This is a genomic window from Vibrio sp. 1641 (assembly GCF_033339995.1).
GTDB lineage: Bacteria > Pseudomonadota > Gammaproteobacteria > Enterobacterales > Vibrionaceae > Vibrio > Vibrio alginolyticus.
This window is the reverse complement of record NZ_JAWOVP010000002.1, coordinates 171,678-229,348: the sequence shown is the minus strand read 5'-3', so window position 1 is coordinate 229,348 and position 57,671 is coordinate 171,678. Positions and strand designations below refer to the sequence as shown.

The 57,671-nt window shown below is 44.8% G+C and carries 52 protein-coding genes (2 of these 52 cut by a window edge); 32 read left to right on the top strand and 20 right to left on the bottom strand.

Annotated elements, in window-relative coordinates:
* Positions 1–204, top strand: partial view of a DUF2058 domain-containing protein gene (locus R7Z47_RS05070; RefSeq protein ID WP_033906326.1) — the final stretch only. The gene continues 318 nt to the left of window position 1, outside the view; 204 of the gene's 522 nt are visible here — the last part of the coding sequence; its start codon lies beyond the left edge, outside the window; the stop codon is at positions 202–204.
* A gap of 92 nt (positions 205–296) precedes the next feature.
* On the opposite strand, the gene R7Z47_RS05065 is transcribed toward R7Z47_RS05070, so the two are convergent.
* From R7Z47_RS05065 to R7Z47_RS05055, 3 genes are all read right to left on the bottom strand, one after another.
* The gene (locus tag R7Z47_RS05065) at positions 297–911 is read right to left on the bottom strand and encodes a LysE family translocator (RefSeq protein ID WP_017633575.1); all 615 of its coding nucleotides are present in this window, start codon (positions 909–911) and stop codon (positions 297–299) included.
* A 77-nt stretch (positions 912–988) separates the two neighbouring features.
* Positions 989–1,381 (bottom strand): ribosome recycling factor family protein, encoded by a 393-nt coding sequence (locus R7Z47_RS05060; protein ID WP_017819813.1) that lies wholly within the window; start codon positions 1,379–1,381, stop codon positions 989–991.
* Between the two features lie 19 nt (positions 1,382–1,400).
* Positions 1,401–2,270 (bottom strand): LysR family transcriptional regulator, encoded by an 870-nt coding sequence (locus R7Z47_RS05055; RefSeq protein ID WP_053349316.1) that lies wholly within the window; start codon positions 2,268–2,270, stop codon positions 1,401–1,403.
* 105 nt (positions 2,271–2,375) lie between these two features.
* Here R7Z47_RS05055 and R7Z47_RS05050 point away from each other — a divergent pair, with 105 nt between their 5' ends.
* Positions 2,376–3,632 carry an adenylosuccinate synthase gene (locus tag R7Z47_RS05050; RefSeq protein ID WP_005373814.1) on the top strand — a complete coding sequence of 419 codons (1,257 nt, stop codon included), beginning with the start codon at positions 2,376–2,378 and terminating at the stop codon, positions 3,630–3,632.
* A gap of 370 nt (positions 3,633–4,002) precedes the next feature.
* On the top strand, positions 4,003–5,067 hold the full coding sequence (ansB, locus tag R7Z47_RS05045; RefSeq protein WP_104976260.1) for an L-asparaginase 2: 1,065 nt from the start codon (positions 4,003–4,005) through the stop codon (positions 5,065–5,067).
* Between the two features lie 76 nt (positions 5,068–5,143).
* On the opposite strand, the gene R7Z47_RS05040 is transcribed toward ansB, so the two are convergent.
* Positions 5,144–5,980: a pyruvate, water dikinase regulatory protein gene (locus R7Z47_RS05040; protein ID WP_005373820.1), complete on the bottom strand. Its 837-nt coding sequence runs from the start codon at positions 5,978–5,980 to the stop codon at positions 5,144–5,146.
* A 251-nt stretch (positions 5,981–6,231) separates the two neighbouring features.
* On the opposite strand from R7Z47_RS05040, the gene ppsA reads away from it, so the two are divergent.
* The 4 genes from ppsA (at position 6,232) to tyrS (ending at position 11,896) form a co-directional block, all read left to right on the top strand.
* A complete protein-coding gene (gene ppsA / locus R7Z47_RS05035; protein ID WP_262606702.1) occupies positions 6,232–8,604 on the top strand; it encodes a phosphoenolpyruvate synthase in 2,373 nt (790 codons plus the stop codon).
* 170 nt (positions 8,605–8,774) lie between these two features.
* Positions 8,775–9,554: a hypothetical protein gene (locus tag R7Z47_RS05030; protein ID WP_005373824.1), complete on the top strand. Its 780-nt coding sequence runs from the start codon at positions 8,775–8,777 to the stop codon at positions 9,552–9,554.
* Between the two features lie 193 nt (positions 9,555–9,747).
* Entirely contained in the window at positions 9,748–10,554 is an 807-nt protein-coding gene (locus R7Z47_RS05025; RefSeq protein ID WP_318129945.1) for a helix-turn-helix transcriptional regulator, read from the top strand.
* An 82-nt stretch (positions 10,555–10,636) separates the two neighbouring features.
* Positions 10,637–11,896, top strand: a complete 1,260-nt coding sequence (gene tyrS / locus R7Z47_RS05020; RefSeq protein ID WP_054577720.1) for a tyrosine--tRNA ligase — start codon at positions 10,637–10,639, stop codon at positions 11,894–11,896.
* A gap of 106 nt (positions 11,897–12,002) precedes the next feature.
* Here the strand turns inward: tyrS and R7Z47_RS05015 are convergent, their stop codons facing one another.
* Positions 12,003–13,037 (bottom strand): PotD/PotF family extracellular solute-binding protein, encoded by a 1,035-nt coding sequence (locus R7Z47_RS05015; protein ID WP_017633571.1) that lies wholly within the window; start codon positions 13,035–13,037, stop codon positions 12,003–12,005.
* A 137-nt stretch (positions 13,038–13,174) separates the two neighbouring features.
* Positions 13,175–13,534, bottom strand: a complete 360-nt coding sequence (locus tag R7Z47_RS05010; RefSeq protein WP_017819807.1) for a DUF6559 family protein — start codon at positions 13,532–13,534, stop codon at positions 13,175–13,177.
* A gap of 167 nt (positions 13,535–13,701) precedes the next feature.
* Here R7Z47_RS05010 and R7Z47_RS05005 point away from each other — a divergent pair, with 167 nt between their 5' ends.
* The gene (locus tag R7Z47_RS05005) at positions 13,702–13,956 is read left to right on the top strand and encodes a hypothetical protein (RefSeq protein WP_005387084.1); all 255 of its coding nucleotides are present in this window, start codon (positions 13,702–13,704) and stop codon (positions 13,954–13,956) included.
* A 101-nt stretch (positions 13,957–14,057) separates the two neighbouring features.
* On the opposite strand, the gene R7Z47_RS05000 is transcribed toward R7Z47_RS05005, so the two are convergent.
* Positions 14,058–16,466 carry a beta-mannosidase gene (locus tag R7Z47_RS05000; RefSeq protein ID WP_318129876.1) on the bottom strand — a complete coding sequence of 803 codons (2,409 nt, stop codon included), beginning with the start codon at positions 16,464–16,466 and terminating at the stop codon, positions 14,058–14,060.
* A gap of 303 nt (positions 16,467–16,769) precedes the next feature.
* Between R7Z47_RS05000 and R7Z47_RS04995 the strand changes: the two genes are divergently transcribed.
* A complete protein-coding gene (locus R7Z47_RS04995) occupies positions 16,770–18,356 on the top strand; it encodes a BCCT family transporter (protein WP_005373846.1) in 1,587 nt (528 codons plus the stop codon).
* A 62-nt stretch (positions 18,357–18,418) separates the two neighbouring features.
* Here R7Z47_RS04995 and R7Z47_RS04990 read toward each other — a convergent pair whose 3' ends face one another.
* Positions 18,419–19,147 carry a UTRA domain-containing protein gene (locus tag R7Z47_RS04990; RefSeq protein ID WP_318129873.1) on the bottom strand — a complete coding sequence of 243 codons (729 nt, stop codon included), beginning with the start codon at positions 19,145–19,147 and terminating at the stop codon, positions 18,419–18,421.
* Between the two features lie 210 nt (positions 19,148–19,357).
* Between R7Z47_RS04990 and R7Z47_RS04985 the strand changes: the two genes are divergently transcribed.
* The 9 genes from R7Z47_RS04985 to R7Z47_RS04945 all read left to right on the top strand — a co-directional run bounded on the left by R7Z47_RS04985 (position 19,358) and on the right by R7Z47_RS04945 (position 29,880).
* Positions 19,358–20,425, top strand: coding sequence for an ABC transporter substrate-binding protein (locus tag R7Z47_RS04985; protein WP_005373851.1), 1,068 nt, complete (start codon positions 19,358–19,360; stop codon positions 20,423–20,425).
* A 12-nt stretch (positions 20,426–20,437) separates the two neighbouring features.
* On the top strand, positions 20,438–21,262 hold the full coding sequence (locus tag R7Z47_RS04980) for an alkaline phosphatase family protein (RefSeq protein WP_054577716.1): 825 nt from the start codon (positions 20,438–20,440) through the stop codon (positions 21,260–21,262).
* Positions 21,259–22,149, top strand: a complete 891-nt coding sequence (locus R7Z47_RS04975) for an ABC transporter permease (protein ID WP_017633568.1) — start codon at positions 21,259–21,261, stop codon at positions 22,147–22,149. Before R7Z47_RS04980 ends, R7Z47_RS04975 begins: the two co-directional genes overlap by 4 nt.
* 2 nt (positions 22,150–22,151) lie before the next feature.
* A complete protein-coding gene (locus tag R7Z47_RS04970) occupies positions 22,152–22,940 on the top strand; it encodes an ABC transporter permease (protein ID WP_005373859.1) in 789 nt (262 codons plus the stop codon).
* Positions 22,937–23,956, top strand: a complete 1,020-nt coding sequence (locus tag R7Z47_RS04965) for an ABC transporter ATP-binding protein (protein ID WP_005373862.1) — start codon at positions 22,937–22,939, stop codon at positions 23,954–23,956. Before R7Z47_RS04970 ends, R7Z47_RS04965 begins: the two co-directional genes overlap by 4 nt.
* Before the next feature lie 2 nt (positions 23,957–23,958).
* A complete protein-coding gene (locus tag R7Z47_RS04960) occupies positions 23,959–24,618 on the top strand; it encodes an HAD family hydrolase (protein ID WP_005373864.1) in 660 nt (219 codons plus the stop codon).
* Positions 24,619–24,810: 192 nt separating this feature from the next.
* Positions 24,811–25,467 carry a TetR/AcrR family transcriptional regulator gene (locus R7Z47_RS04955; protein ID WP_053349323.1) on the top strand — a complete coding sequence of 219 codons (657 nt, stop codon included), beginning with the start codon at positions 24,811–24,813 and terminating at the stop codon, positions 25,465–25,467.
* On the top strand, positions 25,454–26,782 hold the full coding sequence (locus tag R7Z47_RS04950) for an HlyD family secretion protein (RefSeq protein ID WP_318129871.1): 1,329 nt from the start codon (positions 25,454–25,456) through the stop codon (positions 26,780–26,782). Before R7Z47_RS04955 ends, R7Z47_RS04950 begins: the two co-directional genes overlap by 14 nt.
* Positions 26,779–29,880, top strand: a complete 3,102-nt coding sequence (locus R7Z47_RS04945) for an efflux RND transporter permease subunit (RefSeq protein WP_318129868.1) — start codon at positions 26,779–26,781, stop codon at positions 29,878–29,880. The genes R7Z47_RS04950 and R7Z47_RS04945 overlap by 4 nt, the downstream gene beginning before the upstream one ends.
* A 498-nt stretch (positions 29,881–30,378) precedes the next feature.
* Here the strand turns inward: R7Z47_RS04945 and R7Z47_RS04940 are convergent, their stop codons facing one another.
* The 4 genes from R7Z47_RS04940 to R7Z47_RS04925 form a co-directional block, all read right to left on the bottom strand.
* Entirely contained in the window at positions 30,379–31,227 is an 849-nt protein-coding gene (locus tag R7Z47_RS04940) for a DNAase (protein ID WP_238844270.1), read from the bottom strand.
* 395 nt (positions 31,228–31,622) lie between these two features.
* A complete protein-coding gene (locus tag R7Z47_RS04935) occupies positions 31,623–31,889 on the bottom strand; it encodes a hypothetical protein (RefSeq protein WP_005373876.1) in 267 nt (88 codons plus the stop codon).
* A gap of 324 nt (positions 31,890–32,213) precedes the next feature.
* Positions 32,214–35,372, bottom strand: a complete 3,159-nt coding sequence (locus tag R7Z47_RS04930; RefSeq protein WP_262606707.1) for an efflux RND transporter permease subunit — start codon at positions 35,370–35,372, stop codon at positions 32,214–32,216.
* 13 nt (positions 35,373–35,385) lie between these two features.
* Positions 35,386–36,543: an efflux RND transporter periplasmic adaptor subunit gene (locus R7Z47_RS04925; protein ID WP_262606708.1), complete on the bottom strand. Its 1,158-nt coding sequence runs from the start codon at positions 36,541–36,543 to the stop codon at positions 35,386–35,388.
* A gap of 518 nt (positions 36,544–37,061) precedes the next feature.
* Here R7Z47_RS04925 and R7Z47_RS04920 point away from each other — a divergent pair.
* Together R7Z47_RS04920 and R7Z47_RS04915 are read left to right on the top strand one after the other, a co-directional pair.
* Positions 37,062–38,579, top strand: coding sequence for a phospholipase D family protein (locus tag R7Z47_RS04920; RefSeq protein WP_115386495.1), 1,518 nt, complete (start codon positions 37,062–37,064; stop codon positions 38,577–38,579).
* A gap of 92 nt (positions 38,580–38,671) precedes the next feature.
* Positions 38,672–39,259, top strand: coding sequence for a class I SAM-dependent methyltransferase (locus tag R7Z47_RS04915; protein WP_005373885.1), 588 nt, complete (start codon positions 38,672–38,674; stop codon positions 39,257–39,259).
* 54 nt (positions 39,260–39,313) lie between these two features.
* Here the strand turns inward: R7Z47_RS04915 and R7Z47_RS04910 are convergent, their stop codons facing one another.
* Complete coding sequence (locus R7Z47_RS04910) at positions 39,314–39,784, bottom strand: ASCH domain-containing protein (RefSeq protein WP_005373887.1); 471 nt, start codon at positions 39,782–39,784, stop codon at positions 39,314–39,316.
* Positions 39,785–39,984: 200 nt separating this feature from the next.
* Here R7Z47_RS04910 and R7Z47_RS04905 point away from each other — a divergent pair, with 200 nt between their 5' ends.
* Positions 39,985–40,830, top strand: coding sequence for a tetratricopeptide repeat protein (locus tag R7Z47_RS04905; RefSeq protein WP_005373890.1), 846 nt, complete (start codon positions 39,985–39,987; stop codon positions 40,828–40,830).
* Between the two features lie 13 nt (positions 40,831–40,843).
* A complete protein-coding gene (locus tag R7Z47_RS04900; protein ID WP_005373896.1) occupies positions 40,844–41,239 on the top strand; it encodes a DUF2391 family protein in 396 nt (131 codons plus the stop codon).
* 9 nt (positions 41,240–41,248) lie between these two features.
* Here R7Z47_RS04900 and soxR read toward each other — a convergent pair whose 3' ends face one another.
* Entirely contained in the window at positions 41,249–41,683 is a 435-nt protein-coding gene (soxR, locus tag R7Z47_RS04895; protein ID WP_005373898.1) for a redox-sensitive transcriptional activator SoxR, read from the bottom strand.
* A 201-nt stretch (positions 41,684–41,884) separates the two neighbouring features.
* Here soxR and R7Z47_RS04890 point away from each other — a divergent pair, with 201 nt between their 5' ends.
* The 5 genes from R7Z47_RS04890 to fusA all read left to right on the top strand — a co-directional run bounded on the left by R7Z47_RS04890 (position 41,885) and on the right by fusA (position 48,595).
* The gene (locus tag R7Z47_RS04890) at positions 41,885–43,093 is read left to right on the top strand and encodes an MFS transporter (RefSeq protein ID WP_005373900.1); all 1,209 of its coding nucleotides are present in this window, start codon (positions 41,885–41,887) and stop codon (positions 43,091–43,093) included.
* A gap of 154 nt (positions 43,094–43,247) precedes the next feature.
* Positions 43,248–44,129: a LysR family transcriptional regulator gene (locus tag R7Z47_RS04885; RefSeq protein WP_005373905.1), complete on the top strand. Its 882-nt coding sequence runs from the start codon at positions 43,248–43,250 to the stop codon at positions 44,127–44,129.
* Between the two features lie 101 nt (positions 44,130–44,230).
* A complete protein-coding gene (gene dgcN / locus R7Z47_RS04880) occupies positions 44,231–45,235 on the top strand; it encodes an N-acetyltransferase DgcN (RefSeq protein ID WP_262606735.1) in 1,005 nt (334 codons plus the stop codon).
* Positions 45,236–45,284: 49 nt separating this feature from the next.
* Positions 45,285–46,277 carry an N-acetyl-D-Glu racemase DgcA gene (dgcA, locus tag R7Z47_RS04875; protein ID WP_262606709.1) on the top strand — a complete coding sequence of 331 codons (993 nt, stop codon included), beginning with the start codon at positions 45,285–45,287 and terminating at the stop codon, positions 46,275–46,277.
* A 293-nt stretch (positions 46,278–46,570) separates the two neighbouring features.
* The gene (fusA, locus tag R7Z47_RS04870) at positions 46,571–48,595 is read left to right on the top strand and encodes an elongation factor G (protein ID WP_262606710.1); all 2,025 of its coding nucleotides are present in this window, start codon (positions 46,571–46,573) and stop codon (positions 48,593–48,595) included.
* A gap of 75 nt (positions 48,596–48,670) precedes the next feature.
* Here the strand turns inward: fusA and R7Z47_RS04865 are convergent, their stop codons facing one another.
* A complete protein-coding gene (locus R7Z47_RS04865) occupies positions 48,671–48,865 on the bottom strand; it encodes a hypothetical protein (protein ID WP_005373920.1) in 195 nt (64 codons plus the stop codon).
* Positions 48,866–49,052: 187 nt separating this feature from the next.
* Between R7Z47_RS04865 and R7Z47_RS04860 the strand changes: the two genes are divergently transcribed.
* Positions 49,053–49,865 carry an aminoglycoside phosphotransferase family protein gene (locus R7Z47_RS04860; RefSeq protein ID WP_262606711.1) on the top strand — a complete coding sequence of 271 codons (813 nt, stop codon included), beginning with the start codon at positions 49,053–49,055 and terminating at the stop codon, positions 49,863–49,865.
* Here R7Z47_RS04860 and nqrM read toward each other — a convergent pair.
* The 3 genes from nqrM to R7Z47_RS04845 are packed head-to-tail and all read right to left on the bottom strand — an operon-like array spanning position 49,843 to position 50,841.
* A complete protein-coding gene (gene nqrM, locus R7Z47_RS04855) occupies positions 49,843–50,052 on the bottom strand; it encodes a (Na+)-NQR maturation NqrM (RefSeq protein WP_017635136.1) in 210 nt (69 codons plus the stop codon). The genes R7Z47_RS04860 and nqrM overlap by 23 nt on opposite strands.
* Position 50,053: 1 nt before the next feature.
* Positions 50,054–50,554 carry a NifB/NifX family molybdenum-iron cluster-binding protein gene (locus R7Z47_RS04850; protein ID WP_025577643.1) on the bottom strand — a complete coding sequence of 167 codons (501 nt, stop codon included), beginning with the start codon at positions 50,552–50,554 and terminating at the stop codon, positions 50,054–50,056.
* Complete coding sequence (locus R7Z47_RS04845; RefSeq protein WP_005373924.1) at positions 50,551–50,841, bottom strand: DUF134 domain-containing protein; 291 nt, start codon at positions 50,839–50,841, stop codon at positions 50,551–50,553. The genes R7Z47_RS04850 and R7Z47_RS04845 overlap by 4 nt, the downstream gene beginning before the upstream one ends.
* 498 nt (positions 50,842–51,339) lie before the next feature.
* Here R7Z47_RS04845 and R7Z47_RS04840 point away from each other — a divergent pair, with 498 nt between their 5' ends.
* From R7Z47_RS04840 to ompV, 4 genes are all read left to right on the top strand, one after another.
* The gene (locus tag R7Z47_RS04840; RefSeq protein ID WP_005373926.1) at positions 51,340–52,239 is read left to right on the top strand and encodes an ABC transporter permease; all 900 of its coding nucleotides are present in this window, start codon (positions 51,340–51,342) and stop codon (positions 52,237–52,239) included.
* Positions 52,232–53,461, top strand: a complete 1,230-nt coding sequence (locus R7Z47_RS04835; RefSeq protein WP_262606712.1) for a glycine betaine/L-proline ABC transporter ATP-binding protein — start codon at positions 52,232–52,234, stop codon at positions 53,459–53,461. The genes R7Z47_RS04840 and R7Z47_RS04835 overlap by 8 nt, the downstream gene beginning before the upstream one ends.
* Positions 53,462–53,721: 260 nt before the next feature.
* Complete coding sequence (locus tag R7Z47_RS04830; protein ID WP_262606713.1) at positions 53,722–54,255, top strand: copper resistance protein NlpE; 534 nt, start codon at positions 53,722–53,724, stop codon at positions 54,253–54,255.
* A gap of 221 nt (positions 54,256–54,476) precedes the next feature.
* A complete protein-coding gene (ompV, locus tag R7Z47_RS04825) occupies positions 54,477–55,253 on the top strand; it encodes an outer membrane protein OmpV (protein ID WP_017635134.1) in 777 nt (258 codons plus the stop codon).
* 75 nt (positions 55,254–55,328) lie between these two features.
* On the opposite strand, the gene R7Z47_RS04820 is transcribed toward ompV, so the two are convergent.
* A complete protein-coding gene (locus R7Z47_RS04820; RefSeq protein WP_104980421.1) occupies positions 55,329–56,996 on the bottom strand; it encodes an ABC transporter substrate-binding protein in 1,668 nt (555 codons plus the stop codon).
* Positions 56,997–57,156: 160 nt separating this feature from the next.
* Positions 57,157–57,671, bottom strand: partial view of an outer membrane beta-barrel protein gene (locus tag R7Z47_RS04815; protein ID WP_005373936.1) — the 3' portion only. The gene runs 100 nt beyond the window's last position; 515 of the gene's 615 nt are visible here — the last part of the coding sequence; its start codon lies off the right edge, out of view; its stop codon occupies positions 57,157–57,159.

Here is a 57,671-nt window from a genome sequence, read left to right as displayed (position 1 = left end):
CTTATCCGCGAGCAGTTGATCAAAGGTATTTTGGCAATCGCAATTTTTGGTGAAAGCTATGTTGTCATTCCACGTGGAGTAGCGAATAAAATTGCTCAACGTGATGAGTCCGTCATCATCGAACAAAAAGAACCTGAATCGGACATTCCAGCAGAAGACGATCCATACGCAGATTTCGTCGTGCCTGACGATTTGATGTGGTAACAATAAATAATCGATGCATCAACGAAAAGAGCCGCTGATGTAACATCAGCGGCTCTTTTTATAGAAAAATAATCTACGGAGATGATGTGTTGTTATTGCTTACTTAGTAGCAAATTCGCACCTGATGCGGCTAAAAACAACGAACATCCGCGATTGAAACGTTTCGCCATTTTTGGATTTGAAAACCAGTGCCTCAAGTACAAACCAAAGATGGCATAGATTGAAATGGCGACCATTTCTAATATCAAAAACGTCGAGCCAAGGGCAAAAAACTGCTCTTGAACGTTGGCATTGGCATCAACAAATTGCGGCAAGAATGCAGTAAAAATAAGTATCGCTTTCGGGTTGCCAGCAGCAAGCGTAAATTCTTGCTTCGCAAGTCCTGCGTAATTGCGCGAATTGTCCAAGTCAGAGATCGGGCTGGACTCTGAACGCCAAAGGTTAAACGCAATCCACAGTAGATACAGCGCTCCTACCAACTTTATTGCCAAAAATAGCATTTCTGACGTATACAAAATCACAGCCAGACCTGATGCAGACAACGCAATCATCGCTGAAAAAGCAGCAATTCTGCCTAAACTGGCCGTAAACGCGGCCCTAAAGCCGTAACAACGCGCATTATTCATTGCCAATAAATTGTTTGGGCCTGGAGCCATATTTAGAGCGAAGCAAGCAGGAATAAAAAGGAGAAGCTGCCAAATATCCATAATAAAATGGTCTTAGTGAGTGATTTTGATCGGTACCCTAACATCTGTTAATAAAGTGAGTAAACCACAAACCGATCTTAAAGCAACTCAGCATCAAATCGTGCCGTGCGAGCTTGAACTAACGTGCAGTTCGTTTCAGCCATCAGCTCCGCTAGGGTGATGTTTGGGTTTTGTCTCACCAAACGTATCAACTTCACGTCCAAAGGTTCCAATTTGTCTTGGTGAGCAAGTAGAGCTTGTTCGATCTTGTTGATCGCAAATCGCATCGTCTCTGCTTCTTCGTTTTTGAGATGCTCTAAAAACGCTTTTACATCCAAAGCCTCGCCCGAGATTTGCCAGTGACGAGATCGTCTAATTCGCTTAAGATCGCACTGTTTTTCTGCTGCGAGTGTTTTCGCTCGCTTGGCATGGTCGCCCCCAATACGGTGAATCAAGGATGGGAGCGAAATCGTAATCTTCGTCTCTTTCATGGCTTTTTCTTTCATCGCCTTAGCCCTCAACCACCGACACATTCTCGCCAACCCAAGCCAACAACTGTTTTGCCGCTTTGGACAACACCTGATTTTGACGCACGATGTAGCCGAAATCAGTGTTTGGAAAACTTGGCAAAGGCGTAACTTCACGAGAAAGCTTTAATCTCGGATCGAGCGAGAAATCCGGCACAATAGCAGTCCCAAATCCCGCTTCCGCCCAGTCGATTTGTGCTTCCACACTGCCCACTTCCATCACGCGATGCTTAGGCAGATTTAGCTCAGGTAAAGACGCATCAATCAGCTCTCGGGTTCGAGTATCGTGCCCTAGCAGGATCAGCGTCTGGCTCTCTTTTCGATTGTCTTGCCACTCAAAAATGTTATCGCCAAACGCACACCAGTGAATCTGCGTGAGAGGCGTAAAATGCAGCGGTTGACTCTCTTTTTGTGCGATAACAAAGCCGATATCGGCACGCGCACTTTTCACCAAATCCACCGCTTGAGAAGATGTGGTATTGAACAATGCCAAGTCGATCCCCGGATATTCACTTTTGAATTGCTGAAATGGTTTGATAAGCAGTAAACGTGAAACAATATCGCTCGCCGCAATAGAAAGCGTCCCCTGCGTAAGATCGTTGATGGCATTGAGATCCGACTGACAAATTTGCAGCTCATTGAGCATCCGCTGCGCCGTAGCTAACAAACGCTTCCCCGCTTGCGTCAAATGCACAGGATTTCGCTCAATCAATTTCGTGCGCGTGGCTTGCTCCAACTGCTTGATATGCAAACTTACGTTCGGCTGTGTCATGTGGAGTTCCATCGCTGTTTTACCAAAGTGTTTTACCTCTGCAAGAGTTACGAAGGTTCGCAGCCAGTTCAAATCTAACATTGCCAATTCCGATATGAGATTCTTATCAAGTTAATGAGTATAATTAATTTCTCTTATTATGGCGAACACCTTAAGATTTTTGCATCTGTTTTTGGAGATTAAATTATGTCGTCTATCGTTGTTGTGGGTGCAAACTGGGGTGATGAAGGCAAAGGCCGCATCGTTGACTTTTTGGCAGAGCAAGCTTCTGCGAGCATTCGTTTCCAAGGTGGTAACAACGCGGGTCACACCGTGGTTAACGATCTAGGTACGTTTAAGCTGCACCAGCTACCAAGTGGCGTATTCAACCCAGACTGTTTGGCAGTGTTAGGTCCGGGTATGGTTATCAGCCCTGCGTTGCTGTCTCAGGAGATTGCGGAAGTTGAAGAAGCAGGCGTAAAAGTGAATATGTGCATCTCAGATCGCGCAACACTGTGTCTACCTCTACACGCACTAGAAGATACGCTAGAAGAACAACGTTTAGGCGACAAAGCATACGGTTCAACTCGTCAAGGTATTGCACCTGCGTACGGTGACCGCGTAATGAAGAAAGGCATCCTAGTTGGTTGGTTGAAGCAACCAGAAGTATTGGTTGAACGCCTTCAATTCATGATGGATTGGAAACTGCCGCAACTGCGTGCACTTTACCCGACGTTCGAGTTTGAACAAACTGCTGAAGAACTGGCGAACTGGCTGCTAGAAGTGTCTGCACCTTGGCGCGATTCAATTTGCAACGTAACGCTTCCTCTAAAAGAACTACAAGCGAAAGACAAAACTCTATTGTTCGAAGCGCAGCTTGGCGCGGGTCGTGACCTTGTTTACGGTGAGTACCCTTGGACAACATCTTCTAACGTTGTATCAATGTACGCGGGTATCGGTAGTGGCCTTCCGGCACTTCGTCCTGAACGCGTTATTGCGGTTGCAAAAGCCTTCAGCTCATCAGTGGGTACTGGTACGTTGATCACTGCAATGGAAGAGCAAGACGCTTTCCGCGAACTTGCTGGCGAGTTCGGTGCAACTACGGGTCGTCCACGCGACATGGGCTACTTCGACGCAGTCGCTACGAAGAATGGCGTTGAACTGCAAGCCGCAACTGAAATTGCACTAACGAAAGTAGACTGTTTGACTGGCCTTAACGATCTGAAAATCTGTGTTGGCTACGAAGGCGACCACAGCGAAAACCCAATCTGGCCTCAAACTGCCTCTCTTGCGCCAATCTACGAGAAGATGGAAAGCTGGAGCGAGGACATCACAGGTTGTCGTAAGTTTGAAGAGCTTCCAGTAGCAGCACAGAAATACGTTCTACGCATTGAGGAACTCATGGGCGTACCAGTAAAAATGGTGTCTGTGGGTCCTGGTCGTGAACAAATGATTATGCGATAAGATGTGAATTAACACATCATTGGCAAGCGGCTTTTATCTGTTCCGGGGTAAAGCCGCTTTTTTTTACACTGTAAACTTTGGAAAATTACACGGCTAAATTCATATTTAGTAACCTCATCACGAGACTCCTACCGCCTTTATTTATAAATCAATAAATTATAGGGCTTAACACGTTGTGCACGTTACTAGCACATCTCACTTGTTAAAGAAGCACGTCAATTAGGTTAACTGGTTGATTTGATATTCTTTAAGTGATTAGTTGATCACGATCTTCATCTGCAATTTGTTGAACTAGTACTCAAAAAATCTAACCCGCTGTTTTTAGGATAGATGAGTTCCCCAACATCCAACCTAACAGCAGGTGATTCCCATGACGAAAAATCTTTTCCGCCTCAGTACGATAACTCTCGGTTTATGCATCAGTTCGTTCTCTTTTGCGCAATCCGATCTTCCGAACATTAAAATTCTTGCCACTGGCGGCACCATAGCAGGCGCAGGTCAATCTGCAACAGAGTCAAACTACACAGCAGGTAAAGTCGGCGTTGAATCATTGATTTCTGCGGTGCCGAGTATGACCAAGATTGCCGATATTTCTGGAGAGCAAGTGGTCAGTATCGGTTCACAAGATATGAATGATGAAGTGTGGCTAAAATTATCGAAAAGAGTTAATGAGCTACTCGCTCAAGATGATGTTGACGGCATCGTCATTACTCATGGTACGGATACGTTAGAGGAAACCGCTTACTTCCTTGATCTGACCGTCAAGAGCAAAAAGCCTGTCGTGATCGTTGGTGCAATGCGTCCTTCCACCGCAATGAGTGCTGATGGACCAGTCAACTTATACAATGCAGTCGTAACAGCCACCGATGAAGATTCAGAAGGACGTGGCGTGCTAGTCGCAATGAATGACACGATTTTCGATGCGCGAGATGTGACAAAAACCAATACAACCTCCGTCAGCACTTTCCAGTCACCCAACTTTGGTGCTATCGGCTACATTCATAATAGCGATGCCAAATATCAACGAAGCCCAGAGCGTAAACATACGACAGAAACCCCATTCGATGTATCAAAGCTTACTAAGTTGCCTAAGGTCGGTATTGTTTATAACTATGCAAATGCCTCCAATTTGCCAGTGAAAGCCTTTGTGGATGCGAAGTTTGACGGCATCGTAAGTGCTGGTGTCGGTAATGGTAACTTGTACCACACTGTGTTTGATGAGCTAGAGAAAGCGAGTAAAGATGGCGTTGTTGTTGTAAGAAGCTCCCGAACGCCTAGCGGCTCAACCACTTTGGATGCTGAAATTGATGACGAAAAATACGGCTTTGTTGCCGCTGGTACATTGAACCCACAAAAAGCACGTATCTTACTGATGCTGTCACTGACTCAGACCAAAAACTATCAAGACATCCAAAAGATGTTCCAATACTATTAATTCTGTCTAAGGTTCATTCGATAGAGGAGGTACACACCTTACCTCCTCTTACACATAGCGACATGAGCGTCTCTTGTTAGCCAAACAAGCGACGCTTCATTCCTGCTTTTTCCAGAATACGCGTAGTAATTTCCTCAACAGACAGAGAGGACGTATTGATATATGGGATCGCCTCTCTTCTAAACAACGCCTCAACAGTGTCTAGCTCCAGCTTGCACTGCTCTGTGCTAGCGTAATCACTTCCAGACAAACGATTTTCACGGATTTCAGTCAAGCGCTCGGGATCGATAGTCAGCCCAAACAACTTATGACGATGGATCTCAAACTCAGGCAACAAACGCATCATCTTCACATCTTCCGCAATGAACGGATAGTTCACAACACGTAAACCAAATTGCATCGCCATGTACAAGCTAGTCGGCGTTTTTCCGCTGCGCGATACTCCCAGCAGGATAATATCGGCTTGTTCCAACCCTTTTAGCGTGATGCCATCATCATGCGCCAATGTGTATTCAATAGCCGCAATACGGTCAAAATAGGTGTCGGAATCTTTCCCCACACTGCGAGAACGCTGCAACTTAGGCTTTGGTGCCATCTGAATGTCGTCTTGCACTTTCTGCACAATACTCTCCAAAACATCGTAACTGTATGCCGGCGCTTCAAGCAGCATTTCACGTACTTCTGGAACGACAATTGAGAAAAAGACCAGAGGTTTGACGCCATTGCGCTGGTAGGAAGTTTCAATTTCTTTGACTACGTCAGTAGCTTTGTCCTGGCTTTCTACAAACGGAAAGGTTTTTTCGTTAGGAATGAACGGAAATTGACCGAGAACAACATGCCCTAATGTCTCACATGTTATCGCCGTACCGTCAGAAACATAGAATACATCACGACTTTGGTTATTTATTTGCATTTCTGTTTAATTTTTCAAAATCTTTTGAGTAGGATGGTACACATAATATTAATAAATCAGTTTGGCTTTCAGTTAGGTTCACCACAGCTTTAAAAATTCTTTTGAATTTTTTTCAGCCAGAACGTAATCGTTTGCCTTTGATATCAATCTAAATGAAGCAATGTATGGTCAACGTGTAATAACAGCCAACATGCGATTGTTTAGATCGATTTAAGTCCCCCTACTAAGCTGCAATGTTTCTGGAGAAAGACATGCAAAAGAACACCCTCTGGTTCAATGGCCTATCCATGGATGATGTCGACAAAGTCGGCGGTAAGAATGCTTCACTTGGCGAAATGGTTTCTAACCTAGCAAACGCAGGCGTTTCTGTACCAAATGGTTTTGCGACAACCTCATACGCGTTTAACCAATTCCTTGACCACGAAGGTTTGGATGAGCGTATTCACCAATTACTCGATGAACTAGACGTTGAAGATGTAGAAGCTCTGCGTAAGACAGGTGCAAACATTCGTCAATGGGTATTAGAGGCCCCTTTCCCTGCGGACCTTGAACAAGAAATTCGTGAAAACTACCAAGAACTGATCGAAGGCAATCCTGAGCTTTCAGTCGCAGTTCGTTCATCTGCTACGGCAGAAGACCTACCTGATGCTTCTTTTGCTGGTCAGCAAGAAACGTTTTTGAACGTGAAAGGCATCGACGCAGTACTAGAAGCAACTAAGCACGTTTACGCTTCTCTATTTAACGACCGTGCGATTTCTTACCGCGTTCACCAAGGGTTCGACCACCGTGGCATCTCGCTATCTGCGGGTATCCAACGTATGGTGCGTTCAGATAAAGCCTCGTCGGGTGTTATGTTTACACTAGACACTGAATCGGGTTTCGACCAAGTTGTCTTCATCACCTCTTCATGGGGTCTAGGCGAGATGGTCGTTCAAGGTGCAGTAAACCCTGACGAGTTCTACGTTCACAAGCCAATGCTTGAAGCAGGCGAACACCCAATCGTTAAGAAAACATTTGGTTCTAAGTTGATCAAAATGATCTACTCAGATAACCAAGAAATCGGCAAACAAGTTGATATCGTTGATACTTCTGATGAAGAGCGCAACACGTTCTCATTGAACGACGACGAGATCAAAGAGCTCGCAAAACAAGCAATGATCATCGAAAAGCACTATCAGCGTCCAATGGACATTGAATGGGCAAAAGATGGCATTGATGGCAAGCTGTACATTGTTCAAGCGCGTCCTGAAACCGTATGTTCACAAACGGAACAAAACGTGATTGAGCGCTACGAGCTACAAAACAAAGCGGATGTTTTGGTTGAAGGTCGTGCAATCGGTCAGCGCATCGGTAAAGGCGTGGTTCGCTTGGTTGACTCTCTGGACCAAATGTCTTTAGTCCAAGAAGGTGACGTGCTAGTTACAGACATGACTGACCCAGATTGGGAACCAGTGATGAAAAAAGCATCTGCAATCGTAACCAACCGTGGTGGCCGTACTTGCCACGCTGCCATCATCGCTCGTGAGCTTGGTATTCCTGCAATCGTTGGCTGTGGCGATGCGACAAGCAAGTTAACCGATGGCGCAACCGTGACCGTATCTTGTTCAGAAGGTGAAACGGGCTACGTTTACCAAGGTGAACTTGAGTTTGACGTAAAACGCTCTTCTGTTGATGAACTGCCACTGCTACCAACAAAAGTGATGATGAACGTGGGTAACCCTGATCGCGCGTTTGACTTCGCACAAATTCCAAATGAAGGTGTTGGTCTTGCTCGTCTTGAATTCATCATCAATAAGATGATTGGTATCCACCCGAAAGCATTACTTAACTTTGATGCACAAAGCGATGAGCTAAAAGCAGAAATCACTCAGCGTATTCGTGGTTACAAAGATCCTATCGATTTCTACGTAAGCAAGCTGACAGAAGGTATCGCAACCATTGCTGCGGCATTTTGGCCGAAACGCGTTATTGTTCGTATGTCTGACTTTAAGTCTAACGAATACAGCAACTTGGTTGGCGGTAAAGCATACGAACCGCATGAAGAAAACCCAATGCTTGGCTTCCGTGGTGCGTCTCGTTACATTTCTCCAGTGTTTGAAGATTGCTTCGAGTTAGAAACTCAAGCTATCAAGCGCGTTCGTAACGAAATGGGTCTGAAAAACGTTGAAATCATGATCCCATTCGTGCGTACACCAAGCGAAGCTGCATCAGTGATTGATTTGCTAGCGAAGTTTGATCTGCGCCGTGGCGACCAAGGTCTTAAAGTCATCATGATGTGTGAACTGCCATCCAACGCCTTGCTTGCTGACGAGTTCTTGAAGTACTTTGATGGTTTCTCGATTGGCTCAAACGACATGACTCAGCTAACGCTTGGACTTGATCGTGACTCTGGCGATGTTGCACATCTATTTGATGAGCGCAACCCAGCGGTTAAGGTGATGCTTCAGATGGCGATTGATGCGGCAACAAAAGCAGGCAAATACGTTGGTATTTGTGGTCAAGGCCCATCAGACCACGACGACCTAGCGGAATGGCTAATGGATCAAGGTATTAGCTCTGTATCACTAAACCCAGATACGGTTATCGATACTTGGTTAAAACTCGGTAAAGTTAGCAGCAAGTAACACACGATAAACTCTAGCCCTCACACTCCCCTTGTGAGGGCTTTGTTATTCACACGTCATTTCACAATCAGTTCGTGATTCCTCTCTCAAGTTCGTCATTTAGTCAATTTCATTATCAAAGTCTGATGACCTAAAATGAATGGTATATCGATAACTCCAGAGAGAATTTGATGAAAAAGCCTATCGCACTCCTTACTACATTGATGCTCCTGGCATCCCCTGCTTATGCCGATTGGGATGAAATTTCCAATAAAATGTCTGAGCTTGGCGACGCAGTTTCTGATACTGCCCAAGATGCTTGGGACGACACCAAAGCGTTTTCAAAACAAGCGTGGCAAGATTTCACGAATTGGTCCGAGGAAGCGATCAATACCGCAGGCGAATGGACAGAAGCCAGCATCGAGAAGAGCAAAGAATGGATAGATGCTGCCGACAAAAAAATTGATGAGCTGATGGAAGGCGATACGCCAGAAGAAGCTCGCCAAGCCGTGGACTTAATGGCAGATAGCGCTTTGCTCAAGTTATTTAATGAAAAGCCGGAGGCAAAAGCTATTTACGACAACGCGTACGGCTACGCGGTCTTTGATTCTCGTAAATTATCTTTGCTGTTTCACACCAACTCAGGGTCAGGAGTCGCAGTGAATAAGGAAACAGAAGAACGCACTTATATGAATATGTTTGGTTTGGGCGTTGCACTTGGGGCTGGCGGCAAATTTTACCAACAAGTGGTTCTGTTTGAGAGCAAAGAAGATTTTGATACGTTCGTCAACGAAGGATGGGAGGCCACAAGTGAAGCCTCTGCTGTTGCGGGCGAAGATTCAGAGCAACTTTCAAAACAATTTAACAGCGGCGTCGCCGTCTATCAGTTGAACGCTAAAGGTTTACTCATCGATGCTAACGTGTCTGGTTCTAAATATTGGGTTAACGAAGAGCTCACTAACTCGCAGTAATGCATAGCAACTAATCGCTTAAATAAAACCGTTGTTATGCACCCTTATCAATAAGTTAACGTGGATATGATTCCTCAAAACTGAGCACTTACGCAACTTTCTCTATGGAAGTCACCAGAAGATGGCGACTTCCCTTTCTCGTTGGATTGCTTTTGGTTATGCTTGCGCAAAACCACCTGCAATTCGGTATCCCATGCCTGACAATAACTTTAATAATCTGCTAGCAGAAGCAATTTCTGCTCTTAACACGCCTAACTTTACTCCTAAACTTATGCGTGTCATTCGCACTCTTTTTCATTTTGATTGCGCAGTTATTTTAGGTTACCGAGAAGGTAAACATCCTATTTATCTCTACGACTCAATTGAGAACGAGCGAGAGTTACTTTTTCAACGCTACCTTACTGACTCATTTCAAAATGACCCTTTTTTTCTCAAACTACACGAGACAAAGCAACAAGGCGTATTTACGCTCAAAGACGTGGCGCGTAAAGGCGTTGACTTCACCTCATACTGCGAGCAGTTCTATCATCAAACAGGGTGGAAAGACGAGCTTAGCATGCTAGTCGAAGTTGAATCTGGCCGTTGGGTCATGCTGTACTTCGGATATATGACTGATGGAAAATACTTTTCTCAGCAACAAATCAATAAGCTAAAGCCCTATTTCCCGATAATTCAGTCGCTTTGTCAGCAGCATTGGAAACAAACGGAATTTACCTTTTCTGAGCCTGCTTTTGCACAGAGTGCTTATTCTGGCAGTATGCGATTAGCCATTGAGCAAGCTTTAGCAACGTTTGGCGTAGAATCACTCACTCGTCGCGAGCAAGAGGTGGCTTCACTTCTCGCTCAAGGGTTTGACACCAAAGAAATTGCCGCGCGGTTACACTTAGTGCAAGGCACAGTCAAAAATCATCGAAAACGCATTTACTCGCAGTTAAATGTGTCTTCATTGAGTGAGTTATTCCAGCTTTTCCTCAATCACCTTATTCTCCATTCAAGATAAAAAACTGTCCCTTAAGGGATATATCGACAAAAGGTGTCGCGTTTTAGTCTGAATACAACAACCACTAAGACAGACAAAAAGAATGACGACACCATTACTGCAAGATTTACAAGATCGTGGCTTGATTGCACAAGCCAGCGATTTGGAAGAAATTCAGACACTTCTCTCACAGCCACAAACCGTTTACTGCGGCTTCGATCCTACAGCTGGCAGCTTGCATATCGGCCACCTCGTGCCTTTGATTATGCTTAAGCGCTTTCAAGATGCCGGACACCAAGCTGTTGCCTTGATTGGCGGTGCAACGGGCATGATTGGCGACCCAAGCTTTAAAGCGACTGAGCGCAGTCTGAACTCAGAGGAAATCGTCTCAGGCTGGGTTAACGATCTTTCTAATCAAATTCAACAGTTGATGAACCACCAACTGACCAAGCCGATGATCATGGTGAACAACGCTGACTGGATGAAAGCGATCAATGTGATCGACTTCTTCCGCGATGTGGGTAAGCACTTCTCGATCAATACTATGGTCAACCGAGAATCGGTAAAACAACGCCTGCAACGACCTGACCAAGGTATCTCCTTCACCGAATTTAGCTACGCCCTACTGCAATCGTACGATTTTGCCGAGCTAAACCGTCGATACGGTTGCCGTTTGCAAATCGGTGGCAATGACCAATGGGGAAACATCGTCAGCGGGATCGATTTAACTCGTCGTCAAAATGGTGAGCAAGTATTTGGCTTAACTCTGCCGCTGATCACCAAATCCGATGGCACCAAATTTGGCAAAACCGAAGGCGGTGCAGTATGGCTAGATCCTAGCAAAACCTCTCCTTACGCGTTCTACCAGTTCTGGCTTGGCGCAGAAGACGCAGACGTTTACCACTTCTTGCGTTACTACACATTCTTGAGCTGCGAAGAAATTGCCAGCATTGAAGCGCAAGACCAAGCAAGCCAAGGTAAGCCACAAGCACAACGTATCCTCGCTGAGGAAATGACGCGATTTGTTCATGGCGAAGAAGGCCTAGCTAGCGCCGAGCGCATCACTCAAGCTTTATTCAGCGGTAATGTGCAACAACTGAGTTTGGGTGAATTAAAACAATTGGAGTTGGATGGTTTACCAAGCATTGAGAGCGCACAACAAGATTTGGTTGAGCTGTTGATTGAGTCGGGTTTAGCAAGTTCGAAGCGTGTTGCACGCGAACACATCAGCAACAACGCCATCAGTGTAAACGGTGAAAAAGTGTCGGCTGATAACCCAAGTTTGAGCTTCCCACTGTTTGATCAATATTGGTTACTGCAACGCGGTAAAAAGCACTTCTGCCTCGTGAAGCGTGCCGCGTAGTAACACTCGCAGTACAAAGCCCATAAAAAATTCCCCTCACCGCTTTCGTGATGAGGGGAATTCAAATTTGAACGATTTTAAGCCTAACAATAGGCAAAGGCGTTGCTTATTGCGTTCTTAAACGTTGCCAGTACTTTTCGTAAATCGCTAACGTTTCTGCGCCAACATCATTAATAAACTCGCCTTTTTTCAAGTCTTCTGATGAAGGGAAAATAGTACGGTTATTTTTCAACTCTTCTGGCAATTTGTCACGCCCAGCGTTCGTTGCCGACGCATAACCCAAACTGGTCACGATTTCCGCTTGGTTCTCTGATTGGTACATGAAGTTAATAAATTTATGCGCCAATGCTTTGTTTTTACTGCCAGACGGAATAGTGAAGTTGTCCATCCACAATACCGCGCCCTCTTCCGGCATCACGAACTTCAGCTCAGGCATTTCAACCTGTCCTTGGAATGCGTTGCCGTTCCATTGCATGCCGACCGATGTTTCACCGGACACGTAAGGCACTTGCGGCGCATCTGAGTTGTACAGTAATACGTTGTTTTTCAGCGCGACTAGAGAATCAAAAGCCTGCTCGATTTCAGCTTCGTCTTTTGTGTTCACGCTATGGCCATTTTTCTTCAACGCCATACCGAACACATCGCGGACATCATCAATCAACATGACTTGTTGTTCGTATTGAGACTCCCATAAGTCTGCCCATTTGGTCACTGGTTGCTCAACCATGGATTCGTTGTAGCTGATCCCTGTAATGCCCCAAATATAAGGCAGAGAGTAATCATTTTTCGGATCGTGCGCTTGGCCAAGTAAGCCGTCCATTGTGTCTTGCATGTTTGGCACTTGAGCGTGATCTATTTTCGAAAGCAGTCCTTCTCGACCCATTTTTTCAATGAAGTACGCAGAAGCAAAAACCACATCGTAACCAGAACCTTTTAGCAATTTTAGCTTGGTATACATTGATTCATTATTCTCAAAGGTCGAATAATTAATCGTAACGCCTTCTTGTTTTTCAAACGCTTTTAACGATGCTTCCGGCAAATAGCCACCCCATGCATAAACGTTCAACGTTTTGCTATCTGCATGAGCAAACATGCTGAGCACAAGAGCACTCAGCCCCAATCCTTTGATGATTAATTTCATGGTATGCAATCCAACCAGTCCAGCGACGCGCTGGGATTCGGGTGCATAATTAGGTAATTGTTACCCAATTGAAAGAAAATTTAATTAATCTTTAACAGCAAAAATATTTATCGAATTTATAAAATTAACGCATGTTTTTAATAGCGACTGTGCATACCAAAATGATGAGACATTCCATCTTCCATTCGACCTCCTTTCCAGCCACCAGAGCCGAGTAAATTAAGCACATCTTGAGCGGTATAATCGGCACCAGAAAAGAAATCATGCGCCACGTCTGAGCGTATTGCTTGCAACTCTGGTTGATTTTCCAAATCAAGATCTTGCGGATCCGCATATAGTGCCAACGCAATTTTTTGTTGGCACGCGCTTAACTCACTGGTGCTCGTCTTTACCTGACCAACCGAAAAATACTCACGACTGCCGTATCCCACCACCAATCTGGTACTCATTAGTTTAATCACTTTCTTAATGCGGCGACGTTGTATAAATCTCAACATGTTTTGTTATTCCTGTATTAAGTTGGCTATGGTCGTATTCTTTTGTTCGAATTAAAACACTCTGTTTTATCAGCGAAATTTCTCTAGCGCTTTTCGCGATGATCGGTTGTATAATACGATTCTGAAATATTTTGTTACGTTACCTCGGTAACCCCTGAGACTGCAACATGAACAACAGCAGATGGGTCGGCTTTATAGGCGGCACGATTGTCTTACTTAGTACCTTTATCCTCTTCGGATCTTCCGTCCACGCTGCTTGGTACCGAATCCCTGCGGAAGCCATTCATGGTATCGCCTTCACTTTGGCTTTTGGTTTAGGGTTAAACAGCCTGCTGGCGTACGCGACGGCAGTGATTACTCTTGCTGCACTATTCTACATTGGCTTTGTCGTTAGCTATCGGGTCCATCAGAAACTTAAATAAACTTCTGTCTCAACCTGAGCTTAATAACGGATACTTGGTAACTAAAAAGGGAGCAAACGCTCCCTTTTTAGTTATCAGCATGTAGATGTTCTATGCCCGCTTTAATCATTAAGGTGGCATACCCTCAACGACTGCTGCATACCTGAAACATCATCACCTAAATACTCAACCGTCATTGGAACCTTGGCCAACAGAGTAAAACTAGAGTCACTGAACCTTCCATCAGCATCACTCTCCAAATGAACAAAAAACGCAGGCTTATCCGCAATCAATGTAATTTTCCTCCCTTCAATAGAGACACCTATATTGGCTTTCGCTATCGGCAAGGTTTTTAGCTCGTGAGTACTAAACCATGTGTTGCTTATTCTGTCTTCACCGATTTGCGCTTCAACATAGAAGAAGCCTGACGTAAGTTCGTCCTTCTCGATCGATTCATCCAATTGCCACAAAATCGTATTGCTGTCTGCTATGACTGTTTGTTCTAAGCTCCAACATTGCTTTTCTTCCCCTTGCCAATCTACCCACTTAAGCAGTGCGTTGACGCTTGCGGACTCTTTGGCATCATTGAGCAAATGTAGGCTCAACTTGCCTGTATGCTCGGAAAATACCAAATACTGTGGCGCAAAAAATCGCTTCGCATGGTAGTGCAACTGCTTCCATCGACCACTGTATTCCAAACTAGACCAAGAACTGACAGGCCAATTGTCGTTGAGTTGCCAGTACAGCATGCCGCGACAAACTGGAGAAATGGCACGCCAATGATCGCATGCAGTTTTGATCGCGATTGCCTGCTGAACTTGACTTAAATACAGCATGCTCTCGAATCCAGAGGGAAAACGAAAATAGCGCGTGAACATCTCTGTGATAATACTATTACCTCGAGGGTTCTTCTGATGTTGTTCGAAAGTTGGGGATGTAATATTCCAGTCTTGCTCAGGGACAAACCGCTTAACTTCAGCAAAAGATGGCCAAGATTGAAAACCAAACTCAGAGCAAAAACGAGGATTCACGTCAAGGTAGGCACTGAATGATTTTCCTGAATGCCAAACGTCCCAAAAGTGCATATCGCCTTTACTATCATCATGCCACGCATCACCGAAATCCAGTTCACCATTACATGGGGAACTTGGCCAGAAACGGCGAGTGCTATCTTGCTCGGTAATCTCCTTCTCAATCATGCGGTTGAGGCGATCGTAGTTAACCGTGTATTTGACTTTACTGCGCTTAGATTCGTCATACCAACCAATAGCTCCAATCACTTCATTGTCACCACACCAAAGTGCGATTGATGGGTGCTTCTTAAGCCTCGGGATTTGGAATCTAAGTTCTTCTTCTACGTCTTTTAAAAACTCGTCGTTTGATGGGTACAACGAGCAGGCGAACATCATGTCTTGCCACACCAACAAGCCAAGTTCATCACAAAGGTTATAAAAGGTTTCACTCTCGTACTGACCACCGCCCCATACGCGAATCATGTTCATGTTGGCGTCAACCGCACTTTGCAAAAGGTTGCGATAACGTGTTTCGTACTCTCGCCCCGGCATTGCGTCAATAGGGATCCAGTTGGCACCTTTAGCATTAATCGGTACGCCATTGACGATAAATTCCATTGCAGAGCCGTGCTCATCAGCTTGGTTATTTAGGGTTAACTGACGCAAACCAATGTTGTGCGTTAACTTTTGCTCTCTGCAAGAAATGGTAATGGGATAGAGATACGCTTCGCCATAACCCGATGGCCACCAGCGTTGAGGCTCCAAAATGTGGAACTGGCAATGATAGTGACCACTTCCTTTTGTTTGAATACATTGACGCTCACCATTAAATTCAACCATCATTTCATGGCGTTGACTGTCCGTTTCCACTTCAACTACTACATCAAGAAACACACTCCCATCGGTTTGCCATTGCTGCTCTGTCGAGAAGCCTTTGAGCCAAAGCTCATTCACAATGTCGATTTGAATGGGGTCGTAAATACCCGATACCATCAAGCAAATGCCCCAGTCCCATCCGGAATGGCATTGTGTTTTGCGGATCAAGTTCATGTGTGGAATTTGGTTGTTGCCCATTGCCGATGGAATAGGAAATGGCAGTTTTTTTGCTCTTGCGATACCTTCTAAATCCACCCGAGCAAACTCAACCCGAATCGTGTTAGTACCTTGCTTTAAATGCGGTTTAATATCCACACGTTGCTGGGTAAACATGTTGCTGCAAGTTAGTGCTAACTCACCATTAACATAGAAGGTTGCCAAGGTATCTACACGAGTTAGCGTCATCCAAATTTGCTTGGCAGACAACGTAAACGCGTCGACGTCAAACTCACGTGAGATATGCCACTCACACTCTTCAGTCCATCGAGCTTTGTTTTCATTATCGGCAAAATAAGGATCTGGAATCTGCTCTGCTTGTAAAAGCGCCGACACATTATCGCCCGGAATAAACATTGGAATTTCAAGATTGGGACGCTGTGGCGAGGTAAGCATCCACTGCCCGTTAAGTTCGAAGTGAGCCATCGAGTTAAACCTTAGCTTGGGAAAAACATGTTTTCTCAATGTAATCCTGATAATCCCATGCAAAAACAAGGGAAATGTTAATTACATACGAAATGCGGTGCATTTCACGTAAAAACTCTTTCTTTTGATCTCTACCCAAAAATCAGCAACTTGGCTAACCTGTTAAAAATTAATCGAAATCTAAGGTTATATTTGCAACTTCGACATGTTAACATCATCGGCTTTTTGAACATCCTCACACTTTTCGTTGAAACGATGTGAGGGGAAATGCACGGCTTCATAGCCCTAAAAAGCGAAGTAATTATGTCAAATATGACGAATGCCGCCTCCCACACAGCGCCTATTCAGGATGCTGACTATTCTGCTATTCATCCCCCATCTTTACTCAAGCGCCTCGAACTCACCAATCCTGTCTTTTGGTTAAGTGGTAGCTTCCTCACTCTATTCGTTTTACTTGCTCTAACGAATACCGACTCTCTAACCGCAATGGTTAACACCGGCTTCGGCTTTGCTACTAAATATTTCGGAGCTTACTGGCAAGTACTGCTTCTTCTGAATTTCCTAATTGGTTTGGCTCTTGCGTTTGGTCGCACTGGTTATGTGCGCCTAGGTGGTCTAGCGAAACCTGATATTGATAACTTTAAGTGGTTGTCAATCGTACTCTGTACTCTACTTGCAGGTGGTGGTGTGTTCTGGGCCGCTGCTGAGCCTATCGCGCACTTTGTGACTGCTCCGCCTCTATACGGGGAAGCCTCACCGAAAACTGCCGCAATCAATGCCCTATCTCAGTCTTTTATGCACTGGGGCTTCTTAGCTTGGGCGATCCTTGGTGGTCTATCTTCCATTGTCTTAATGCACTTGCATTACGATAAAGGCCTGCCTCTTAAGCCGCGTACTCTGCTTTACCCTGTGTTTGGTGATAAAGCCATTAAAGGCTGGATTGGTGATGTTGCTGACGCATGTAGCATCATTGCCGTAGCGGCAGGAACCATCGGTCCTATCGGCTTCTTAGGTTTACAAATTAGCTACGCGCTAAACTCATTGTTTGGCCTGCCAGATACGTTCGTAACGCAAAGTATGGTTATTATGGCGGCGATCCTGATGTATACCCTTTCCGCACTGAGCGGTTTGAGCAAGGGTATTCAAATCGTCAGTCGTTACAACATCATTTTGTCTGTACTGTTAATTGGTTACATCCTGTTCTTCGGGCCGACAAGCTTTATCGTTGATGGCTACGTGCAAGGCGTTGGTCGTATGGTGGATAACTTCTTCCCTATGGCACTTTACCGTGGTGATACAGGCTGGCTAAGTTGGTGGACAGTATTCTTCTGGGGTTGGTTTATCGGTTATGGCCCAATGATGGCGATCTTTATTGCTCGTATCTCTCGTGGTCGTACAATTCGCCAATTAATCATGTCTATTAGCATCGCGGCACCGCTGATTACTTGCTTCTGGTTTAGTATCGTTGGTGGCAGTGGCCTTGCGTTTGAACTTGATAACCCTGGTTTGATTTCATCTGCGTTTGAAGGCTTTAACTTGCCCGCAGCACTGCTAGCGATTACTGGTGAATTACCTTACCCAATGATCATTTCGGTTCTGTTCCTGATCTTAACGACAACATTTATCGTGACGACGGGTGACTCGATGACTTACACAATCAGTGTAGTGATGACGGGCTCAACAGAACCAAACGCAGTGATTCGCTCGTTCTGGGGGCTGATTATGGGTATTGTCGCTATTGCGCTTATCTCAATGGGCTCTGGTGGTATTTCTGCATTGCAGTCTTTCATTGTAATTACTGCCGTGCCTGTGTCTTTCATTTTGCTGCCAAGCATTTGGAAAGCACCCGGCATTGCAAGCAGAATGGCAAAAGAGCAAGGCCTCGTTTAAACCGCCTCTCTAACCAATATGCGAAAAAGAGCCCTTCATTGGGCTCTTTTTAATTCTGCGCTTTATCCTACACTATCAATGCGAATCATCACTGCGTCTGGACGCCAATACTCGAATTCGCAGTCCATTAAATGCCCATCTTGTTTGTAGTTTACCCGCCGAATTTTCAGAACGGGTTGTCCTTCAGCTAGGTTCAACGCCTTAGCGGCATGAGCAGGAGCTGACGTGGGAATCACATCAAAACGAGAGCGCTTTGTCTCGTAACCATACTTCTCACGATAAATGCCCGTCAGGGACATGGTGAGGTTCTCAGACAATATACCCTCAAACAGTGCCGCTTTGAGCACGTTCTCAACAAACAATACCGCTCGCCCATCAATAAAACGTAACCGTTCAATCACATAAATTGGGGTAATTCGCTCAACCTCTAACGATTTGGCATACTCACCTGCGGCCATTTCACTTCGCACGTTGAGTAGCTTAGTTTCTGCAATACGATGCTGCTCTCGAATCATCTGATGGAAGTGAGAACGAGACAACGGGTTGTAACAGATACGCTCAGGAGATACATACCAACCCCGGCGCTCTTCTCGATAAATAAGACCTTCCGTTTCCAAAGACACCAACGCATCTTTGATAGTGATTCGAGTCGTAGAAAACAGCTCACTGAGCTCTCTCTCTGACGGCAGTTTTTGTCCTTCCGACATGATGCCGGAAAGAATCTGCTGTTTTAAGCTGCTTCTAATTTTTCCTAATTGGGTACCAAATTGTCCGGTGCCTGTCGCTCTCATTCTGATCTAGTCCAAGGATAATTTGACGAATAACATAAGGCGTTTACGTAACAAAAATATGACATTAATCAACAGAACACATACTGAACGTATGAAATATAAGTGCCATATAAAATCAGCAAAACTGTCAAATTACTTGCGCTAAATCGTCACATTCCATCCATAGCATACAAAGCGAACTTACTGACCTAGTCCAGAAGGATGGAGACAATGAAAACTTTGCTAAGTCGTTCAATTACCGCACCAGCGGCAATCATTGCGGTAACGCTCGCTACGCCAACAGTAGCGAAAGAAGCCGATATTGAATCTTTGGTAGCAGCAGCACAAAAAGAAGGGGCGGTTTACAGTGTGGGTATGCCTGACAGTTGGGCAAACTGGAAAGACACTTGGGCTGATTTAAAGTCAAATTACAACCTTAAGCACCAAGACACGGATATGAGCTCGGCTCAAGAAATCGCAAAATTCGAAGCTGAGAAGAAAAACGCGACCGCAGACATTGGTGACGTAGGCTTTGCCTTCGCACGTGTAGCGGTTAAAAAAGGCGTCACTCAGCCATATAAACCAACAACTTGGAATGACATCCCAGATTGGGCAAAAGACGAAGATGGTCATTGGGCACTTGCTTACACTGGCACTATTTCTTTTATCTCCAACAATAACCTCGTAAAAGACGCGCCAAAAACGTGGGATGACCTATTAAAAGGCGACTACAAAGTGACCGTAGGTGACGTAGGCGTAGCAGCACAGGCAAACAACGCGGTTCTCGCCGCAGCGTTCGCCAACGGTGGGGACGAATCCAACCTCAAGCCTGCGCTCAAATTCTTTTCTGAACTCGCGAAGCAAGGTCGTCTTTCATTTACCGATCCGAACATCGCCAACCTAGAAAAAGGCGAAGTTGAAGTGGCGATCATGTGGGACTTCAATGCATTGAACTACCGCGACAAAATTGACCGCGACCGCTTTACAGTGAGCATTCCTCAAGATGGCTCTGTGATTTCTGGTTATACAACCATAATCAATAAATACGCGAAGAACCCTAATGCAGCAAAGCTTGCTCGTGAATACATCTTCAGCGATCAAGGGCAAATCAACTTAGCAGAAGGTTATGCGCGTCCAATCCGCACCAACATCACACTGCCTCAAGCAGTGCAAGACAAGCTAATTGCTAATGACCAATACAGCAATGTTCACCCAGTGACTGACTTCTCAGCTTGGGAAAAGTCCGCACGTAAGCTGCCACGTCAATGGCAAGAAAGTGTCTTAATCCACCAGCAATAAGAGTAAGTCGTTATGAGCAATAAGGTCATCCTTGTTGTTCTAGATGGACTGAACTATCAGGTAGCCCGTGATTGCATGGGCTACCTCAATGGTCTTCTAGAACAAAGTCGTTCCCAACAAGAAACTCGCGCAACGCTTTATCCTGTGCAGTGTGAGCTGCCCTCTATGTCTCGCCCACTTTATGAGTGCATTTTAACGGGCGTTCGCCCTGTAGAAAGCGGCATCGTAAACAACAATATCGTTCGTCTATCCAAACACGATTCCATTTTCAGTTTGGCAAAAGCCCAAGGAAAAGTGACCGCTGCGGCTGCCTACCACTGGGTAAGTGAGCTTTATAATCGCGCGCCATTTGAACCTGTTCGCGATCGTTTCACGCATGATGAAACCCTGAATATCCAGCACGGCTGCTTTTACCATTGGGATCATTATCCTGATGAAGCCTTGTTCCTGGACGCAGAGTATTTACGTCGAAACTATCAACCTGATTTCTTATTGATCCATCCGATGAATATCGACGATACAGGACATAAGTTTGGCCTAGACTCTCGCCAATACCGCAATTGTGTGCGAGGTGCAGACATTATTCTTTCCAACTACATCGATCAATGGCTTGCTGATGGGTATCAAATCATTGTGACCAGCGATCATGGCATGAACAACGATCTTTCTCACGGTGGGATTTTACCTGAAGAGCGAGAAGTTCCCCTGTTTGTCATTGGTGATAAGTTTACCCATCAAGATTGTCATATTAAGCAAACTGATATTTGTGGCACCGTTTGTCAATTGCTAAACCTTGACCACACGAAGCCATACACTCAGGAATTGTTAGCACTATGAGCAGTTCAGTCCTCTCCCCAAGCTCTAGCGAATCACGTTCAAATTTGGCAAGTACTTGGTTAAAGCGCTTTAAGCCAGCCATTTGGTTGGCACCTTTCGCACTGTTTTTCTATCTATTTCAACTCGCACCGATGATTTGGGTGCTGTTAAACAGCTTTATCTACGATGGCGAGTTTGCCTTCGATAACTACATTGAAGTGCTCGACTCCGCCTTTATGATGCAGGCGTTTGGCAACAGTTTGTGGTTAGCTGTGTGGTCGAGCATTTTTGGCTTAGCCATTGCGACTCTGTTGGTCTCTTCTCTGCGCAGAGTCGATTCTAAAGTCCGCGACGGTGTGATTGCGTTTACGAACATGAGCAGCAACTTTGCAGGCGTACCTCTGTCATTCGCTTTTATTATTATTTTGGGCACCAATGGGGCGATTACCCTTTTGCTCAAGCAGTATGGCTTACTCGGTGATTTCGACCTTTATGGTAAATGGGGCCTGCTGGCAATTTACATCTACTTCCAAATCCCGCTGGCGGTGTTGTTGCTCTACCCTGCGTTCGATGCGTTGAGTGATGATTGGCAAGCAGCTGCTGCGCTACTGGGAGCCAAAACATCACAGTATTGGGCGAAAATCGCTCTGCCAGTGCTCTCACCAGCCTTATTCGGTACCTTTATTATCTTAATAGCCAACGCAATCGGCGCATATGCGAGTGTTTATGCGCTGACCTCCGGTAACTATAACGTCATCACAATTCGAATTGCGAGTCTGGTATCGGGAGACCTGTTCCTTGAACCTAATCTCGCCGCTGCAATTTCGGTGATTCTAATGGCGTTACTTGCCTTTATCACAGTGATTAACCAATGGCTCATTTCGAAAAGCTATGCAGGTAGGAAGTAGTCATGAACAACGTTAATACTCGATTCCATAAAACGGTGGTTTATTCCATTGTTGGGATCATGCTCATCCCGATTTTAGCGACCTTTGTCTATTCGCTTTCATCACGCTGGGGTGCCACGGTGCTTCCAGATGGTTTCACTTTTGATTGGTACGTTAAATTGCTGACCGACCCACGCTTTTTGCAAGCATTTGGGCGTTCGCTGTTTATTTGTATTGCTTCGCTAACCCTCAGTGTGATTCTAGTTCTGCCAGCGATATTCGTGGTGTTTTACTACTTTCCAAGGCTCGATAAGCTCATGAACGTATTGATTTTGCTACCATTCGCTGTACCACCAGTGGTGTCCTCCGTCGGCTTGCTTCAACTTTATGCTGACAGTGAAATCTCCCTTATCGGTACTCCTTGGATTCTAGTAGGTACTTACTTCACCATCGCGTTACCGTTCATGTATCGTGCGATTTCTAATAGCTTCGAAGCAATTAACCTTAACGATTTAATGGACGCTGCACACTTGCTAGGAGCAAGCACAACCAAAGCGTTTTTGATGGTCATTTTACCTAACCTCAAAAAAGGACTGATGGCATCGCTTTTCCTTTCATTTTCATTTCTATTGGGAGAGTTTGTGTTCGCCAATATTTTAGTCGGCACACGTTATGAAACCCTGCAAATCTACTTGTATAACATGCGTCAGACGAGCGGCCACTTTACGTCTGCCTTAGTGATGACCTACTTCCTATTTATTTTTTTACTGACTTGGTTGGCAAGTCGTTTCAGCCGAGGAGTCAAACAATGAGCTACGTAACAGCGAAAAATCTGACTAAACGTTTTGGTGATAACACCGTATTTGAGGACATTCACTTTAACATCGAGCAAGGTGAATTCATTACGCTTTTGGGCCCTAGCGGTTGTGGTAAATCGACACTACTTCGCAGCCTTGCTGGGCTTAACCCTGTCGATGGAGGCGAGATTTGGGTAAACGGAGAAGATATCACGCATCAAGTCCCGCAAGAGCGTGGTATTGGGATGGTCTTTCAATCGTATGCGCTGTTTCCCAATATGACCGTCGAAGGCAACATTGCATTTGGCTTAAAAATGAAAAAGCTTGCGAATGATGATATTCGACGTGAAGTGGCTAAAGTCATCAAACTGGTGGATCTGGCAGGTAAAGAAAAACACTATCCGCATCAACTTTCTGGCGGTCAGCGCCAGCGTGTCGCACTCGCTCGAGCGTTGGTGGTGAAACCTCGCATATTATTGCTTGATGAGCCACTTTCTGCGCTTGATGCCAAAATCCGCAAACACCTTCGTCAGCAAATCCGAGACATTCAGAAAGAGATGAATCTCACCACTATCTTCGTAACTCATGACCAAGAAGAGGCGATGATTATGTCTGATCGTATCTTCCTAATGAGTAAAGGGGAAATTGTTCAAGCAGGAACACCTGAAGAAATTTATACTCATCCTGCTAACGAGTTTGTGGCCGGTTTCATGGGGCACTACAACCTTGTAGAGGCCAATAAAGCCAAGCAACTCTTCAACATTGATACCGAATGGAAAGTAGCGATTCGCCCAGAGTCTATATATGTAAAAGAGCAAGGTCGTCAATATGATAGCCACATCTCAGCGCCACAAGTAGGTACGATCACCAACCACCAGCTTCTAGGTAATGTTATTCGCTATCAAGTGAACGTTGAAGAGTGTGAGCTCACTGTTGACTTGCTTAACCGCTCTTCAGAACGCTTACTAGCGAATGGCAGCCAACTAGAGCTACTCTTTAACCTAAACGAAATTCAACCAGTGAGAGCCTAAACATGTCCAAACCTTTGTATGTTTTTGATATGGATGAAACCCTAATAAACGCTGACTGCGCAATGATTTGGAACGAGTTTATGGTTGATAGAGGCATCGCGACTGATCCTTTATTTATTATGGAAGATCAGCGTCTAATGGCCTTGTACTCTGAAGGCAAAATGGACATGGAAGATTACCTAGCGTTCTCCATGAAGCCACTAGAAAACATGCCGATTGAAGAAGTAAACGCCTTGGTTGAAGAATGTGTTGAAAGCCATATTCTGGCTAAACAGTTTCCTCAAGCCAAAACCCTGATTGAGCAACTGTCTCGTGATGGTATAGATATGGTTATCATCTCTGCCAGCGTCACTTTTTTGGTGGAAGCCGTTGGTCGCCGTCTTAATATTCCAACCGCACTCGGAATTGATTTAATCGAGAAAAACAACCGTTATACTGCTGAAATCGACGGTATTCCGAGTTATCGTGAAGGCAAAGTCACGCGATTAAAACAGTGGCTAGAAAATCAGCCTGAGCCTTATTCCGAAATCCATTTCTATACCGATTCAATCAACGATTTACCGCTTTGTGAATACGCGAACTACGCTTATCTGGTAAATCCATGCCCACAACTAAAAGAACACGCCAACAGACCGAATTGGAGTGTGTTAAGTTGGGGGTGATCCAGCCTCAAAAGGCCGTTCTTCCTAAGTAAATACTTTTCTATTTGTTCAAAGAGCAGTTCTTTCTGCTCTTTTTTACTTCTCTTCATCACAAATTAATCACTTGATTAAATACTGATTAATTTTTCACATGTCGCATGAGAAATCAGCGTCTTATAATTAATCAAATGTTTAATATTTTGAGAGAAGATTGTGACGGAAGCGCATCGAAGGGCGGGAAGACCCACAGATAATATCGACGCACGGGAAAAACTGATTTTCCACGCGCGCGAACTCTTCACCATTATGGCTTATGACAAGGTCTCTACTCGCCTAGTCGCGCAGAAAGCAGGCGTGAACGTGGCGATGATTCGTTACTACTTTGGCAACAAAGAAGGCTTGTTCGAGACCATGTTGCGCGAAACACTGTCACCGATGCAAAAGCAGATGCAGACGTTGGTATCCAACAGTAACGAGCAAAACTTTCTCGATCTAATGCGTACCTACTACCGCGAAATGATCAAGGTACCACAGTTCCCACGCTTAGTTGCCCAAGTTATGAATATGCCCCCATCGGAAACCCAACGCAAACTGCTCGAAAAAGTCTTCGCAGATATCAGCAAGCCAATGCAAGGCGTGATCTTTGATAAGTTGATCGACAGTGGCGTTTTACGAAAAGACGCCGACCCTCAACTTTGTCGCGTCTCTTACATCAGCTTGATGGTGTTTCCTTTTATGGCACCACCAGCACTGCTCGCCATTCATGGCATTGAACTTTCTGAAGCCTTCTTGAACCGATTATTCGAACACAACATACAACTGATGAAACATGGATTTTTAGACTCGGGCGACCAATATGAAAGTAAATAAAAAGCTGCTGTTCTTTCCTGCTCTTGCGGTGGGGGTCGTCATTCTGTTTTTGGCGATTAGCCTCAAACCAGATTTGCCCGTAAAACCCTCTGGAGATCGTGCACGGTTGGTCGAGACGATTCCACTTGAGCTAAAAGCCATTGCTCCAGTAGCCATAGGGTTTGGCAAGATCACCCCAAAAGTGGAATGGAAAGCGATAGCCGAAGTGACGGGTAAAGTGGTCTACCGCCATCCGCAACTGGAAAAAGGACAAGTGTTGCAAGCAGGGACAGAAATCTTGCGCATCGACCCGCTCGATTACGAGTTGAAACTGGTTCAAGCTCAAGCCGATCTCAAATCTGCCCAAACCTCTCTGGCTAAGCTGAACCAAGAAGAAGCGAATCTCAAAAGCACCCTCAAGATAGAAGCCAACCGTCTGGTTATCGCCAACAAAGAGTTAGACCGTAAGCAAAACCTACGTAAAAAAGGCCTAACGTCTCAATCGGATGTAGATCAGCAAGAGCAAAGCGCACTCTCTCAACGTAAGTTAGTACTGGATATTGAAAATCAAATTGGTTTGATGCCGGATGAGAAACGAGTCGCGGAAGCCCTAGTTAAAGTTAATGCATCAAAAGTGGATGAGGCCGAACGCTCGCTTGATAAGACCATCATCACGCTTCCTTACGATTTGCGTATTGCTGACGTAGAAATTGAGAAAAAGCAAGTGGTTAACCTCCAACAAACCATGGTGACAGGACATGGTATTGATGTCATGGAAGTGGAAGCTCAACTATCCATTCATGACATGCAAACTTTGGCGGCGAGCATCGGTGAGTTTGTCCGCGATGAATCTGGTATTCCACAACCTGATATGAATGCGATTCATGCCAACATTGAACTCAGCAGCGGTAACCTCTCTGCAAGCTGGCCTGCGAAAGTTGCACGCATCAGTGAAACGGTTGATCCAAGCCAAGCGACTGCCGGTGTGATTCTGGAAATTGAACAAGACTACCGTGCATTAAACCCAACGTCTGCGCCTCCATTGGTGAACGGCATGTTTGTGCGTGCCTTGATTGAGGGACAAGAGAACCCGAGTTGGGTCATCCCAGAGCGTGCGCTTCATGGCAATAAGATTTACCTGATGGGCGATGACAATCGTCTGCAAGTCGTCACGGTTGAAGTGTTATATCGTCGCAATAACCAAGTGGTGATCGATGGTGAACTAGAGCAAGGTCAGAAGCTGATCATCAACGATTTGCTGCCTGCGATTAACGGCATGCTATTGAAAGAGTCACCTGAACAGTCAGAAACGGCTATTGAGGAGTCTGATTCATGATCCGATTCTTCGCCAAGCATCCAACAGCAGCCAACTTGCTGATGCTAACGCTGCTGATATTGGGGATTTCTTCACTTTCCACGATTAAGCGTGAAACTTTTCCTGAGTTTGATCCGCCCTACATCCTAGCTGGTGTGGTTTACCCCGGCGCTTCCCCTCAAGAGGTAGAAGAGAGCATCTGTATCCGAATGGAAGATGCTGTCGATGGCCTTGCCAACATTAAAGAAACTCAGTGTGAAGCGATTGAGGGTTCTGCGCGTCTTATCTTAAAACTGAATGAAGAAGCCGACATTGGGCGCATGTTGGTTGATGTTCAAACCCAGATCAACTCGATAAACGACTTCCCACAAGAGATTGAATCTCCTGTGGTCCAAGAGCTCGATTGGAACGAGCCAGTTGTGGATGTCGCGATCACCGCAGATACCACATGGCCAGAGCTAAAAGCGTATGCCGAACAGCTTAAACGCACGTTAAAAATCGATTACGATGTCTCTTTGGTTGAAGTTGCTGGCTTCTCTGACCACCAATACCGAGTAGGGTTAGACACTCAAGCTATCCGACAACTTGGTTTGAGTGTTGGTGATATTGCGGACCAGATTGGTCGTCAAAACGTCAAGTTGCCAAGTGGTAATGTCGAAACGCCAGATAAGAACTTTCTGATCCGCTTTGACGAACGACGCGTGACGCCGGAAGAGCTTGAGACTATCGTCGTGGGCTCTGGTACAAATGGCTCAATCATCCGTCTAAGAGATATTGCGACGATTACCGACCGGTTTGAATTGGACGAACAGAAAGTCCTCTTCGATGGTCACCCTTCTGCCCTACTAAAAGTCAGCAAAAACAAAGAAGATGACGCACTGCGTATCAAGGAACGGGTTGCTCAATTTGTCGAAGAACAACAAGCTATCGCGCCAGACGGTGTGATGCTACAAATGACCAATGACCTTTCATCCGTGCTTTGGGATCGCCTGACCATGATGGTCAAAAACGGTTGGCAAGGTATCATTCTGGTCTTCGCCACCATGTGGTTGTTCTTTAGTTTTCGCTATTCCTTTTGGGTCGCAGCTGGTTTGCCCGTAGCCTTCTTGGGTGGCTTATTTTTGATGGCGCAACTTGGCCTGTCCATCAACATCATGTCTTTGGTCGGGTTACTCATGGCCATCGGTATCATGATGGATGATGCCATCGTTATTGCCGAATCGATTGCCGCTCACCTCGACCGAGGAGAAGAGATCGATGATGCCGTTATCAAAGGAGTGAAAAAGGTACTGCCAGGGGTAATTTCTTCCTTCCTAACTACGGTGTGTATTTTTGGTAGCTTGTTATTCCTGCAAGGTGAAATGGGTGCGGTACTTAAAGCAGTTCCTCAAGTTCTGATCCTCGTTTTGAGTTTGAGTTTGGTGGAAGCCTTCTTGATCCTACCTAACCACCTTTCTCATTCGCTACATAAACAAAAGCAAGAGCGAAAAACACCGAAGTTCAAACAAAAGCTGCTCGCTTCTTTTGAAAACTTCCGCAACACCACCTTGGTCAACGCAGTAGATAAAGTGGTCGAGTATCGCTATGCCTTTATGGGTGGCGTGGTTGCCTTGCTTCTTATCTCCGCGGCCACGTTAGTAGGTGGTTTACTCAAGTTCCAACCCTTCCCTGAATTGGATGGCGACATTGCAGAAGCGCGTATTATTCTTCCTCCGGGTTCTTCTCTGTCTCAAACGGAAGCTGTCGTCGATAAGATCGTCGCTTCCGCTCAAAAGCTAGATAAAGAATGGACAGAGAAAGTGGAAGACGGCAATCCATTGGTTCTACACATCACCAGTCAATTCAACGCTAACGCCGACGCGAATGAATCTGGCCCTCACATTGCCACGGTACGTCTGGATTTGCTGGGTGCAGAGAGTCGTAACACACTCATCGATGAATTTATCGATGCATGGCGTGAAGACATTGGTGAACTTGCCGATCCTATCTCGCTGGTATTTAAACAACCGACCATGGGGCCGGGTGGACGAGCGATTGAAATTCGAGCGAAGCATGATGATCTGGATGCGCTCAAAGCAGCCTCTATCGACATTCAACAATACTTGAATGAGTTTGATGGTGTCCATGGCGTATTGGATGACATGCGTATGGGTAAAGAAGAAGTCTTGGTTAAACTGCGTCCGGGAGCGGAAGCTTATGGGATTAACGGCCAACTCATCGCCAATCAATTGCGCGCGGCTTTCTTTGGCCAAACCGCAGACGAAATCCAAGTTGGAGTAGAAAATATTTCCATCGAAGTTCGCCTTGATAAAGCGCAAGCTGGTGACTTACAGCAATTGGCAAACTTCCCAATTATCTTGTCCGATGGAAGTCAAATTCCGCTCGCGACCATTGCTACTTTGGATTTCCAACGTAATTACGTAAGAATCCAGCGCATTGATGGCTTGCGCACCGTGAGCGTATTCGGCGATATCGACAATACGAAAGCCAACTCAACCGCCATTATTCGTCAGTTCCAACAGGATGAAGCGCCAAAGCTTATGCAAAAGTATCCTGGTCTTCGCTTTGATTTTGAAGGCGAAGCCAAAGATACCGCTGAAACTGGCGCATCAATGGGTAAAGGCTTCTTGCTTGGTTTGTTTGGCGTGTTTGCGATTCTGAGTTACCAATTCCGCAGTTATTTGGAACCATTCGTGGTCATGCTTGCGATTCCACTCGCCTTTATTGGCGTGGTATGGGGACACATCCTACTCGGTCACTCATTAAGTATGCCGAGTATGATGGGCTTTGTCTCACTAGCGGGGATTGTGGTGAATGACTCGATTCTGTTAGTTCAGTACATACGCCATCATGTCGATGAAGGGGATAATGTGCACGACTCAGTAGTCAAAGCCAGTCGGGAACGCTTTAGAGCAGTATTCCTGACATCAATGACCACTGCAGCAGGTTTGCTTCCGTTACTGACTGAAACCAGTTTGCAAGCACAGGTTATCCAACCACTGGTTATCTCCATCGTGTTTGGTATTTTCGCATCCACTCTGCTGGTGTTGTTTATGATCCCTGCTGCGTATGCCATTTTAGCTGACTTCGGCCTAGTCCATAAGCACGAAGAAATCTAAAACGACTGATAAGTAAACTTATCAAAATGCACAAGAGCGGCTTAGGTCGCTTTTTGTTCAATACCAATGCGTTAAAAAACACACAATCACTTAACAAACAGAGGGTTATTGTGTCTCATTAAGTGTGAATATGAACAGTTAAGGATTAAGTATGTTGAGTTTTATATAACCAAATCAAATAACCAACACAAGATTTATAATATGTCTTATTGTCAAAAACGGAATTTCACAGAGTAAAAATACACGTAGGCAACACATTCACAATTTAAACTCACGATAATGAAAACATTGATTGAAGAATTAACATTTTAACAATCATTACAACAATGTTAACTTTAGCCTCGTTGGTCGCGCTGGTGGTAAGCCTCTCACCAAGCCTATTGTCAGTTTTATATGGACGTTCGACCACCTCCAAAATGAATAGACACCCAATTTGGTGCCCTTTTTTCGCCCGTGAAAGCATTCTTCGCGGGCTTTTTTCTTCCCACTGAAATGGGCTTAATCTGCGTTAGTTTCTTTGCTCAATCTCTCTGTTTTTCCAGTCGTATACGATTCGATTACCGGAGACAAGTCCAGTAATTCCAATACTTTTTTTTCAAAAGTTTCATCAGCACTTCTCACCCAATCTAAAAACTTCTGCTTAGCAAACATCGATTCGTACTTATACCAAAACTCGATGCTCAGGTAGAATTCATTTTTTATGGGTAAATTGTATACTCTTCGTAATTCACTCTTATACTTAAGATTACCTTCTGAGTATTTTGAGTATTTGTTTTTTCCAACTTCAACTATCTCACACTTTATTGGTGGATAACCACTTAAGAAACCTCTAATTAAATATTCTTCTTTTTCTCTTTTTCGGTCTTCACTTTCTGGAATTTCTCCCCATTGTTTATTCGCACGCTTAGTCAATTCTTTCATCAAGTCTGTATGATACCCCCTCATAGAGCCTTCACTTTGCTCCGGGGCATGATAAAAATCATAATATTCTCTCTCTAAAAATGAGGACAATTGACTAATATTATCAATATCTTCTCCAGTAGATTTAACCCGTAGCCTAATATATAATCCACCTTGTTTGTTAATAGGAAGCAAAGGGTTTAATATTTTCTTCTGAAACAAAAAATATACCGTAGCTAACTTTACAAACCTTTCATGCCTCTCTATTTTTGATTCAACATCGAACTGTTCTAAATTAACAAGATCCTGGTATACATGTCCTTCATATATGTTGTTCGGACACTCAAATGACAGCACTAAGTCATCTATCTGGAACGCATTATGTAATAAGTCAGAGAAATCCGGCTTTCCTCTAAAACCATCTTTACACATTTTAATAAAACTCATATGTCTATCTCTTACTCTTCAAATATGCATCAATACCTTTAAACGAGAGCCTGCAATATGAGTTCTAATTCAAGTAAAGGTAAGCCACATACTAAGGTATTATGAAGGTCAAAAAGGACATCGGATCTTTTCTAAATTTTAAATATCTAACATCACCTCCACTTTACTGAAATCTACACTTTTAAAAGTTACATCCGCTCCATCCAGCAATAGCTCATCAAACACGCCAACTATTGATAATGAGCTTGAGGGTCTGATCCCTACCCATGAAATGAGAAACAAAAAAGCCAGCCTTAAAAGGCTGGCAAGTAGAGCAACAAGGTCAGTGCTTACTGCTAACTAACACCGAACTCGTATTGGATTCATTTTCGTCTGTTAGTCTCTTTTAGCGGCGTTTATGACTTGCTTGCTTTCTCTTTGTGGCACGTTACCTTTACTAACTGTTCTTGCTCATCTTTAATGTTTTTCACGATACGCTCATCACGTGCGTGAATGGCATCCATGTTCATTTGCTGAATATCTGCTATAGCTTCATGTTTCATTTCAGAAAAGTCCTGACGTAAATCTGAGCTCCACTCCTCTTTGTCTAAAGTGTTAGCAGCAGCGATTGGTGATGACATTACAGCAATAAGACTTAGAGTAGATAGAAATACGCTTTTCATAATAAGCTCCTTGAGGATTAGCAGTTAATTTTAATTACAATTTATATATTGCACATACGATGCCAACTTTTATTTTGTTATTTTTCAACAACTTAAACAAACCCTCATATTCAACGTTATCTTCGTCTGGTAAATTTCGCTAACCAAGCGTCAAATTAACCATACGAATTTAAAACATTAGAAACATACACATTAGAAATGCTTTGTCAGGCAGTTTTCTCATCAGATAATTACGTAACTGCCCACTAAAAAATCGCTTTGAATCAAAATGCGGAAACAAAAAAGCAGCCCGAAGGCTGCTCCTAATCGTTAATACCAAGCTTGTTAACTCGATACGCTTGCTTCAACGCTCGACGTCACTGGCGACTTTCTGAAACGATTAATCAAACGATGGATAAACCTCTTAATCGATCTGAAAATATTTTTAATATCTTCAAGCATTAAATACAAACAAGGCACCAACACTAAAGTCAGAACCGTTGCGTACAACACCGCAAAGCCCAAAGCGACAGCCATCGGTATGACAAAACGCGCCTGCAAACTCGTTTCAAACATTATCGGCAATACACCCGCAAACGTCGTTATTGAGGTGAGCGTGATAGCTCGAAAACGAGCACAACCCGCCTCAACAACCGCTTGTTTGATGTTCATACCCCTTTCTCTCACTTGGTTTACGTAATCTGTCATAACCAGAGAGTCGTTGATAACCACGCCAGCAGCGGCGATCAAACCAAATGTCGACATCATACTGATGTCTAAACCTAGCCAGAAATGGCCCCAAATCGCCCCCGTCAGACTAAACGGAATGACGGACATTACAATCAAAGGTTGGGTATAACTTTTTAACGGTACAGCTAACAAGATGTAGACGATGATCATACCTGCAATAAAGAACAAAATCTGTTCATTACGCTGCGCAGCCTGCTCTTCAATATCACCACCCAATTCTGTTTTCACACTCGAGAACGCTTGCTTCATATCCGGTAAGATATTGTCGTCAATGACCTTCACGATTTCTTGAGGTTCAACCAATTCTTCGTCTATCGAACCATAGACATAAACGGTTTGATACCCGCCTTCACGTCGAATGCTACTCACGCCCGGCTGCTCGTTGATCTTCACCACATCACCTAGCATGACCTTCTTACCTGCTGGTGTTGTAATCACGGCGTAACGCAATGATGAGAATGCTTCACGCGTCAGTTGCGGGTAACGCACCATAACTTTAATTTCTTCACCATCACGAATAATGCGCTGTGCTTCGCCACCATAAAAGCTGCCACCAACTTGCTCTGCGATCATGGTGAGATCCAGACCGAGATCGTACGCTACAGGCGCAAGAGACAGGAGTACTTCTTTGCTTCCAGAATCAATAGAAGATGAAATATCATATAACCCTTCTTCCAGCTGTAAACGCTCTATCAAGTAACGCCCAGCCTCGTTGAGCTCATTGATGTTAGAACCAAACAACAAGTAGCCAAACTCATCTCTGTCACCACCACCCGCACTCTGCTCGCGGATTTTGATGCTCTTCATACCTGGAATAACAGGCATAGCTTCACGCCAACGTCGAGCCAGTTCAAATGTATTGAACGGGCGTAACTCTTCATCAACCAGAGGTACTAATACACGACCTTCGGTGCGGCTTCTGTTGTACGACAGCACATCACGAATCATTCCTTGACCATGTTCTGCAATGGTCTCAGATTCGATCTTTTGCATGACACGTTCAATAGTCTTGAGTGCACTGATTGTCTGCTCACTTGAAACGGTATCATTCATTTCAATAGTGATCGCAGGATAGTCAGTCGGCACTTTAGGGTTAGGGATCACCCGAACATAATTCGCGTTGATCAAAGCCGCGCTGATCAGCAGTAAACCACAGAACACCGCAAACACTGTCCAGCGCCAATGGGTGCATGTTGTTACAAAGTTCCGATATGGACCATTTACAAAACCAAAAAAACGTTGGTTAAATCGGTCACGCCAACCACCTGGTTTAACTGGCTTAAAATGAGTATGCGCAAGGTGTGCAGGAAGGATCAGCTTCGATTCAATCAAACTGAAGATCAAACACAGAATCACGACACCAGCAATGCCGTAAAAGAAAGCGCTATCAATACCACTCGAAAGCAAGAATGGTGCGAATACTGCAATCGTTGTCAGAACACCAAATGTCGCTGGCGTAGCAACACGTTTGACACCGCGTACCACGTTCTCGACACCGCCGCCCTTTTCTTCGATTTCACTGTACGCACTTTCTCCCATGACGATGGCGTCATCCACCACAATTCCGAGCACCATGATGAAAGCAAACAGCGAGACGATGTTCACTGTAATACCCAAAGCTGGCATCATCATTACAGCACCGAGGAAACAGACAGGTAGCCCAATCATTACCCACATAGCCAAGCGGAAACGTAGGAAAATGGTCAGCATAATCGCGACTAATGCAGCGCCTTGCAGCAAGTTTTTCAACATCATGTCGAGACGCCCATTTAAATAATAAGTCGTATCAACTAAGACTTTGAGCTTAACATCCTGCGGCAATGTCTTGTTTTTTGCTTCAATATAATTACGAACGGACTGTGCAACAGGGATAATGTTCTGATCACGAGTGGCTTCAACAGACATGTAGATCGCATTTTGCCCTGAGTATTCAAAATAGCGCTCTTCTTCCGTAAAGCCATCTTTGATCGTGGCGATATCTTGCAGTAAAACCTTCGCACCATTTGCGCCAAGCTTTACAGGAATATTTCTAAACTCATCACCACGGTAGTATTGGTTTTCAATCCTTACTGCAATCATCCCTGAGTTTGTTTTTACTTCGCCCGCAGAAAAGTTGGCTGAGTAACGGCTGATCGCGCTGCTGATATCGCTCAACGTCAGGTCGTATTTACGAAGAACAAGTGGGTCAACTTCAATCGCTATTTCTTCTTCTGGCGCACTCAGATACACCAGCATGACGTTTTCTAACTGAAGTAATTCATCTTCGATTTGCTTAGCAATCGGTTTAAGCTCCTCGAGCGGTCGGTCCCCAACTAACCCCATTTCGATTACATCTTGGCGCCATTCAACTTGGTAGACATTGATTGGTTCCATACCCGCTGGTAAGTTAGACAAGGTATCAATACGTTGGTTTACATCATCTAAGACACGCTTGATATCGGCATTAACGTCTACCTCGATGGAAACATACGCGCTACCTCTAGAGGCCGTTGAGACTGCTTTTTTAATCCCGGTGACGTCTTTAATCGATTCCTCGACCTTAACGAGAATACTCTCTTCTATCTCTTGAGGAGAAGCGCCAGGATAAGTCGCACGAACATCAATGTAGTTCACCTCAATATTCGGAAACATCTGCCTTTGAATAAAGAGAAAACTCACCACACCCATGATAATGATGAACACCATCAAAAGGTTGGCAGCGACGGGGTTATTCGCAAAATAGGCAATCAGGCCCTTTTGTTTAGTATCTTCCATGACAAACTCCTACTTACTGTACGACGGTTTCAGAGTCGTCACTCTTTTTTGCGATTTGTACCGCCATGCCTTTTTGAGGGTACTCGGGCAAGGTCAGTACCAACTTATCACTTTGCTCTAAACCTTCGCCCACCAGCAAAAACTCACCTTCTGCTCTCAAAACCGTGACAGTTCTGGGTTGAAGTTGATTATCGCCATTCACCACCCACACGGTACGGTTTTTAACTAATTCCTGTGGTAAGCGATAGATATGCTTAAGTTCCTTACCAGTGAAGCTCACTTCAACGTAGGAGCCGAATTTAATTGGAGGCTGCTGGTTATCGACACCGTATGGGTCCGCGATTTGAATGACCATGTTAATCATTCGGGTAGCACTATCAATCATGCCTAAATCACGAACTACTCGACCTTCTCTAGTGGTAGAAAACACACCTTGCTGCGTCACTGTCGCAGTGAGTTCACCAATGGATTCGGGTAAAAATGCACTATCAAAACCGGCAATGGGTACGTGCACCTCTGCCACTTCGATGTTGTTTAACGTGGCAACTCGAGAACCAGATGTAACAAATTGACCAACACCAATATCACGCTCAACAACCAGCGCATCGTAAGGTGCAACGACTTTGCAATTTTCTAACTCTCTTTTTGCTCGTTTGAGTGCCGCTTGAGCCGACTTCACTAGGGCTTGTGCGCTCAAAACGTGAGGCTTGCGTAAATACAGATCCGTCACTTGCTTATCGCTCAGTCTCTTTGCCTGACGTTTTGCCACTTCGGCTTTCGCTTGTTCCTCAATCAGGTTTGCGCGTGCACTAGCTAAATCGGCTTCAGCTTGTAAAACCGACGCTTCATAGTTGTCACTTTCAATTGTGAAAAGAACCTCTCCTCGTTTTACGATGCCACCCGTCACAAAATTCGGGTGCCAACTTGTAACTTCACCACTAACTTGCGCGGAAAGGTGTGTTTTTTCAAAAGGGACTAATTCACCGTGACTAGTAATCACCACTTTGTGATCGGTAGGAAAAAGAGAAGAAGCCTGAACAGTAGGTTCTGTAATTGCATCTTTGGTTGACTCTTTTTCCGGCGCAGTTGCGGCAATTGCAGCATATCCTGCATAAGAGCCTCCAACGACGGCGAAGGGTAAAAGCCAACGTAATATGGGTTTTGCTAACATCGAAAATCCTTTTTTATTGTTGTTTTCAACACCACACTTTTATTCAGTCCATTGCTCCCGGTAAGCATGGTGGTGAGAGAATTGAATTTGAATAAACATCAAAGCGGCGCTTGCCTAGTCTTTTAAGCAGCGAACTAGATAGTTATTGCCAATTCAAAGTTAATAAAATTAACAAAAAATTAACCAACTGCGCAAGTTGCTCTGACTTAACTTGTATTCTAAACAGCAAATGACATGCCAAGCATTTATTTATTAAAAATCATATGGTTATATAAAAACCATTATTTTATCCAGTGTGCTATTGGTCATAATCACCAGATATTAGTGATTATGACCAATACGGCCATAATGATAATTAAAATAAATGATTATCTGCGCTCTAAAAGTTGAACTTAGTGCAGGCTCTATGGCAATTCATTGATTAATCGCTCGTTATCAAACGGTTCTGGGTGCATGTGGCGTCAGCTTAAGTCTATAATTTGGAGTAGGTAACACTCTGTAAGACAAGGAAATGTGCTTTGTTACAAACACTCGCCAAGTTGCTCTTCCCCTCGCTGCTCACTCTTTTATCGGCATGCTCATCCGTATCGTTGAATGACGCCAGTGAAAAGTCCACCAGCTTTCAGCTCGGTTATCAAAAGGATTCTGTTCTTGCGCAGTACTTTGACGCTTACGGGAGAGACCCTAAGTCCATAACTGGCTTTGCACCGTTAAATCAGGGACACGATGCCCTTCTTGCTCGAACCTCTTTGATCGAGTCCGCCCAGAAAAGCCTTGATCTTCAATACTATATTTACCGTGGTGACGAAACGAGTCAGCTAATAACGTGGCGCTTGTATGAAGCGGCAAAGCGTGGTGTTCGAGTAAGGCTGTTGCTTGACGATATGCAAAAGCGAAACGACGATGTGATGGCTGCCCTCAATGCACATCCTAATATAGAAATCCGCTTATTTAACCCGCATCAGTATCGCGACTCCCGTTGGTTCGCTCTTGCTAGCGATTTTGAACGCCTTAATCGTCGTATGCACAATAAGTCTCTGATTGCAGACAGTGTTTCCGCTATTGTCGGTGGTAGAAATATCGGCAATGAATACTTCTCTTTTGAATCGCAAGTTGAGTTTGGTGATTTTGATCTTCTGCTCTATGGTGAGGCGGTACAACAAACTGCCGATCAGTTCGACCTCTACTGGAATAGCGCCTATGCGATACCAATGGAATGGATTACACCGAATTCACAGCAAATTACCGACCAAGCGATTCAAAAGCAGGTCAATAAACTCCGGTTAGAGGAAAAGTTTTCAACCGGCCGCTATGACTTCACACAACTGGATATGTACCAAGATCTAAAACAAGGCAAACTCAAGCTCTACTGGGGAGAAGCGAAAGTATGGTTTGATCTGCCCGATAAAGTCGCAACCCGAGAGAGCCAACTTATTGATAATTTGTCGGAACTGGTTAAAAGTGTTGAGGATTCATTTGTGCTCATCTCTCCCTATTTCGTTCCAACTGAAGTAGGTACTCAAGCATTAAGTAACGCGGCCAAGCGAGGCGTTGATATCACGATTGTGACCAATAGCCTCGCGTCTAACGATGTGTTTGCCGTGCATGGTTGGTACGCAAAATATCGAAAAGAATTACTCGAAGCTGGAATAAAGCTTTGGGAAGTAAAAGCGAGCGCGAAACTCAAAAGTAAGTGGAGCCTCACGGGGAGTAGCAGAGCAAGTTTACACGCTAAAGCAATGACGATTGATAACAAAACACTTTTCGTTGGTTCGATGAACTGGGACCCACGTTCGGCCGCTTTGAATACCGAAATGGCCGTTGTTATCGAACAGCCAGAATATGTGCAAATGTTTCTAGAACAACTGCCGAGTCAACTGTCGAGTAACGCCTATGCCTTAACTCTGCGCGACGGGGACATTGTCTGGACCGACGTAAAAACAGGCGAAGAATACAAGTCCGAACCAGAAGCAGGAGTATGGCGAAAAATGGGTGCTTGGTTCTCCGGAATATTACCAATTGAAGATCAGCTATAACAGTTGCCAATACTGCAAACCTACCCAGTAAAGCGAAACAAAATGGACGCTAGTTTTGGGGCTGGGGGGCACAACCAACATAAGGAAGCTCAATGCCAGCGCAATGGAATGAATACTATCAGAAAATTTTAAGCCAACCTCACCGCCCAAGCGTGGAAAATGCCGTAAATCGACTTAAGATAGAAGGCAAAGTCGCTCTTGATATTGGCTGCGGAATAGGTCGAGACAGCCACTTTCTCCTCGAAAAGGGATTTAAGGTTCACGCATGTGATAGCAATGAAGATGCAGTAAAAACTTGTTTAACACGCTTTGAAGGTAACAAACGATTTTCGGTTTCGCAGTGCTGTTTTACTGAGTTTAATTATCCTCAGTGCAGCTTGGTTATCGCAAATGCCAGTTTGTTCTTTTGCCCTGACAAAGGCTTCAAACAAGTCTGGACAAAAATAGACAGCGCATTACAACCGAGCGGTATCTTCTGCGGCGATTTCTTGGGAGTGAAAGACTCCTGGGTGACCTCCGAAATGCATCCAAACATTACCGCATTAACGAAAAAGGAAGTGGAAAGCTTATTCGAAGGTTACGACCTCATTTCATTGCATGAAAGAGATGAAGACGGGACCACTGTAGTCGGAAGCCAAAAACATTGGCACATGTTTAGTGTGACCGCTCGAAAGCGCTAAAAATGGTCTCTCGATAAAGAAAGCAGCACTTCAAATCAGTGCTGCTATCAGAGATTAATTGACGGGATACACCACTTCAAAACGCTCTAAAACCAGCGTACGTTTCTCATGCCAATCGATGTTCAACTCATCGCATTCAGCTTTAAAAAATGCAGTATGAGCATCACGCCACCAGTTTAAGGTTCTATCACCTTCGCCTTCTGCGAAGGCAAACTCTGCGGTTACATCCTCATATTTGCATGTACTTACGTCAGTAATTCGTATCACGCAAACCGGGTCCCCATCCCAATTCGTCACTACTTGTAAATGACCGACTTGGGGCATGGTTTCACCATGTTCTCGATACCAAAGCTCCAAACTGCACGATGCAGTTTTCTGTCCAATACGAACCAAATCTGCGCATACATTCGCGTTGTATTCGTCGGCACAATAATAGTCAGCACTGACTGATGGTACAGCTTCCCTTTGTTCTGGTGATAATAATTCTAGGAATTGTTCTAAGTAATCCTTAGCTCGCGCGTCCATGCTCACTCCATTAATCATAAATTCGCAAGGAGGATAAAAGATATCACAACAAATAACCACCAGGAACAAACTGAAAAACAACAAGAATATGACTTCTACGAAGACGACTGTTATTTCTTTTGTAATAACTTTGCTAAACGTTTGTGCTATTTGCTATTGTTGCATGGTCTATCTGTACTCTTCTCGTGAAAGGACATTATATGCGCTTATTTATTGGTATTTTTTTCTCGCTGATACTTGCCTTGCCAACAATGGCATCGGAGGAAAAGTATTCAGAATCGGATCTATTAGATAGACCATTAATGGAACGCTATATTTTAGATGAACTAAAAGCGCTGCGTCAGGACTATCAAAGCCTAGAAAAGCGAATGATCACAGAGATCACCGATCGCGAGCTAACGGTCGCAGATAAATCGTTGAACTATGCCAACGTGACCGTTACATACTTCTTCTACATCATTGCTGGTGTCGCATCGCTGATTGCCTTTGTCGGATGGCAATCTCTGCGCGAGTTTAAACACAACACCAAAGAGATGGCTGATAAACGATTGGAGAAGATCGCCCAAGAATACGAGAAAAAGTTTGTCGCCCTTGAGCGAGATTTAAAACGCAAAACTCGCATTATCAGCGAAAACAACAAAGAGATTGAGAAAATCAACGAGATCCATAACTTATGGCTACGTGCACAAAGCTCTCAAACTCCAGAACAACGTATTGAAATCTATGATGAAATCTTATTAATTCGTCCAGGTGATTTAGAAGCGTTGACTTACAAAGCCGACGCAGCGATGGAAATCAACGAATACCATTGGGCACTTAGCATTTGTAACCGCGTACTTGAAGTCGATTACACCAACGGCCCTGCATTGTATCAACGCGCGTGTGCATACTCTCGCCTTGGTATCGAAGAGCAAGCTATTGAAGACTTGGAACGCGCAATTGAATACAGCCCATCCATTCGTGATTTACTTGCCGAAGAACGAGACCTCGAATTGCTGCACGGTAATGAGCGTTTTGAAAAGCTCTTACATCTAGCAAGCGAATAATGGAATAAACAGCATGAGCAGCCACTTTAATCTAGAAGACGCTAGCCAAGTATTGGTTGGTGCTTTTGCCCTAGCAGTCCCGATCTCATTTTCGGAGGAAGCGTGGCGATTGGGTGAGAGCCTACCAATGGCAAACTTGCTCATGCTGTTAAGTCTTTCTGTCATTTTCCTCAGTTTTTTCGCGTATCAAAGCGTGTTTCAAAGCCACATCAAGAATCGCGTATCCATCTTTATTTTTCGTGTGGTTATCGCGTACCTCATTGCGGCCGTTGTGGTAGCGTTAGTTCTTTTCTGTCTTGATAAACTGCCACTCATGAATGAGCCTTTGGTTGCGATAAAGCGCGTTATCGTCATCACAATGCCTGCTTCGATGGGCGCGATCGTAGTCGACAGTTTCGACAAAGAATAGAGATAATCGCTACTCTTCTTCTAACGTTAAGTTCGACCCCGAGTGGTCTTTCCCTAATACATCTTCTGGGTTTCGCAGTGCACAGGTTTCTAACGACAAGCACCCGCAGCCAATGCATCCGCCTAAATCGTTTTGCAACGCTTTAAGTTTTTGAATCTTTTGTTCTAACTGTTCATGCCAATGGCTTGCCATTTCTTCCCATTGCGCTTTGTTAGGGGCTTGGTGTTTCGGCAGTTCATCTAACGCATGTTTAATTTCTTCTAACGACAACCCAACTTGCTGCGCTGCTTTGATCACCGCAACACGGCGCAACACACTGCGATGGTAGCGACGCTGATTACCTTGATTTCTCCAACTCGAAATCAGCCCTTTTTGCTCGTAAAAATGTAGGGCAGATACTTTCACTCCAGAACGTTTTGCCACCTCTCCTACGCTGATTTCCATCCTTGACTCCCTGTGTATCAATTTTGTTAAAAAAATGCTTTACCTCAAGTTTACTTGAGGTTTTAAAGTTGCACCATCTTAATTAACGCTAAACCCCGGCGATCTCAAGATAATGTGTTCAGCGCGAACGACTTGGTTGTTAAACACAAGACAGTTGGACATCAACCTTTTGAAATCCATCGGGAGTTAGAGGCAAACATAATGAAAAATAAAACTCAGCCGTACTTAGCTGGCCGCTTCTTCGACAGTATCTCCTCTGGCTTGTTCATGATGGCACTGCCATGGGTCATGCTTTCCGAACCTAACATGGGTACATTCGTCGCTTTAGTTTCTCTGAGCTGCACCGCGATTGCTTTTCTAGCAACGCCTTTCTTTTCCACTTTAATTGACCGACATTCACGCAAAGTACTACTCGTGCTCAATCAATGGATTCAATCGGGTATGGCTTTGGTGGTGTTCATTGCTTATTGGTTAGGGTTTGAGTCACACTGGTTGCTGGCTTTTGCGCAATTGGTGTATTGGGTTTCGAGTAATTTTGCATGGACGACCAACAATGCCTTCACCCAAGAAAATTATCAGCACCATGAGTATGCGAAAATTTCGGGTCAGCAAGAAATTGTAATGCAATCCACGACCCTCGGAGCTGGCGCGTTGGGTATTGTTTTGCTTGAAATGTGGGGTATGAAAGAGTTTGCTTTGTTTGCGGCCAGCGCCTCTGCGTTAGCAGCGATGTTCTATATTCTGACGCCTTATACCCAACAATTAAGGGCATCAAAATCCGTTGCTTTCATCGCGCAACTCAAAGAGAGCAAACAAATATTCCGTCTCGAACCCCGATTTTATGGCTTTATTCTGCTCTCTTGCCTCTCTTATCCTGCATTGACGTATTTGAGCAAACTGGTGCCGATTTGGTTTTCTGAACAAGGCATCTCTGGCGATTGGTTTGCAGGGTTCAACATCAGTTTTGGCCTCGGCTCGTTGCTAACCGGCTTTATTGTCACCAAAGTGCTAAGCCGTGCCTCCCATAGCCACATTATGTTCGCTTCGATGGTTATGGTCTCTTTTGCGCTTATCGGGATGAGTTTTGCGATGAGCCCGCTGACCATCTTATTGTTTACGGCGCTGTTTGGCGTATTTAACGCGCTAAATCGCATTGCGAGAGTCAACTGGATGCATCACACCGTAGCGGTTCATCAACGAGGTCGCGTCGATGGCGGCATCAGCATGTTTGCCACCACCATTCAATCTCTCAGTTACGTCCTGATTGCAATATTGAGTCATTACGAACTAACACAATACGGTTTTGCAATCGCGGCTGCTGTCATGGTGTTAGCAGTGATTTTGATGGGATTACTCAGTCGAGACGTCGAGCCGTTTAACGACCTACCCCTTCATGCAGCAGCAAAGTGAAGCATAGAAATTGAGAAGTTGAGAAATTGAAAAAGCGAGATAGGAAGGCAACCAACATCGTCTTCCTATTTTTTACGCCAGCACTTTTACCTCTATCGCTTATCAGCAAGGTTGGGTATTCTGAGGTGACCAACATGAGCAGAGGGAAATCGCAGTGAACTTAAGGCAATTAGAAGTCTTTTACGCCATTATGCAAGCAGGAACGGTGTCAGGCGCGGCTCGCTTACTGCACGTTTCCCAACCTAATGTCACTCGAGTTCTCGCCCATACAGAACAACAACTGAGCTTCGCTTTATTTGAGCGTGTAAAGGGCCGTCTCGTTCCAACTCAAGAAGCCAAAGCCTTATTGCCAGAGGCTGAAAAAGTCTATCAACAACTCGGACAATTTCGCTCTCTGACCAACAAAGTCAAACAGGGAACTCAACATTTACGAGTCGGTGCTCCGCCTGTTTTGGCCGCACACTTGTTAGCGCCGACTGTCGCGTTGCTGTCGAAAGAGCACGGCATCTCCTTTGAGCTCTCAACGGCTAATCGCGATGAGCTGTGCTCAGGTTTACTGAAACATGAACTGGATGTCGCCATTGCGTTCGGTGAAGAAACGCCACCAGCGATCATGGGACACATGTTATTAAAAGAAAACTTGGCGCTAATTGCCCCTAAAAGCGCAGCGATACCCACAGAAAAAACCGTCACTTTAGAAGAACTCATCAGTCACGATTTACCCATTATCGGTTTAGATAGCCGAGACCCTCTGGGCTTGCTGTTACATCAAACCTTGTCAGCGCGTGACGAGCATTATCAACATGCCATTACCGTCCGCAGCTACTCCGCGGCGGCTGAACTGGTGAAAAACGAAGCAGGATTCGCGATTGTAGACCCTTGGACTGCAAAACAATATCGCCAAGATAATGCCGTTTCCGTGCATGCTTTGGAGCCAAATATGTCCTTTTCCGTCTCTATTTTATTCGCAGAGCACACACCTCAATCCATTGCGACAAAGCAATTTATCACCGCCCTAAAACAACAGATGGGTTAAAGGTATAACCTGAAGTTATACCTGCCTAACAAATAAGCATTCGGTTTCCTAAATCAGTCTGGCTACATTAATGAGCAATAACGATGACGAAGGGAACCATCATGCAAATTGCTCAACCTTACCTACTCTTTCTTGGCGATGTAACCGATCCACTCGCAGCAAAAACCGCGCGTGGCATATACCAATGGCGACCTGAGATTTGTCTTGGCCAAATCCGCCTGACGCCAGAAACCGTATCGCTTGGTTTAACCGACATGACACTACAACAAGCGCAGCAGCAAGGAGCAAAAACGCTGGTGCTCGGCACGGCAAATCCAGGAGGCGTCATTCCCGAAGCTTGGCAAGCAACCTTACTTGAAGCGGCAGAGATGGGATTTGAAATTGCATCGGGCATGCACCAACGTTTGGCGGAACTCTCTCCTCTTGCCGATCTAGAACAACGCGGATTAACCAAACTGTATGATGTTCGCCATTATGATGCCCCGCTCAAGGTCGGCAATGGCAAAGCTCGCGCAGGCAAGCGAGTACTTACTGTAGGAACAGATTGCTCCGTTGGCAAAATGTACTCTGCCCTCGCCATTGAGCACACATTAAAGCGTAAAAACTGTCGCGCAGAGTTCAAAGCAACGGGTCAAACTGGAATTCTCATCGCAGGCAGTGGCATTTCAATTGATGCCGTAGTTGCCGATTTTATCTCCGGCGCAGTAGAAACGATCAGCCCTGAGTTCACCGATCACGATTGGGACATCATCGAAGGGCAAGGTTCGTTATTTAACCCTTCGTTTGCTGGCGTAAGTTTGGGCTTACTTCACGGCGCACAAGCTGACGCTCTGATACTGTGCCATGAGATTGGTCGCCCGCACATCCGCAACTTACCACATGTGAGCTTGCCAACCATTGAACAAACGATAGAAGCGAATCTGGCCGCTGCTCGCCTAACAAATCCAAACGCTCAATTAGTGGGTATTTGCTTGAACACTTCGGCGATCAGCGAAGAAGATGCAGCCCAGTTATGCCAGGATTGGAGCGACAAATACCAGGTGCCCGTCACCGACCCTGTGCGTTTTGGCGTTGATGCGGTTGCAGATAGGCTCCTTACGATTTAAGAAACATTTACGGTTTAGAAAATAACTGCGGTTTAGGGAAACTAGTGAGATGAAAATTCATGTAGAACCCGTCACGATTGCCATGGCGACACCATTTCGCATCTCTCGCGGCAGTCGGACAGAGTGCCACGTAGTCCGCGTGACAATTGAACATCGAGGCATGACCGCCCAAGGTGAATGTACGCCATACCCTCGTTATGGTGAATCGGTTGAATCGGTGATTAAGGCGATTTCTCACGCCGCGCATGAACTGCAAAGTTTGTATGCCAAAGGCGAAGCTGATGTCATGGTTCTCAAAAGCCAGCTTCAATCGTTATTACCCGCAGGGGCTGCAAGAAATGCATTGGATTGCGCCCTTTGGCATCTTCACGCGCTTTTGAGCCAAAAGCAGCAGGTTCACGACCTCTTTACGTTACCCGAGGCGATTGTGACGGCGATGACGGTTTCTATCGACACGCCGCAAGCGATGGCAAAACAGGCACAAGCTTACCTTAGCCAAGGCGCAAAACTGCTAAAGGTAAAACTGGATGGTGAAAACGTGATTGAGCGCGTTGCAGCAGTACGCGATGCCGCGCCGCACGCACAAATTGTCTTAGATGCGAATGAAGCGTGGCAAAACCTCGACCTCGCGACGGTATTTGCTCAACTCGAACCGTTTAATATCACCATGATCGAGCAACCGTTGCCACAAGACTGCGACGACGTACTCGCCAGCATTCCACACCCCATTCCACTTTGCGCCGATGAGAGTTGTCACACCAGAGAGCAATTGCATCAACTGCTTGGCAAATACGAGATGGTGAACATTAAGCTAGATAAAACTGGCGGGCTCACTGAAGCACTATTATTATCCGACGACGCCCAAAAACTCGGTTTTAGCCTCATGTCCGGTTGTATGTTGGGGACGTCGCTTGCGATGCGTGCTGCCTTACCCATTGCTGCTCAGGCAAGCGTTGTCGATCTTGATGGCCCGGTGCTGCTCGGACAAGATGTAACGCCAAGCTTGGTTTATTGCGACGGCGAAATCGTTCTTTCCAAATAGCCTAAACAATCCAGAGGTTTTGCTCCAAAAGTCAGAACCTCTGAGTTTATGATCTCGATTAAAAGACAATCAGCCCCATCATGAAATAAGTCACATAAATTATATGGTTATTGAGGCATGCTAAGATTCCAGTAGTCCAAGAAGGTGGTCTTATGCATCGAGTCATCCGGAAAATGACGTGGAAAACGAATAGGCGGTAATCCCGCCCTACTCCAATGCAGTGCGTGGGTTTCTATAACAACCCACTTCCTAGCAATTCGTAGGTTTTTCACGCCATCTTGCAAGGAGGCTCTATGCCTATCAATAAAATACGCAATATCGCTTTTGTAGGTCAAACCGGGACCGGTAAAACCACACTGATAGAAAAACTGCTCTTCACCTGCGATGCCACCCACCATTTAGGCAGCGTAGAAAAAGGCGATACTGTTACCGACTTCGACCCTCAATCCATCCAATATCAACACAGTATTGAAGCAACGCCAGTCGCACTGCGCTGGAATAAACACCGGCTCAATATCATCGACACTCCGGGACAAAACGAGTTACTTGGCCGTACTATCAGCGTTTTTCCTGCCGTTGAAACATCCGCCCTTGTCATCGACCCTCAAACACCACTTAACCAAACTTCCGATCGCTTATTCACCTTTGCAAAAGAGCAGCAAAAATGTCAGATGATCATCATCAATAAGCTCGATAACCACGGTAGTCAGTTAGAAAGATTGATGGAGAACATCGTTGAGCATTTTGGTGACCACTGCTTGCCGATCAACTTACCTTCGACTGACGGGGAATCTGTAGTTGACTGCTATTTCGAACCAGAATTGGGACGAGAAACCTTACTTGCAACGGTAGATGAAGCTCATGAGACCTTAATTGACCAAGTTATCGAAGTCGATGAAGAACTGATGGAACTGTATCTGGAACAAGGCTCCGAACTCACCGCAGAGCAACTGCATGATCCGTTTGAAGAAGCACTAAGAACTGGACATGTGATTCCGGTCTGTTTTGTCTCAGCACAAACCGGTGCGGGCGTCGAGCTGCTGCTACGCACCTTGGCGGAGATCATGCCCATGCCAAACGAGGGTAACCCTCCTCAACTGGAAAAGAACGGCAAAAAAATCAAAGTAAATTGCGAAACCTTAGAGCACACCGTCGCACACGTGTACAAAGTCAGCGTCGACCCATATATGGGAAAACTTGCCTACTTACGTGTATATCAGGGTGAAATCAATGCGGGCAGCCAGCTTTATATTGGCGAAAGCAACAAGGCATTCAAGGTTGGGCACTTATATCAACTGCAGGGCAAAGATAGAACCGAGATCCCTCGCGCGCTTACAGGCGACTTCTGCGTTTTAGCCAAAGTGGATGATCTCGAATTCGATTCAATCGTTCATGACTCTCACGAAGAAGATGGTGTTCAACTCAAAACGTTGGATCTTCCAGACCCCATGTATTCTTTGTGCTTGAAGCCTCTTAAGCGTGGAGATGAGCAAAAATTAGGAGATGTGCTGAATAAAATTGCCAGTGAAGATCCTTCTCTGCGCATCGAACATCGCGCTCGCACCAACGAAACCATCATCAGCGGCCAAGGGGAGTTTCACCTCAAAGTCGCATTAGAAAAGATGGCGAACGTGTACAAACTGGACGTCGAAACCTGCCAACCAAGCGTCGAATACTTTGAAACCATCACCAAACCTGCCGAAGGGCATTATCGGCACAAAAAACAAAGTGGCGGTGCAGGCCAATTTGGTGAAGTGCAATTGAAGGTTCGTCCACTCGAACGTGGTGCCGGATTTAAGTTCATCAACAAAGTGGTGGGTGGCGCCATTCCAACCGCGCTCATTCCTGCTGTTGAAAAAGGTATTTTGCAAGCGTTAGAGGAAGGCGCGATTTCTGGCAACCCAATTAAGGATGTGGAAGTCACCGTTTATGACGGTAAATATCACTCCGTCGATTCGAAAGAAATAGCGTTTGTCATCGCAGGTAAGAAAGCCTTTTTAGATGCGATTAACAACGCAGATCCTATTGTGCTAGAACCCATTGTCCAGATGGAACTGCACATCCCAACCGCGAACGTTGGCGATGTTTCTGGTGATTTATCTGGAAACCGAGGCTTAATCGAAGGCTCCGAGCCAATAGACAGCAGCTTCACTTTACTCAGAGCCAAGTCACCAGTAAATGAGCTGCAAGATTACGCTCGTCGATTGCGCTCCATCACGGGTGGTGAAGGCAGTTTTAGTATGACTTTAAGCCATTACGAGCCCGCGCCACCAGCAGTGCAAAAACAGGTCTGCCAAGGCAGTGCACAACAAGGTTAATTCCCTACGATTCAAATCAATAACATAAACAAAAAAGCGCCCTCATTTTGAGGGCGCTTTTAGGTAAAAGAAAAATTATTTATCGAGAGACAAACCTATCTGACTGATTTTGCTTTCAAACTCTTCGATGCTGTTCGCTTTGTAAGTCGGAGCACCGTTAAAGTAGCGCGGTTTCTCTGGCAGCATCGCATTTTTCAGCTCTTGTTCTTGATCGATATTGTCATGGTAAACCGTTACACGATTTGGAATATCCTGCTTCATTACAGCCATTTTGGTTCTCCTTTATTAAGACGAATAGTAAGCGTAGAACGAATTTATCGGAGTACAGGCGAGACTGTGTAAAATTTAGACACTCACAGCAAAATCATATTTAAACGGTTGCATTTAATATTTTTGAGGCACTTTGTCGTGGCTATTGGAAAACGTGAGTGCAGCGATTAAGGTGAGCTCTCTCTACATGAAGACAGGAAGTCCGGTGTCGCAACAAGAACTCAACCAAATGGGCAGTGCCAAAGTTTTTCTCATCGAAAAAGATTGCGTCCAAGTAATAGAAAAACGTAACCCTACTCAAATAGAAGTGGCGTTTTATCAACGCTATGCCGAGCAGTTTAACGCGCTTGGAATACACGTACCGCGCTTGATTCAATTCGACGACCAGAAAAACGTTCTGCACATTGAATACGTTCCCCACGCAGTCGAGCAAGCATTCTTACTTGAAGATGATCGAGTCATTGAACAACTCGTCAAACTGCACCAACTTCCACCAACATCAGATGGTGTTTATCACCGCCACCAGTGGACACCACAAGCGACTCAACAAGCACTCGCTACACTTGAACTGGGCTCAGAGACAGAGCAGTTCTTCCACAACCTCCAACAACGATCGGCGCATCTTTTCGATGGACAGAACTTGATCTCCGGAGACTCGAATGCTGGAAACTGGGGACAGCGCGAAAATGGCGAGCTAGTGCTGTTCGACTGGGAACGCTTTTCTACAGGGCATGTCGCGATAGATTTAGCGCCGCTCATCGAGGGCATGGGCACATTTGATGATTACTTGAACGTAGCAGGCAAGTATATAGAGTGCGCAGAGAAAGGTGAAACAACAGAATTGGCGCGCGATATCGGACTAGCAAAAGCGTGGATCGTTGTCGAGGTAGTCAACATACTGGTCTCCAGAGAGAATCCGCAGACCAGCAAATATTTGGACTGGTTTCGGCAAACCTTGCCGCAATGGGCCAAAAGCCTTAGCGCTCAGGTGATGAGTTAGGCTCTGAGATTTGATATAAACGCCTTTCAGGTTCTGCGCATGAGGTTTCGCAGTTGCATACTTTATCAACACCGACGTTGTTTAAACCGCCGCAACTTCCTTGAATACGCTTGTTATGAAAAATGACGCCAAGTGACATCAACAAAATGATTGCGAGAAAACCAAGAAAGGTAAATAACCAAACCATATTAACCTGCCTTATTAGCCATCGACTCTAGCTTAAGTATAGCAGGGCTAGATGTTGCTTTGAGTAGCGCTTTAGGTCTTGCCAACAAGGAGGGTTTTGATTTTGGGCCACCACAGGAGCCGCAGCCACCTTTTTGTTTGTGAACACTTTTCTTATGATTGTTTGATGGGCGTCCTTGGGAGGGCTCAATCAAAGGCTCTCTTGGAACCGCAAGCACATCTTCCAAGGAACTACGAGTAGACAACCGAAATACTGGCGTGCCACTGCTAAGTAGCTTTGCCAATACACGTTCACCGATATTTCGCACAAGAACAGCATCCACATTGTACCCTTGTAGAGACTGAATCAACTGAGACTTCGCATTACAACCCGCTTGTGGCATAGAAGCAATGTTCGCTAAGTTTTTTAGCATACCGTCAGTATCAGAATAAATAGCGATGTATGGTGCTTTTACAAAGTGGTTTGCCACCCGCTCACCATCATTAGGAATAGCATAAATCATAAGTTTGACTCCTCATTCGGAAAAACTAATGCATGACCTTCAACTAAACTTTTTGCGACTTTCAATCTTGCACTTTTTACTGTGTTACCAAAAGTTTGTCTAGAAACGCCCATCTGCTCCGCAGCTTGCTGCTGGCTAAGCCCCTCTAAGTCGGCTAAACGTAGCGCTTCTAACTCTTCTGGTAATATGGCGACTTGCTCCAACTGATTAAATGGAATGCCATTGGGCTTAAAGCAGTGGTGAGCCGCACGTCCGCATATTCGTCTTTCTATCTTTGGTCTTGCCATCATTGTCCCTCAAAAACACAGAGTCAAATTACGCCTTAAACTGGCATATGCCAATAACATTTTTAGCATATGCCAATAAACTAAGTTTGCAAAAATCAACACGACAAATACGTAATACATCAGCATTAATTAGACATCTAATAATTTAGAAATTTCGATGACAAACGAGCAAAAAGATCAATTCTAATTAACCGGATAATAAAAACGTTAATTTGCGCAGATTTTTCATACAAATACACGCTAATGTGTTCATTTTATTGAAGAAGAAAAACTATAATCCAAGCAAATCATTAGTTTGAACACTAATGATTGTTTTATTTAAAGGATGTATACCAAGGAACGAAAAAGAGAAGTTTGACGATATTCGCCTGAGCTTAAAGAGTAATACGTTCGATAAAGAACCTGTCGAACGACCATTACTTGGCCTAGGTGCCCTACTCTTCTTGCCAAATTAAGTTTCTTGAAAGCGCTTAGGTATATCAGAAAAAGGAAGTACATATGTCTGACTCAAATTGGCTCAGCGAATTCCCGGAAATGGATGCCTCTGATCTCAGGGCGATTCGCAAAACACTCGACGGCGCCTACAGAGATTTCTCTCGCGAGTATGGTGAACTCATTGAGTCTCTGTTTGATCCGCTCCTTGCGTTTCTTGTCTGGTTTGAAAAACTTCTGATTTCTACACCTTGGTTCATTATTTTAGGTGTCTGCACCACTCTCGTTTATGCCGCCAGCCGCTCTTGGAAACTGGCCGCTGCATGTTTTGGTTCGCTGATTCTGATTGGCTATTTCGGAATGTGGGAAGACACTATGCGCACGCTCAGTATCATCACTGTGTGTACCATGCTTGCCATTGCACTCGGTATCCCTATCGGTATCGCTATGGCGCGCTCTAATCGCATTCAGTCGGTGGTAACGCCATTACTCGACGTCATGCAGACCATGCCGGCATTTGTGTATCTCATTCCAGTTGTGATGTTATTGGGCATCGGGAAAATTCCTGGCCTTATTGCAGTAGTGATCTACGCGATTCCACCGGTTATTCGTTTAACCAATTTGGGCATTCGTCTAGTTGATAAAGAAGTATTGGAAGCCGCAACCGCATTTGGTGCCAGCACTCGGCAACGGCTTTTTGGGGTTCAGCTTCCGCTTGCAATGCCAACCATCATGGCGGGAATTAACCAAACGATCATGATGGCACTGTCAATGGTGGTCATCGCATCAATGATTGGGGTAAAAGGTTTAGGTCAGCCTGTTCTAAAGTCTATTACCAATCAATATTTCACTCTTGGTCTTCTCAATGGTTTAGCAATTGTCGCCCTAGCAATCCTTTTTGATCGTGCTTCACAAGCGTATGCGAAACGCACTCAAGCTCATTTAGGAGACTCAAAACATGACTAGTCCACTTATCGAAATCAGCGGTCTGTATAAAATCTTCGGCCCCAAGCCCAATAGCGTGATTGAGCGCGTTAAGTTGGGACATAGTAAAGAGCAGGTTTTAACGGAAACGGGCCACACGGTCGGACTAAAAGACATCAACCTGCAAATTCAAAAGGGTGAAATTTTTGTCATTATGGGGTTATCCGGTTCTGGAAAATCCACCATGATTCGCCACTTCAACCGATTAATCGATCCAACCATGGGGCAGATCTTGGTAGAAGGGGTGGATGTCATGCAACTTTCGAACAAAGAGCTTGAACAGTTTCGCCGTCACAAGATGTCTATGGTGTTCCAACGCTTTGGCTTGCTGCCTCATCGCACTGTTATCGACAACATCGCATATGGTTTGGAAGTTCAGGGAATGAATAAAGAGGCGCGCTTAGAAAAAGCAAATGAATGGTTAGAAACCGTTGGACTGACGGGTTATGAGCACCAGTATCCTGCTCAACTATCGGGTGGACAGCAACAGCGAGTGGGCCTTGCACGGGCACTGGCTACCGACGCCGAAATACTGTTGATGGACGAGGCTTTCTCAGCATTGGACCCTCTGATTCGGAGCGAAATGCAAGATCAGTTGGTAGAGCTGCAACAGAAGCTGCACAAAACCATTATTTTCATTACTCATGATTTAGATGAAGCGCTTCGACTTGGCGATCGCATCGCGATTCTTAAAGACGGTGAACTTGTCCAACAAGGTTCACCAGACGAAATTTTACTGCATCCTGCCGATGAGTACGTTGAAGCCTTTGTAAAAGACGTCAATAGAGCGCGAGCACTGACGGTCGAAACGCTGATGCAGCCACCTTCGTACTGTGTTCGCGCTGAAACCATTGAAGATGCGCTGAGTGAAATGAAACGTGTTAAACGTGATTATGCCTACCATGAGACCAATGCAGGCTATCAAGGCGTGATAACACAGCAAGGATTGCTAAACGCAGCGAAGTTAACTTATATATCAGATTGGCGTGATGATATCTATGAAGAGGTGCCTATCATCTCTCCACATTTAGCCATTGAGCAAGTGCTGACTGAAGTCACGTCGTGTGAATATTCACTGCCCGTCATCGATGAGCACGGCCATTTGAAAGGCGAATTAAATCGTCAGGTTATTGCGGAGCTATTTTCTGATCAACGAAGCACAACACGGGGCACTTCACGCTCAAGCTTCAATAACGTTTCTTAGATGATGTTGATAATACAGCTCACAACAATGTGGGCTGTTATCAATTAACTCGCTCACAATCCCCTTTTAGATATTTGTCTGTGGGCTCAAGCTTGATACCCAAAGCAACATTTACATTGTTCTGATTTTCCTGACAATTTCATGCTCATATCCGGTTTTATTGACATAGTTAGATCATTCTATTGCTTTTTGATGACGCAAATCCTCGATAAATGTCTACTATTACTCTCATACAAAATCTTGATTTAAAGAGGGATAAAATGAAAAAGACAATGTTGGCACTAACAGGCGCGGTAATCATTCTTGCAGGCTGTCAAGATGAGAAACCTGCCGAAACAAGCGCAGTTGAAGTACCTCAGGCAACGGAAACTGAAGTCACCACCAGTGCAGACGTTACGACTGAGACAATTAACACGTTACCAGTAGAAGAAGAACAGGTAATTACTGAAGAGACATTTGTAGACTCTGAACACAACGCACAAAGTGCTCTGGACTGGAACGGCACCTACAAAGGAACACTACCTTGCGCGGATTGTGCTGGTATCGATATGACCATCACACTAAATCAAGATGGCACTTACGTACTTGAAGAAAGCTACCAAGACAAAGAAGACGGTCAATCAAAATCTGAAGGTCAATTCACTTGGGACGCAAATGGCAGCATCGTAACGTTGACAAATGAAGATGCACCAAACCAATACTTTGTTGGTGAAAACGTACTTATGAAGCTAGACATGAATGGCGAAAAAGTAACGGGTGACCTAGCACCACTATACAACTTAACGAAACAGTAAGAAGTTAGTATCAATACCTGATAAATATCCCAAATCCGAGCCACCCCAGCTCGGATTTTTTGTTATTTTAACGAACGCTATTCCAGCAACCTTTCTATTCTGAAGCAACATTCCGCTTCTTACCCTGATTATTCATTACATTTCCATACGCTTTGCCGATAGATGCTTACAACATCATTTTGTACAGTGTTCAAAACAAAACAGAACAACTCGGAAAAATGATGAAAAAAACATTAATTGCACTACTTACTTTGACAGCTGCTGGCTCAGCTTTCGCTGGCGATACTTACATTCGTAACGGTAATATCTACAACAACGAAGGCGGTTGGAACGTAGAAGCTGGTGTGGCTCAAGGCAGCGATCTTTTCAAAGATCAAAAGCATAATACAGCACCAATTCTCAACGGTGGTTACCATGGTGACGACTTTAATGCCGACCTAAGTGGCATTAACTACCGCTTCTTCGGTAACACCAATGAGTTAATCAACATGAGTGCCTACCTTGTAGGTAGCGGTGTAATGCGCGACGGTGATACAGCGAAAAGCCTGAAAGGCACAGATAAACGCCGTTTCGCCGTCGATCTAGGTTTAAACGCAGACTTTACACTGGATCAAAACAACGTCATTTCTACGTACCTTCAGCACGATATCAGTGGTGCTTATAAAGGTTACTTAGCGGGCGCGACTTACTTCCACATCATGAAATTCGGTAGTGTTGATTTTGTTCCTTTTGCTAACCTAACTTATCAAAGTGAAGACTACGTAGATTACTACTTTGGTGTAAAACAACGCGAAGCAAACGCAAACCGCAAAGCATACAAAGGTGATTCAACGGTAAGCTATGGTGTGGGCTACAAACTTGTTATGCCAATCAACGACAACTGGCAAGTAAGCCAAATGACACAATACACGCGCCTAGGCAGCGGTATCAGCGACTCTTCTATCGTTGATAGTGCAAACCAATGGGTTGTTGGCGCAAGTGTGTCGTACAACTTCTAATCCGATACGCCCTTATAAAGCCATCATTTCGATGGCTTTATGCGTTGGACATTTGCATAATCTTGAACACAGACTCTAGTGTGAATGAGCAATCCATAACCTATGTAAATCGCTATAGCCTGTATTCTTCACCTGCACACCTCGCACTTGCTGTGTTTTTGTCACTTCTTCGTAGCCAACAAACAAAGGCAAATATAGGTACTGATCGCGCAGCGCTTTCTCTAGGTTTAATAAAGACTGTAGCGAGTGATCATCTGCCATCGCCCTGCGAACCTTTTCTCTATGGCTTAACATCTGGCTTTGATCAAAACTAAAACGCAGTCCAGTTGCTATCGACAGCCATTCGAAGATGCCATATTCAAATGGTGCTTCCATGACTTCCTCAATGAAGAGCAAGTCTGCTTGGTGAGACACTACCTCAGGAAAACTAATGTCATCAATAACAATGATCTCTAACTCTAATCCCGTTGCACGAATCACACTGTGCAACCATTCGGAATGGCGAATTAGACTCGGTATCGTCCAGACAGGTTCAGCTAATACCACTTTACCTTTCAGTTTAGGTATCACACCACCATCTGTTATTGATAAATCTTGCTCATGAGTCTCTAACTGAATGTTGTCAACGGCACTTGGCGCATCATAAATTCGCTTTTGCACATGGATGTAATCAGCGAGTTGATACCAAGTCTCTTTTGTGAGTTGGGATTCCACGCGTTCGCGGTAGGTCACATATGAAAATGCGCTAATTTTTTCCACTTCAACGTGATCGGAGCTTTGGTTAAAGCTCAACATATTTAAGGTTTTAACATCACCATGAGACAGCGTTATTTGATCTAACAATGCGCGTGCTGAAAAATACTCTTTGTGCGCTTCAAGAGTCATACTCTCCTGGTTCCAGCCGCTGATTTTAAATGGTCCAGTCCCTATGTGGTAGGAATAACTAGAACCGAAAGAGACGACATCTCGACACAGAATAGACGCATGAGGAGTTGCTAGCATGTATGGAAACAACTTGTTCGGATGCTTCAATATGATTTTTAAGCAGTTAGATGTTTCTGCAACCACGCTATCAATGCATTGCCAGAGCTCGTGAACTGGTCCTTTTATCTCCCTGAGTCTTTCTATACTCCAAACCACATCCTGTATGTTAAGGGGTTCACCATCATGGCGATATATGCCCGGCCGCAACCATAACGTCATTACCTTGCCTTCCATTTTCCATTCGTGTGCTAACGATGGCTCGATACCACCATTGGAATTTTGGGTCAGCAATACGTCATAAACGCTTTTCGCGACGTGTAATTCAGTGTGACGGTAAGTATTCGCAGGGTCGATTTTGGATACCCAAGGGTAAGAAGAAATCAAAATAGCGTTATTTGATTCGTTCAATCGATTCACTTTTTCAGAAGCGATAGTCAGTGCTCTAACCGCGGTTTGACCGAACCAATCAATAAGTTTCGTTATTGAGTTCATTCTTCCTCTGCCAAGCTCCTCAACCAAAAACTCGGTCATCGCTTGTTGGAGGGAAATATTAATACTGAGACGGCTAGCGTTACTTCGGCCAATCGCAGGTTGCCAATCGACCCAATCGTAAGTGGCAAGCTTTTTCATCACAATAGAAACATTGCGCCTCGACGTGCAAATCACCGCTTCTAGCTCAGAAAGCGTAACAAGGTGATACTGGTGAGGTTCAAAGTGCTTTAACAGTAGATCCAGATACCTAAGATTGACATCGTTCACAAAGATTCCTAAGAGTTATTCCAAAGCAAAAAAATAGCACAGGACGCTTAGCAACTAAACTTCCTGTGCTATATCTAAACAAATTCAAAGCTTGGACTCAGCTCGACCAACAGAAGTCAAAAACGTTTACTAAGCCAAGAGGTAACTTGAATAAGTATTCTTAGAAACGGTAGCTCATACCTACAGAGAATACATTGATGTCTGCATCAACCGTTACTTTTTCATTGCCAAATTTCGCAATGTCTAGCTCAGGCATCATGTATTCCCATTCAACTTGTAGAGCAAAGTTTTCAGTAATAGCGAACTCTGCGCCTAAACCGTACATGCCTGTTACAGTGCTGTCAGAAATGGTGGTATGGCCTGCGCTACCGTCAATCACAGAGTTGCTAATTTTGAATTCAGCATTGAAGTAAGAAAGACCAGCTTTAGCAAAAAGGTTGAAACGATCGCCAATCGGTAGAGTCGCTTTTGGCTGAATCGATAGATACTTCATATCACCAACAGTAACAACTTTGCCGTCTAAAGCATCGTAACCACCAATGGCTGCTTCTAGAGAAATGTATTCGTTGAATTTGTAACCACCGAATACTTTGCCTGAAAGGCTTGAGTCATCTTCAAGTTTAAGTTTAGTGCTAGCGTTAGTACCACCACCATTGATAGAGCCATTAACATCAC

Coding starts and splice junctions, on each gene's coding strand:
- R7Z47_RS04965 (WP_005373862.1), top strand. CDS start 22,937: ATGAGCTACGTAACAGCGAAAAATCTGACTAAACGTTTTGGTGATAAC.
- R7Z47_RS05055 (WP_053349316.1), bottom strand. CDS start 2,270: ATGTTAGATTTGAACTGGCTGCGAACCTTCGTAACTCTTGCAGAGGTA.
- R7Z47_RS05000 (WP_318129876.1), bottom strand. CDS start 16,466: ATGGCTCACTTCGAACTTAACGGGCAGTGGATGCTTACCTCGCCACAG.
- R7Z47_RS04915 (WP_005373885.1), top strand. CDS start 38,672: ATGCCAGCGCAATGGAATGAATACTATCAGAAAATTTTAAGCCAACCT.
- soxR (WP_005373898.1), bottom strand. CDS start 41,683: ATGGAAATCAGCGTAGGAGAGGTGGCAAAACGTTCTGGAGTGAAAGTA.
- R7Z47_RS04945 (WP_318129868.1), top strand. CDS start 26,779: ATGATCCGATTCTTCGCCAAGCATCCAACAGCAGCCAACTTGCTGATG.
- tyrS (WP_054577720.1), top strand. CDS start 10,637: ATGACGACACCATTACTGCAAGATTTACAAGATCGTGGCTTGATTGCA.
- R7Z47_RS04840 (WP_005373926.1), top strand. CDS start 51,340: ATGTCTGACTCAAATTGGCTCAGCGAATTCCCGGAAATGGATGCCTCT.
- R7Z47_RS04910 (WP_005373887.1), bottom strand. CDS start 39,784: ATGGACGCGCGAGCTAAGGATTACTTAGAACAATTCCTAGAATTATTA.
- R7Z47_RS04970 (WP_005373859.1), top strand. CDS start 22,152: ATGAACAACGTTAATACTCGATTCCATAAAACGGTGGTTTATTCCATT.
- R7Z47_RS05015 (WP_017633571.1), bottom strand. CDS start 13,037: ATGAAATTAATCATCAAAGGATTGGGGCTGAGTGCTCTTGTGCTCAGC.
- R7Z47_RS05060 (WP_017819813.1), bottom strand. CDS start 1,381: ATGAAAGAGACGAAGATTACGATTTCGCTCCCATCCTTGATTCACCGT.
- R7Z47_RS05050 (WP_005373814.1), top strand. CDS start 2,376: ATGTCGTCTATCGTTGTTGTGGGTGCAAACTGGGGTGATGAAGGCAAA.
- R7Z47_RS04845 (WP_005373924.1), bottom strand. CDS start 50,841: ATGGCAAGACCAAAGATAGAAAGACGAATATGCGGACGTGCGGCTCAC.
- R7Z47_RS04950 (WP_318129871.1), top strand. CDS start 25,454: ATGAAAGTAAATAAAAAGCTGCTGTTCTTTCCTGCTCTTGCGGTGGGG.
- ompV (WP_017635134.1), top strand. CDS start 54,477: ATGAAAAAAACATTAATTGCACTACTTACTTTGACAGCTGCTGGCTCA.
- R7Z47_RS04835 (WP_262606712.1), top strand. CDS start 52,232: ATGACTAGTCCACTTATCGAAATCAGCGGTCTGTATAAAATCTTCGGC.
- R7Z47_RS05030 (WP_005373824.1), top strand. CDS start 8,775: ATGAAAAAGCCTATCGCACTCCTTACTACATTGATGCTCCTGGCATCC.
- R7Z47_RS04940 (WP_238844270.1), bottom strand. CDS start 31,227: ATGAGTTTTATTAAAATGTGTAAAGATGGTTTTAGAGGAAAGCCGGAT.
- R7Z47_RS04930 (WP_262606707.1), bottom strand. CDS start 35,372: ATGGAAGATACTAAACAAAAGGGCCTGATTGCCTATTTTGCGAATAAC.
- R7Z47_RS04850 (WP_025577643.1), bottom strand. CDS start 50,554: ATGATTTATGCTATTCCTAATGATGGTGAGCGGGTGGCAAACCACTTT.
- R7Z47_RS05065 (WP_017633575.1), bottom strand. CDS start 911: ATGGATATTTGGCAGCTTCTCCTTTTTATTCCTGCTTGCTTCGCTCTA.
- R7Z47_RS04975 (WP_017633568.1), top strand. CDS start 21,259: ATGAGCAGTTCAGTCCTCTCCCCAAGCTCTAGCGAATCACGTTCAAAT.
- ansB (WP_104976260.1), top strand. CDS start 4,003: ATGACGAAAAATCTTTTCCGCCTCAGTACGATAACTCTCGGTTTATGC.
- R7Z47_RS04860 (WP_262606711.1), top strand. CDS start 49,053: ATGAAGACAGGAAGTCCGGTGTCGCAACAAGAACTCAACCAAATGGGC.
- R7Z47_RS04900 (WP_005373896.1), top strand. CDS start 40,844: ATGAGCAGCCACTTTAATCTAGAAGACGCTAGCCAAGTATTGGTTGGT.
- R7Z47_RS05040 (WP_005373820.1), bottom strand. CDS start 5,980: ATGCAAATAAATAACCAAAGTCGTGATGTATTCTATGTTTCTGACGGT.
- R7Z47_RS04905 (WP_005373890.1), top strand. CDS start 39,985: ATGCGCTTATTTATTGGTATTTTTTTCTCGCTGATACTTGCCTTGCCA.
- R7Z47_RS04990 (WP_318129873.1), bottom strand. CDS start 19,147: ATGAGAGCGACAGGCACCGGACAATTTGGTACCCAATTAGGAAAAATT.
- dgcN (WP_262606735.1), top strand. CDS start 44,231: ATGCAAATTGCTCAACCTTACCTACTCTTTCTTGGCGATGTAACCGAT.
- R7Z47_RS04980 (WP_054577716.1), top strand. CDS start 20,438: ATGAGCAATAAGGTCATCCTTGTTGTTCTAGATGGACTGAACTATCAG.
- ppsA (WP_262606702.1), top strand. CDS start 6,232: ATGCAAAAGAACACCCTCTGGTTCAATGGCCTATCCATGGATGATGTC.
- R7Z47_RS04925 (WP_262606708.1), bottom strand. CDS start 36,543: ATGTTAGCAAAACCCATATTACGTTGGCTTTTACCCTTCGCCGTCGTT.
- nqrM (WP_017635136.1), bottom strand. CDS start 50,052: ATGGTTTGGTTATTTACCTTTCTTGGTTTTCTCGCAATCATTTTGTTG.
- R7Z47_RS05025 (WP_318129945.1), top strand. CDS start 9,748: ATGCCTGACAATAACTTTAATAATCTGCTAGCAGAAGCAATTTCTGCT.
- R7Z47_RS04995 (WP_005373846.1), top strand. CDS start 16,770: ATGTCAAATATGACGAATGCCGCCTCCCACACAGCGCCTATTCAGGAT.
- R7Z47_RS05005 (WP_005387084.1), top strand. CDS start 13,702: ATGAACAACAGCAGATGGGTCGGCTTTATAGGCGGCACGATTGTCTTA.
- R7Z47_RS04935 (WP_005373876.1), bottom strand. CDS start 31,889: ATGAAAAGCGTATTTCTATCTACTCTAAGTCTTATTGCTGTAATGTCA.
- R7Z47_RS05010 (WP_017819807.1), bottom strand. CDS start 13,534: ATGTTGAGATTTATACAACGTCGCCGCATTAAGAAAGTGATTAAACTA.
- R7Z47_RS04890 (WP_005373900.1), top strand. CDS start 41,885: ATGAAAAATAAAACTCAGCCGTACTTAGCTGGCCGCTTCTTCGACAGT.
- R7Z47_RS04960 (WP_005373864.1), top strand. CDS start 23,959: ATGTCCAAACCTTTGTATGTTTTTGATATGGATGAAACCCTAATAAAC.
- dgcA (WP_262606709.1), top strand. CDS start 45,285: ATGAAAATTCATGTAGAACCCGTCACGATTGCCATGGCGACACCATTT.
- R7Z47_RS04985 (WP_005373851.1), top strand. CDS start 19,358: ATGAAAACTTTGCTAAGTCGTTCAATTACCGCACCAGCGGCAATCATT.
- R7Z47_RS04865 (WP_005373920.1), bottom strand. CDS start 48,865: ATGGCTGTAATGAAGCAGGATATTCCAAATCGTGTAACGGTTTACCAT.
- fusA (WP_262606710.1), top strand. CDS start 46,571: ATGCCTATCAATAAAATACGCAATATCGCTTTTGTAGGTCAAACCGGG.
- R7Z47_RS04830 (WP_262606713.1), top strand. CDS start 53,722: ATGAAAAAGACAATGTTGGCACTAACAGGCGCGGTAATCATTCTTGCA.